Annotated in this window: 40 protein-coding genes and 1 tRNA gene (1 of these 41 running past the window's edge); 23 read left to right on the forward strand and 18 right to left on the reverse strand. The window is 50.8% G+C overall.

Annotated elements, in window-relative coordinates:
- From B4W65_RS17445 to B4W65_RS08850, 4 genes are all read left to right on the forward strand, one after another.
- On the forward strand, nt 1-223 hold a 223-nt coding region (locus B4W65_RS17445; protein ID WP_205741246.1), incomplete at its 5' end, for a hypothetical protein.
- Between the two features lie 193 nt (nt 224-416).
- Entirely contained in the window at nt 417-1,316 is a 900-nt protein-coding gene (locus B4W65_RS08840; RefSeq protein WP_088654792.1) for a diaminopimelate dehydrogenase, read from the forward strand.
- A gap of 406 nt (nt 1,317-1,722) precedes the next feature.
- Entirely contained in the window at nt 1,723-5,106 is a 3,384-nt protein-coding gene (locus B4W65_RS08845; RefSeq protein ID WP_088654793.1) for a two-component regulator propeller domain-containing protein, read from the forward strand.
- Nucleotides 5,107-5,172: 66 nt separating this feature from the next.
- Nucleotides 5,173-6,528 (forward strand): MATE family efflux transporter, encoded by a 1,356-nt coding sequence (locus tag B4W65_RS08850; protein WP_088654920.1) that lies wholly within the window; start codon nt 5,173-5,175, stop codon nt 6,526-6,528.
- Nucleotides 6,529-6,544: 16 nt separating this feature from the next.
- On the opposite strand, the gene hemH is transcribed toward B4W65_RS08850, so the two are convergent.
- Nucleotides 6,545-7,564: a ferrochelatase gene (hemH, locus tag B4W65_RS08855; RefSeq protein ID WP_088654794.1), complete on the reverse strand. Its 1,020-nt coding sequence runs from the start codon at nt 7,562-7,564 to the stop codon at nt 6,545-6,547.
- Nucleotides 7,565-7,660: 96 nt separating this feature from the next.
- Entirely contained in the window at nt 7,661-7,987 is a 327-nt protein-coding gene (locus tag B4W65_RS08860; RefSeq protein WP_088654795.1) for a hypothetical protein, read from the reverse strand.
- Between the two features lie 225 nt (nt 7,988-8,212).
- On the opposite strand from B4W65_RS08860, the gene B4W65_RS08865 reads away from it, so the two are divergent.
- Nucleotides 8,213-8,284 (forward strand) — tRNA-Gly (locus B4W65_RS08865).
- Nucleotides 8,285-8,642: 358 nt separating this feature from the next.
- Here the strand turns inward: B4W65_RS08865 and B4W65_RS08870 are convergent.
- Complete coding sequence (locus tag B4W65_RS08870) at nt 8,643-9,905, reverse strand: DEAD/DEAH box helicase (protein WP_088654796.1); 1,263 nt, start codon at nt 9,903-9,905, stop codon at nt 8,643-8,645.
- A 153-nt stretch (nt 9,906-10,058) separates the two neighbouring features.
- Here B4W65_RS08870 and B4W65_RS08875 point away from each other — a divergent pair, with 153 nt between their 5' ends.
- The 5 genes from B4W65_RS08875 to B4W65_RS08895 all read left to right on the forward strand — a co-directional run bounded on the left by B4W65_RS08875 (nt 10,059) and on the right by B4W65_RS08895 (nt 16,110).
- Nucleotides 10,059-11,033, forward strand: coding sequence for a glycoside hydrolase family 43 protein (locus B4W65_RS08875; RefSeq protein WP_088654797.1), 975 nt, complete (start codon nt 10,059-10,061; stop codon nt 11,031-11,033).
- Nucleotides 11,034-11,141: 108 nt separating this feature from the next.
- Complete coding sequence (locus tag B4W65_RS08880; protein ID WP_088654798.1) at nt 11,142-12,209, forward strand: cellulase family glycosylhydrolase; 1,068 nt, start codon at nt 11,142-11,144, stop codon at nt 12,207-12,209.
- Nucleotides 12,210-12,293: 84 nt separating this feature from the next.
- Complete coding sequence (gene speA / locus B4W65_RS08885; protein WP_088654799.1) at nt 12,294-14,186, forward strand: biosynthetic arginine decarboxylase; 1,893 nt, start codon at nt 12,294-12,296, stop codon at nt 14,184-14,186.
- A 44-nt stretch (nt 14,187-14,230) separates the two neighbouring features.
- A complete protein-coding gene (locus B4W65_RS08890) occupies nt 14,231-15,361 on the forward strand; it encodes an acyloxyacyl hydrolase (RefSeq protein WP_088654800.1) in 1,131 nt (376 codons plus the stop codon).
- The gene (locus B4W65_RS08895) at nt 15,358-16,110 is read left to right on the forward strand and encodes a GIN domain-containing protein (protein ID WP_088654801.1); all 753 of its coding nucleotides are present in this window, start codon (nt 15,358-15,360) and stop codon (nt 16,108-16,110) included. Before B4W65_RS08890 ends, B4W65_RS08895 begins: the two co-directional genes overlap by 4 nt.
- Here B4W65_RS08895 and thrA read toward each other — a convergent pair.
- A complete protein-coding gene (thrA, locus tag B4W65_RS08900; RefSeq protein WP_088654802.1) occupies nt 16,107-18,539 on the reverse strand; it encodes a bifunctional aspartate kinase/homoserine dehydrogenase I in 2,433 nt (810 codons plus the stop codon). The genes B4W65_RS08895 and thrA overlap by 4 nt on opposite strands.
- Before the next feature lie 314 nt (nt 18,540-18,853).
- Here thrA and B4W65_RS08905 point away from each other — a divergent pair, with 314 nt between their 5' ends.
- The 4 genes from B4W65_RS08905 (at nt 18,854) to B4W65_RS08920 (ending at nt 27,165) form a co-directional block, all read left to right on the forward strand.
- Complete coding sequence (locus tag B4W65_RS08905) at nt 18,854-24,067, forward strand: T9SS type B sorting domain-containing protein (protein WP_088654803.1); 5,214 nt, start codon at nt 18,854-18,856, stop codon at nt 24,065-24,067.
- A gap of 68 nt (nt 24,068-24,135) precedes the next feature.
- Nucleotides 24,136-25,179 (forward strand): PorP/SprF family type IX secretion system membrane protein, encoded by a 1,044-nt coding sequence (locus B4W65_RS08910; protein ID WP_088654804.1) that lies wholly within the window; start codon nt 24,136-24,138, stop codon nt 25,177-25,179.
- A gap of 86 nt (nt 25,180-25,265) precedes the next feature.
- Nucleotides 25,266-26,162 carry a T9SS type B sorting domain-containing protein gene (locus tag B4W65_RS08915; protein WP_240509532.1) on the forward strand — a complete coding sequence of 299 codons (897 nt, stop codon included), beginning with the start codon at nt 25,266-25,268 and terminating at the stop codon, nt 26,160-26,162.
- 4 nt (nt 26,163-26,166) lie between these two features.
- Entirely contained in the window at nt 26,167-27,165 is a 999-nt protein-coding gene (locus tag B4W65_RS08920) for a PorP/SprF family type IX secretion system membrane protein (protein ID WP_088654806.1), read from the forward strand.
- On the opposite strand, the gene B4W65_RS08925 is transcribed toward B4W65_RS08920, so the two are convergent.
- Nucleotides 27,162-27,887: a uracil-DNA glycosylase gene (locus tag B4W65_RS08925; protein WP_088654807.1), complete on the reverse strand. Its 726-nt coding sequence runs from the start codon at nt 27,885-27,887 to the stop codon at nt 27,162-27,164. The genes B4W65_RS08920 and B4W65_RS08925 overlap by 4 nt on opposite strands.
- A gap of 78 nt (nt 27,888-27,965) precedes the next feature.
- Here B4W65_RS08925 and B4W65_RS08930 point away from each other — a divergent pair, with 78 nt between their 5' ends.
- Entirely contained in the window at nt 27,966-28,727 is a 762-nt protein-coding gene (locus B4W65_RS08930) for a 5'-nucleotidase C-terminal domain-containing protein (RefSeq protein ID WP_158522814.1), read from the forward strand.
- A gap of 11 nt (nt 28,728-28,738) precedes the next feature.
- Nucleotides 28,739-29,641 (forward strand): bifunctional metallophosphatase/5'-nucleotidase, encoded by a 903-nt coding sequence (locus B4W65_RS08935; RefSeq protein WP_088654809.1) that lies wholly within the window; start codon nt 28,739-28,741, stop codon nt 29,639-29,641.
- On the opposite strand, the gene B4W65_RS08940 is transcribed toward B4W65_RS08935, so the two are convergent.
- Both B4W65_RS08940 and B4W65_RS08945 read right to left on the reverse strand, forming a co-directional pair.
- A complete protein-coding gene (locus B4W65_RS08940) occupies nt 29,627-30,091 on the reverse strand; it encodes an Lrp/AsnC ligand binding domain-containing protein (RefSeq protein WP_088654810.1) in 465 nt (154 codons plus the stop codon). The two genes, B4W65_RS08935 and B4W65_RS08940, sit on opposite strands and share 15 nt — an antisense overlap.
- Before the next feature lie 114 nt (nt 30,092-30,205).
- The gene (locus B4W65_RS08945) at nt 30,206-34,615 is read right to left on the reverse strand and encodes a choice-of-anchor Q domain-containing protein (protein ID WP_088654811.1); all 4,410 of its coding nucleotides are present in this window, start codon (nt 34,613-34,615) and stop codon (nt 30,206-30,208) included.
- Between the two features lie 197 nt (nt 34,616-34,812).
- On the opposite strand from B4W65_RS08945, the gene B4W65_RS08950 reads away from it, so the two are divergent.
- Both B4W65_RS08950 and tilS read left to right on the forward strand, forming a co-directional pair.
- Nucleotides 34,813-36,144 carry an anthranilate synthase component I family protein gene (locus tag B4W65_RS08950; protein ID WP_158522815.1) on the forward strand — a complete coding sequence of 444 codons (1,332 nt, stop codon included), beginning with the start codon at nt 34,813-34,815 and terminating at the stop codon, nt 36,142-36,144.
- A complete protein-coding gene (gene tilS, locus B4W65_RS08955) occupies nt 36,141-37,490 on the forward strand; it encodes a tRNA lysidine(34) synthetase TilS (RefSeq protein WP_158522816.1) in 1,350 nt (449 codons plus the stop codon). The genes B4W65_RS08950 and tilS overlap by 4 nt, the downstream gene beginning before the upstream one ends.
- 336 nt (nt 37,491-37,826) lie before the next feature.
- Here tilS and B4W65_RS08960 read toward each other — a convergent pair whose 3' ends face one another.
- The 4 genes from B4W65_RS08960 to B4W65_RS08975 all read right to left on the reverse strand — a co-directional run bounded on the left by B4W65_RS08960 (nt 37,827) and on the right by B4W65_RS08975 (nt 41,982).
- Nucleotides 37,827-38,609, reverse strand: coding sequence for a prephenate dehydrogenase (locus B4W65_RS08960; protein ID WP_088654814.1), 783 nt, complete (start codon nt 38,607-38,609; stop codon nt 37,827-37,829).
- Between the two features lie 98 nt (nt 38,610-38,707).
- Nucleotides 38,708-39,814 (reverse strand): bifunctional 3-deoxy-7-phosphoheptulonate synthase/chorismate mutase type II, encoded by a 1,107-nt coding sequence (locus B4W65_RS08965; protein ID WP_088654815.1) that lies wholly within the window; start codon nt 39,812-39,814, stop codon nt 38,708-38,710.
- 6 nt (nt 39,815-39,820) lie between these two features.
- Nucleotides 39,821-40,981, reverse strand: coding sequence for a pyridoxal phosphate-dependent aminotransferase (locus tag B4W65_RS08970; protein WP_088654816.1), 1,161 nt, complete (start codon nt 40,979-40,981; stop codon nt 39,821-39,823).
- 98 nt (nt 40,982-41,079) lie between these two features.
- Nucleotides 41,080-41,982 (reverse strand): prephenate dehydratase, encoded by a 903-nt coding sequence (locus B4W65_RS08975; protein WP_088654817.1) that lies wholly within the window; start codon nt 41,980-41,982, stop codon nt 41,080-41,082.
- A 527-nt stretch (nt 41,983-42,509) separates the two neighbouring features.
- Here B4W65_RS08975 and B4W65_RS08980 point away from each other — a divergent pair.
- The 4 genes from B4W65_RS08980 (at nt 42,510) to B4W65_RS08995 (ending at nt 46,205) form a co-directional block, all read left to right on the forward strand.
- The gene (locus tag B4W65_RS08980) at nt 42,510-43,514 is read left to right on the forward strand and encodes an MlaD family protein (RefSeq protein WP_088654818.1); all 1,005 of its coding nucleotides are present in this window, start codon (nt 42,510-42,512) and stop codon (nt 43,512-43,514) included.
- A 74-nt stretch (nt 43,515-43,588) separates the two neighbouring features.
- Nucleotides 43,589-44,245: an ABC-type transport auxiliary lipoprotein family protein gene (locus B4W65_RS08985; RefSeq protein ID WP_158522817.1), complete on the forward strand. Its 657-nt coding sequence runs from the start codon at nt 43,589-43,591 to the stop codon at nt 44,243-44,245.
- 90 nt (nt 44,246-44,335) lie between these two features.
- The gene (locus B4W65_RS08990; protein WP_088654921.1) at nt 44,336-45,451 is read left to right on the forward strand and encodes an ABC transporter permease; all 1,116 of its coding nucleotides are present in this window, start codon (nt 44,336-44,338) and stop codon (nt 45,449-45,451) included.
- A 7-nt stretch (nt 45,452-45,458) separates the two neighbouring features.
- On the forward strand, nt 45,459-46,205 hold the full coding sequence (locus tag B4W65_RS08995; RefSeq protein ID WP_088654820.1) for an ABC transporter ATP-binding protein: 747 nt from the start codon (nt 45,459-45,461) through the stop codon (nt 46,203-46,205).
- Here the strand turns inward: B4W65_RS08995 and B4W65_RS09000 are convergent.
- From B4W65_RS09000 to B4W65_RS09010, 3 genes are all read right to left on the reverse strand, one after another.
- Nucleotides 46,199-48,097, reverse strand: a complete 1,899-nt coding sequence (locus tag B4W65_RS09000; protein ID WP_088654821.1) for an ABC-F family ATP-binding cassette domain-containing protein — start codon at nt 48,095-48,097, stop codon at nt 46,199-46,201. The two genes, B4W65_RS08995 and B4W65_RS09000, sit on opposite strands and share 7 nt — an antisense overlap.
- A 112-nt stretch (nt 48,098-48,209) precedes the next feature.
- A complete protein-coding gene (gene mgrA, locus B4W65_RS09005) occupies nt 48,210-49,196 on the reverse strand; it encodes an L-glyceraldehyde 3-phosphate reductase (RefSeq protein ID WP_088654822.1) in 987 nt (328 codons plus the stop codon).
- A gap of 14 nt (nt 49,197-49,210) precedes the next feature.
- Nucleotides 49,211-50,497 (reverse strand): M64 family metallopeptidase, encoded by a 1,287-nt coding sequence (locus tag B4W65_RS09010; RefSeq protein WP_088654823.1) that lies wholly within the window; start codon nt 50,495-50,497, stop codon nt 49,211-49,213.
- An 88-nt stretch (nt 50,498-50,585) separates the two neighbouring features.
- On the opposite strand from B4W65_RS09010, the gene B4W65_RS09015 reads away from it, so the two are divergent.
- Entirely contained in the window at nt 50,586-51,887 is a 1,302-nt protein-coding gene (locus tag B4W65_RS09015) for a mechanosensitive ion channel family protein (RefSeq protein ID WP_240509525.1), read from the forward strand.
- Between the two features lie 245 nt (nt 51,888-52,132).
- Here B4W65_RS09015 and B4W65_RS09020 read toward each other — a convergent pair whose 3' ends face one another.
- From B4W65_RS09020 to B4W65_RS09040, 4 genes are all read right to left on the reverse strand, one after another.
- Nucleotides 52,133-52,765, reverse strand: a complete 633-nt coding sequence (locus B4W65_RS09020; RefSeq protein ID WP_088654824.1) for a peroxiredoxin — start codon at nt 52,763-52,765, stop codon at nt 52,133-52,135.
- Nucleotides 52,766-53,626: 861 nt separating this feature from the next.
- A complete protein-coding gene (gene pepT / locus B4W65_RS09030) occupies nt 53,627-54,865 on the reverse strand; it encodes a peptidase T (protein ID WP_088654826.1) in 1,239 nt (412 codons plus the stop codon).
- 25 nt (nt 54,866-54,890) lie between these two features.
- Entirely contained in the window at nt 54,891-55,577 is a 687-nt protein-coding gene (locus tag B4W65_RS09035; protein ID WP_088654827.1) for a hypothetical protein, read from the reverse strand.
- Between the two features lie 122 nt (nt 55,578-55,699).
- Nucleotides 55,700-57,671, reverse strand: partial view of an immunoglobulin-like domain-containing protein gene (locus B4W65_RS09040; protein WP_088654828.1) — the 3' portion only. Its footprint extends 215 nt past the window's final position; the window shows 1,972 of its 2,187 coding nt (coding positions 216-2,187); the start codon falls outside the window, past its right edge; the stop codon is at nt 55,700-55,702.

Here is a 57,671-nt window from a genome sequence, read left to right on the forward strand (position 1 = left end):
GACGGCTATGGGTTTCAACCCTGGGGCTCCGCCCCCTCAAAAAACAACAAAACATCACAAAAAACGTCAAAAAACTTTCACTTTGAAATCTGCTCAAGCTTTCTTATCTTTGCGTAACCTTTGGCGCAAAGCGCTTGACCAAACGTTCATAATAAAAACCGAAGACCTCAGTCTGAGGTTGTGGACTTCAGTCCACTTACATAAACAAGCGCACAGCGCTTGACCATTTATTCTTAATAATAACCCAGGGTTTCAACCCTGGGGGTGGGGGAAAGAGACCGTCACTGACGCAGTGAGTCACAGACACAGTGAGTCACAGACGCAGTGAGTCACAGACGCAGTGAGTCACAGACACAGCCGCTCAGCTCAAGCTCCTCCCTCCCCCCAGCCGCAACCCTGCGTAAAAACCAGCAACTATGATCAAAGTAGCAGTAGTAAGTTACGGAAACATCGGAAAATTCGCAGTAGAAGCCATCCAGGCCGCTGCAGATATGGAACTGGCCGGCGTAGTGCGCCGCGCCTCCTCAACCAGTGACACGCCGCCCGAGCTGGCCGGGGTGAAAATAGTCTCGGACATCTCCGACCTGGGCATAGTCGATGTAGCCATCTTATGCTCCCCGACCCGCAGCATCCCCGAAATTGCCAGCGCCATCCTGGCCAAAGGAATTTCTACGGTCGACAGCTTCGACATCCACGGCCAGGCCATGCTTGACCTGCGCAAAAAACTTAATGAAGTTGGGAAAAAGCACAACGCGGCCTCCATCATCTCGGCCGGCTGGGATCCGGGCAGCGATTCGGTAATCCGCACCCTGCTGCGCGCCATGGCGCCTAAAGGCCTTACGTACACCAACTTTGGACCCGGAATGAGCATGGGACACTCCGTGGCTGCCAAAGCCATTGATGGCGTTAAAGACGCCCTGTCCATGACCATCCCCACCGGCACCGGTATCCACCGCCGTATGGTGTACATCGAGCTGGAAAAGGGAGCCGATGCCGGAAAGGTAAGTCAGGCCATCAAAAGCGACAGCTATTTCAGCAACGACGAAACCCACGTTCTTCCGGTTGCCAGTGTAGATGAACTGAAGGATATGGGGCACGGTGTTTTGTTGGAACACAAGGGCGTATCTGGAAAAACCCAGAACCAACTCTTCGAGTTTAAAATGAAGATCAACAACCCCGCACTGACCTCACAGATTTTAATTTCCTGTGCCAGAGCCGTGCTGCGCCAGCAGCCCGGCGCCTACACCATGCCCGAAATTGCCCCCATCGATTACCTGGACGGCGACAAAGAAGATTTGCTGAAGCATTTGGTGTAAAATATTGGCCGACTGACTCCCTTCTAAGGGCTTAAACTATTAAAAATAATCTTACCGGTTTATTTCAAAGGCGTCTCTCTTTCCAATGGGAGACGCCTTCGTTTTTTAGTCCCGGGCCCCATCCAGGCATCCGCAAGCTCTCCTAAAACCGACACATTTTAACAACCTTTTACATTTGTCTGCGTATCGGTGTTAACCTGCTTTATTCATAAGTTATCGTTATGAGATGCTCAAATACCAATAAATATGGACAACCGCAAAGAAAATGGACGCAGGGAATAATAGATTATTTTCAAATCCATTTTATTGAGGACGTACGTATTTAGCAGGTAGTTGGGCATCGTAATAGATAATTTATGAATAATGCAGTTAAATAAACCATTTGTTATTTAATAGGGAGACCTGCATGTTGAAACGCGCTACCATTTTATTGTTCCTGGTTCTGCATCTCTCCGCCCTGGCTCAGGAATATGCACGCCAATTTGTCCAAATAACTACCGAGCATGGCCTTTCTCAAAGCCATGTACGCACCATCTATCAGGATACCCGCGGATATATGTGGCTGGGTACCGAAGATGGCCTTAATCGCTACGACGGACATACCTTTAAAATTTACCGCGCCGACCTAAATCATCCGGGACTTCCGCATTCGACCATCAATAAAATTGCACGAAAAAGCGAACATCAACTGTGGATTTGTACCGCCATGGGCGTAGCCATATACGACAGCCATTCCGACTCCCTTGAGCATTTCATCCAACTTCCGGACATCCCCTTTTCTTCGGTCACGGAAGACTACGACAAAACCGTGTGGTTTGGTTCCTCTGAGGGTTTGTTCCATTACTATCCCAAGCAGGACTCCCTTGTTCATTACAATGCCCAAAAACGTGTTGGAGGCCTCTCCAACAATCAGATAAATGAATTATATCTGGATACCAGGCAAAACCTTTGGATAGCTACAGAGGAGGGCCTGAACCTTTACGACCGGCACCAGGATAATTTCACAAAATACCTGGCAGATGGCCGGGTTCATTCCCTATCGGGGTCGGCCGTACGTACGCTGACCGAAGATTATTACGGAAGAATGTGGGTGGGCATGGCCCAGGGAGGCCTCGACCTGTTTGTGAATTATCAGGAACGCCCCACACGCGGCGTCTTCAAAAACATACAAAAAGGTCAGGTGAACACCTTGCTGGCCGATAAGCAAAATAATTTATGGATCGGCTGTGGAGGCACGGGCAGGCTCTACTTGCTGAACCTCGAGACCTACAAACAGGGACAGGCTCCGGATATAAAAGCCTTTTACCATACAATGCAAGATCAAACCAGCATCAGCGACAACAGCATCTCCAGCTTTTTTGAAGATGTGAATGGTGACATCTGGGTAGGTACCTTTTCGGGTGGAATGAGCTTCCACAGCCACAGACTCAAACAATTCCACAATTATCGCGTCAATCTGTCTCAAAACCGAACCCTGAGCTGGCACATGGTCAATTGCTTTATGGACGACGGGCCCTGGTTATGGATTGGGACAGATGCAGGACTCGATCGTCTGGATAAGGCCAGCGGTGAAATCAAAAATTACCTGCCCAGCGAAAAGCAACCCTTCGCCTTGGCTCAGGGCGGAGTTCACTGCTTGCTGAAGGACAGCCGTGGGCACCTGTGGATAGGCAGCCGGAACGGCGACCTGCAAAAATATTTACCTGAAAAAGATGGCTTCAGGACATTTACAGCAGGCCCACAAAGCGAACATTCGCCCCCCCTAAAAATCAATGCCCTGAGTGAAGACAGCCAGGGCCAACTGTGGTTGGGCACACTGAACAACGGCCTTTACCGCTTTCAATACGAAGCCGGAAGTTTTTCAATGTCGAAGATGCATCGCCCCGGTGATGCTGCCATGTCGGGTACCACCATCAATCACATCCTGGAAATTGCAGAAAACGAACTTCTGCTGTGCACCCCCGAAGGCCTGGAGGTTTTCAATATCGGTAAGCAAACCTTTACACGCTTCACCCACCAACCAGAGCAGGCGCAAAGCCTCGGCAAAGGGGCCTGCCTCTCCGCCTACAAAGACAGCGGAGGCAATCTTTGGATTGCAACGGCAACGGGATTAAACCTTTTCCGACCCAGAGAGGGCACTTTCGAAAAAATCAACACCCATCATGGATTGCCCAATGCCCATATCCAGGGTTTGCTCGAAGACGAAGAGGGGCACTTGTGGATCAGCACCAACGCAGGACTCGTAAAGTACATCGATGCAGTAAAAGCTCCCCTGTCGTATAACTTCAGGCTGTACGACAGCAGTGATGGACTCATTACCAATGATTTCAGCGTACGTGCTGCGCATAAAGGCAGCGACGGCTATCTGAATTTTGGTTCATCAAGAGGTTTCACCCGTTTTCACCCAAAACTGGTTTTCGAAAACGAAATTCCTCCCGCCACCATCCTAACGGACTTCCGTCTTATTGGCAGTGACACTAAATCCGAATTGCCCATACTCAGTGAAAAGGACATCAACAGTCTGCAAGAACTGCGGCTGCGCTATCATCAAAACAACTTTGAGTTGCACTTTGCGGCCATCAACTATCTGAATCCCATTAAAAACCGTTACCGTTTTAAACTGGAAGGTTACGAAACCCAGTGGCGCGAAGCGGGCCACCTGGCCCAGGCAACCTACACCAACATCGGTCCCGGCAGCTACACATTTATCGTTACGGGCTCCAACAACGATGGGGTTTGGAGTAAAGAAGCCAGGCGCCTTCAAATCACAATCGTCCCGCCCTGGTGGCGCACCTACACTTTTTTAATTGCGCTCGCACTCTCGATTATTCTCTTGACTTTTTGGCTGATCCGCCAGCGCTTCGCCCTCATTCAGGAACAAAATCGTGACCTGGAACAACGAATTGCTCTGCGAACCCATGAACTTTCAGACGCCAATCAGCGCTTACGGGCCAGTCAAAAAGAGATAACCCTTCAAAACCACGAGTTGGAACAACACCGAAACCGACTCGAAGAACTCGTTAAGGAACGCACTTCCGAATTAGAAAAAGCTAAGGAAAAAGCAGAGCATTCCGACCGCCTCAAGAGTGCCTTTATGGCCAATATGAGTCACGAAATCCGCACCCCAATGAATGCCATCGTCGGCTTCTCCAACCTGCTGGAGCAAGAAGATTTGGAAAGCGATGAACGCAAGGAGTTTGTGAAAATCATCAGCTCCAACTCAGAGGCGCTGCTCATTTTAATCAACGACATACTGGATATCTCCATCATCGAAACCAACCAGATGAAACTGGTCCCCAAGTGGTTTTCGCTTAACGAGTTATTATTTGAACTCGAACGCTACTTTACAATGCGAGGCAACGAGCATGTCCAAATCAAGGCATTGCCGGACGACAAAGGCGATTTACAATTATTTAATGATCCAACACGCCTACGGCAGGTCATAACCAATCTGGTGAACAACGCCACAAAATTCACTTCCTCCGGTCACATCCATTTCGGCTATCGCTGTGGCAACCAGAGCCTCCTGTTCTACGTAGAGGACACAGGAATTGGCATTGCCACCGAAGAACAGGGACGCATCTTCAATGCCTTTTATAAGGTGGAAGACCAAAAAGATGTACTGTATCGGGGTACAGGACTGGGGCTGTCGCTCAGCAAGCGTTTGCTGGAACAGATGGGTGGAAAAATATGGGTACAATCTGAACCGGGAAAAGGCTCCACCTTCTTTTTTACCATCCCCCTCCTGGTCGATAACCAAGGACCTTCTGTTTCTGTTAAGAAAGACTAAAGCGAACGTTTTTCGACCATAAACAACGAAAATTCCCGACCTTTGCAGTCGCTGACAATCCAAAGCATGCAACACCACAAAATAAGGGAACTGGAACATACACCGGTAAAGGCTTTGTTGTGGCGTTATTTTGGCCCCTCCTTTATTGGAGTAATGGCCAATTCGCTCTACAACATCATCGACCGCATCTTCATTGGCCAGGCCCTGGGGGCCGAGGCGCTCAGTGGGGTTACTGCGGTGTTTCCCATTATGGTAATGATGACTGCTTTTGGGATGCTGGTGGGACTCGGTTCCAGTGTTCAAATATCGCTGGCCCTGGGCAAGAAGGATTTGCCTCGGGCCCAGGCCATCCTGGGCAACGCAGTGGTTATGGTCCTGATTATTTCGGCCCTTGTGACTTCTCTTGGTTTTGCCCTTAAAGAACCCATGCTTCGCCTTTTTGGCGCAGGCGAAAGCACCCTGCAGTACGCCAACGATTACGTCAACATCATACTCTGGGGCGTTGTCCTCCACGAGTTTGGCTTTTCGATGAACGCCCAAATCCGTGCCGAAGGCAATGCGCGAATTGCCATGTACAGCATGCTCCTCAGCGCAGGAATCAACATCCCGCTCGATGCCCTCTTTATTTTACACTGGGATATGGGGGTGCAGGGCGCAGCCCTGGCCACCATCATCTCCATGAGCTTCCTTTCCCTCTGGGTGCTCATCCATTTCCGAAGCAAGCGCTGCGTAGTGCCGCTGAAGCGGCGCTACATCCGCCTGCAACCCAAAATGATACTGGCCATCCTTTCCATCGGCATTTCCCCCTTCTTCATGCAATTGGCCAACAGTGCGGTTCAGGCTACCTTCAACCTCAACCTGATTAAATTCGGAGGCGATTTGGCTGTGGGTGCCATGGGCATCATCAACAGCGTTACCGTCATCATCATCACCAGCATCATGGCTCTGAATATGGCTGCACAGCCCATTCTCGGTTTTAACTACGGAGCACGCAACTACGCACGGGTTAAGTCCACCCTGCGCCTGACCCTCATCATGGCCACGCTGATTGTCACCTTTTTCTGGGTACTGGTGCAGAGCTTTCCCGGCCCCATTGTGCGGGCCTTCATCACCAACAACGACGAACTTTTGCAATTGGGAACCCACGGTATGCGCATTTTTCTGCTGATGCTGCCCATTATAGGATTCCAGATGGTAGCCGGCAACTTTTTCCAAAGTGTTGGAAAATCGTCCAAAGCCATCTTCATCACACTGCTCCGGCAGGTTATTGTACTGATTCCTTTGCTCCTGATTCTACCTCAGTATTGGGGACTAAAGGGCGTGTGGCTGGCAGCCCCCATCTCAGACACAATAGCCGCCCTCATCTGCCTGTCGTTTCTGATCCCGGAGTATCGTAAACTGCAAAAACTGGAGCGTCTGTAAACAAACGCCCCACCAACTAAAAGCTGCCGCCCAGCTCCTTTAATGGAAGTGCCTTCCAGGCACTTCCATTAAGACAGGGCACCACATCGTAGACCTTTCCCCCCGCCTCCATAAAGGTTTCTCTGCCCTCATCGTGCAGCTCCTCCAGCGTTTCCAGACAATCGATCATAAAAGCAGGACTCAGCACCAACAAACGTTTGATACCACGACCGGGCAAGGCCGCCAACTCATCTGAGGTCGCCGGAGAAAGCCATTTGTCGGATCCCAGGCGCGACTGAAAAGATAAGCTGTAGCTGTGTTTGGGAAGCCCCAGTTTTTCTGCCACCAACTCGGTAGTCTGCCTGACCTGATGCCGGTAACATGTGGCGTGGGCGCTGGAGCGCACCGAACAACAATCTTTATGCTGCAAACAGTGGCTGCCCGTAGGGTCACTCTTACGCACGTGGCGTTCAGGAATGCCGTGGTAACTGAACAGCACAAGATCGTAATCCTTTTCCGACAGAAAGGACTGCAAAGAAGCGGCCAATTCGTCAATATAGGCCGGATAGGCGTAGAAGGGCGGCACTACTTTCAAAGCAAAAGCAAACTTCCCCTTACGATACGCAGCCTGTACATGCTCAACGGCCGTCTCGTAGCTGCTCATGGCGTAATGCGGGTAGAGGGGACAAAGCACCACCTCGTCCACATCCGGATGCTCGGTCGACAAGCGGCGCAGCGCCTCGGCAGGCGTGGGGGCTCCGTAACGCATACACACATAAACAGGAAGTCCGGTTTCAGCGGACAAAGCCGCTGCCATTTTCTGAGTTAATACAATTAAGGGAGCCCCCTCGGGGCCCCAGATACTCCTATACTTGGCAGCACTCTTGGGCGCACGAAAAGGCGTAATAATCCCCTTTACCAACAACAAACGTTGCCAATAAGGCAGGTCAATGACCCGCTCATCCATCAAAAATTCATTAAGATAACGGTGAACATCCTTCACGCCGGGGGTGGCGGGACTTCCCAAATTAGCAACCAACAAAACTCTCTTGCCCATACATCTGTACTTTTAAAACAGAGCAGCTCACCCGAGCTGCTCAAAAGGCAAGATAGCACTTTTACAAACAACAGAGTTATCACACAAGGCAAATCCTTACCTTTTGTTGCCTCTTTCCAAACCGCGAAGCATCCAATAACGCAACTGAGCCTGCGTGTCCTGCTCTTCATCTACACGTTCCAGCATCCAGTCTTTCACATCCACCTCTTCCTGCTCCTCATCTTTTCCCAACATCCAGGCCTCCACCTTGTGATCACTGTTGCTGCTGTGCTCATTAAAAAGAGTAGGATCCACCATCCAATCGTCCAGGGCAAGGAGACTGTCTCGCTGCTCACGCAAGATATCCCCTTCCGTTTGCCCGCTCAACATGCCGGGCAACATCAGCAAAAAGGCTGCAATCAAAGCAAACATAAACTTTTTCATAATCCGGCCCTCCCTTTAGTTCTTGACTATACCTTCTTAAACGTATCAACCCCATCTTCTGTTTCAGATTCTTCAACATAAATTTACAACTTTTATCAACCAGGGGCAAGACCTGCCAGTCTTTAACCTGAGAAGACAAAAAAACAACAGATGATGAATGAAAACCATCAATAAATCTTGGAGAATTAAAAAAGCACACTTAAATTTGAGCCCTTATGTTAAAAGGCGGAAGTAGCTCAGTGGTAGAGCATCAGCTTCCCAAGCTGAGGGTCGCGGGTTCGATCCCCGTTTTCCGCTCTTAAATCACATCCGGGCCGGTTGATGCCAGACATCAACCGGCTTTGCTATTACCGCTTCAAAAGCCTGGCAACAATAAACATAATAGAATATTTCAACACCAAACATAAAAGCGCTAACAACCAGCTTGTTAAACCCAAACAAAAAAGAAAACTTAAAAAAATCGAAAAAAAACCTCACTTTATTTGGAACTCATCCGAACAAGCACTATATTTGTTACTGGGTTAGGGTTAAGGTTAAAAAGGGGACCGTCAAAACGTTGACAATGGTCCCCTACCCATTTTTAAGCCCCAGGCTTTATCGGGTGTTGCTGCTGGCAATACCCTTTTTTGTTTCCAGGCTCTCTGAGTTTCGACTGCTATTTTTTACGGGCAGATTTCTTCCCCTTGCTGCGTTTGCCTTTTTGCTTACCTTCTTCCAGATCAATCAATTCATCCACCACCGAACGCCAATCGTGCACGGCATCACCCGACAAGTCAACCGTCGCCTCATAATCGGCAGGATCCATCTCCAACACCTTCACCGGCTTATCCAGATATTGCTCAATCTCCCGCAAACGCTCCTTCTCCTCTGAGCTGCAAAAGGAAACAGCCACTCCACGAGCAGTACCACGCCCGGTGCGCCCCACTCGGTGCACATAGTTTTCGGCCTCATCGGGCAAGTCGTAATTGATTACATAACTCACTTCCGCGATATCAATACCCCGTGCACTTACGTCAGTAGCCACCAACACCTTGTTGTTGCCCGACCGAAACCGGTCCATCACGAGACTTCGGTCATTCTGAGCCAAATCACCATGTATGGCCTCTGCTTTCAGTCCAACCCGCTCCATGGCTTTAACTACACGTTCTGCGCGAACTTTAGTGCGCACAAAAACCAAAATCTTATTGTCCGAATGGTCCTTAATAATACGTTCCAGAAAAAAACGCTTGTCGTCCATTTCAACATAAATCACCGAATGATCCACGTTTTTAGAAACCGGATCCTTGGGCGAAATCTGAATGCGTACCGCATGCTTAACCAATCCGTAAGCCAGGTCCTTAATACGCTCATCAATAGTGGCCGAAAAAAACAAGGTCTGCCTCTTCTTAGGAATTCGCTTCACCAGTTCCTGCATATCTCCGTAGAAACCTTTCTCTAACATATGATCGGCCTCATCCAGCACAAGAATCTGTACCGATTTAAAACTAAGGTGCCCCTGGGCGGCCAAATCAAACATACGACCCGGTGTTGCCACGAGCACATCCACCCCGTTCTTAAGATGCGCAATTTGTGGGTCTTGCTCCACTCCGCCATACAAACCAACCACCTTTAAACCGGTTCCTGTGGCCACCTCCTTAAAAACGCCCGCTACCTGCATAGCCAGCTCATGGGTAGGCACCATTACCAAGCAACGAATCCCCCCCGGCTCCAAAGGCCGGTAATCAATCGACATAAGCTGGGTAAGGGGAATGGCAAACGCCGCCGTTTTTCCTGTTCCGGTTTGCGCAATAGCCAAAACATCCTCGCCCTTAAGCACAGGTGGAATACATTTGTACTGGATGTCGGTAGGGCGCTTAAAGCCCAAACGAGCCAAATTTTCATTCAGAACAGGAATAAACTTATACTTTTCAAACTTCATTCATTTATACTTAATGGTTTCACGGCAGGACAAAGATACATTTTAAATGCGCTTGACACATTTATCCTCCATCATTACACGAAAATCTCCCAACACTCAACAAAAATTAACTTTCTTTGTCCTTATCGAAAAAACAAATTAAACCAACTTACTATGTTCAAATCCTTCCACCTTCTTCTGGCAGCTTTTTGGCTGTTTGCGCTCAATGCCTGTCAACAACCGGAACCGCAATACAGCGGCAACCCGCTTTTTTCCGAACCCTTTACAGCCGACCCGGCTGTGCTTGTTCACAACGACACCCTGTATCTGTTTACCGGTAGCGACGAACAGATAGAAGGAAGAGACGGTTTTGTGATGCATAAATGGTACGTTTTTTCCACCGCAGATATGGTCAACTGGACCAACCATGGCGCTGTGCTGTCTGTCGAAGATTTTGAATGGGCTTCACACAACGCCTTTGCCGGACATGCTGTTGAGAACCATGGTAAGTTTTGGTGGTACGTACCTATGGTACACAAAGACTCATCTGCCCGGGTACACGAGGGTTTTGCTATGGGAGTGGCGGTAGCCGACCACCCTGCCGGTCCCTACAAGGATCCGCTGGGCCATCCCATCATCGCCGACACCACCGAAAACTCCATCGTATTGAATATTGATCCTACAGTATATGTTGACGATGATGGAGAAGTGTATTTCTTCTGGGGTTCATGGAACGAAGTACGCCAGGTAAAACTCAAAGACAATATGGTTGAACTGGACGGGCCGGTTGAAAACATAGAAGGGCTCACCAACTTTTTTGAGGCGCCCTGGGTGCACAAACGCAACGACACTTATTATATGAGTTATGCGGCGGGCTATCCCTCACGTACCGAATACGCCACCAGTAAAAACATCAATGGTCCGTGGCAATACCGGGGTGTTATCCACGATGAAATTCCCAATTCACCCACCAACCATCAGGCCATCGTTAATTTCAAAGGAAACGACTATTTCTTTTACCACACTGCCGGCCTACCCAACGGAGGTCCATATAGACGCAGCGTGTGTGTAGACAAATTGGAGTACGATGAAAACGGACTGATTAAGAAAATTGTACGCACCGATCTGGGCGTTCTGCAAATCAAATAACCCTCCTTCTTTCCCCTCCCCTTTTTGAAAAAGAGGTTGCCCGCAAAATGCGGACAACCTCTTTTTTGTTAAAAAATCCTTAACTTTAGGGCTCACAACCTTACATTTATGAAAAAACCAACACGTCTTTATCTCGCCTTGCCGCTTATAACTATACTCCACAGTTGCTTCGGCGGCGGCACAACATCCACAGCTTCTGACAACGACAAGACAAACCAGGCTTTCAGCGACGTAATTACCACTGAAGGCCGCCATATCCTGGACCCTTCCGGAGCGCAACTTGTCATGCGGGGCGTCAACGAAATGTTTATTTGGTCCCCTGATTTTACAGGGGAGGAACTGCTTCCCGAAATCGCAAAAACCGGCGCCAACACCACGCGTCTGGTTTGGCTTACCGACAGCAGCAGCACACGGGCAACAGCGGCCAACCTTGATCTTCTCCTACAAAACTGCATTGCCCAGGGTATGTTTCCCATGCCCGAACTGCATGACGCAACAGGCGATTGGGATAAATTGCCGGCCATGGTGGACTATTGGATTCGCCCGGATGTACTACAGGTCCTTAAAAAGCATGAGGCCTACCTCTTGCTCAACATTGCCAACGAATGTGGGGGCCATGAAGTCAGCACAGAAGCGTTTACAGCCGGCTATCTGAAAGCGGTTAAACGGCTGCGGGAAGCAGGCCTTCGCTGTCCCTTAGTGATTGATGCTGCTGGTTGGGGCCAAAATCTGGAACAATTGCTCGAGGCGGCTCCTGCTTTGTTGGAGGCCGACCCACTGAAAAACCTGATTTTTTCGGTGCACATGTGGTGGCCTGCTGAAGATGGAAGCACCCTGCGCATTGAGCAGGGCCTGGAACGGGCCGTAGAGCAGAATCTGCCACTGATTGTAGGGGAATTTGCCCCCATGGGTGTGGGCTGCAAACGCTTCATCGACTACCACAGCATTATGGCGCGCTGCCAGGAGCTACAAATTGGCTGGCTCAGCTGGTCGTGGGGCGCAGTGCCCAATGGCGATTGCAGCGAAATGGACATGACACGCGGGCAAAAAAAGGGACGTTTTGAGGGCCTGGCCGACTGGGGTTTAGAGGTCGCAGTAAGCCATCCACAGGGCATTGCCGCAAGCACTGTCAAATCGGACTTCCTTAAAAAAATGCAAAAAGAACAAAGGCCTTAAAACTAATGCAAAACACGATGGTGGTTTGCTAAAATTTTGGTTATTTCGCAGTTTATTATAAACCCGTAAAACAAAGGACCTATAGTGAGAAAATGGCGTATTGAAGACTCTGCTGAGCTCTACAACATCAACGGTTGGGGGGTGGATTACTTCTCCATCAACGACAAAGGCAATGTAATTGTAACGCCCAAGAAGGGTGCGGCCGGTGTCGAACTTAAGGAGCTCATGGATGAGCTGATGGTGCGGGATGTCTCCAACCCGGTACTCCTTCGCTTCCCCGACATTTTGGACAACAGGATCGAAACCATTTCGCAATGCTTTAAAAATGCGGCGGAAGAGTACGAATACAAAGCCCAGAATTTTCTGATTTATCCCATTAAGGTGAATCAGATGCGCCAGGTGGTAGAAGAAATTGTAAGCCACGGAAAAAAATTCAACATTGGTCTGGAAGCCGGCTCCAAACCCGAATTACATGCGGTGCTGGCCATCAATACGGAGACCGACTCGATTATTATATGTAATGGGTACAAGGACGAGGACTACATCGAGTTGGCCCTCCTGGCCCAAAAAATGGGTAAACGCATATTCATTGTTGTGGAAAAGCTCAATGAATTGCGTCTTATCGCCACCGTGGCCAAACGCCTGAAAATAAAGCCCAACATTGGTATTCGCATTAAGCTGGCCAGCAGTGGCAGCGGTAAGTGGGAAGAATCCGGCGGCGACAGCAGCAAGTTCGGACTCTCCTCCAGTGAATTGCTCGAGGCCCTCGACTTTTTGGAGCGTCAAAAGATGGAGGACTGCCTGCGGCTTATCCATTTTCATATTGGCAGCCAGGTAACCAAAATTCGTCGCATCAAAAATGCCCTGCGCGAAGCCGCACAGTTTTATGTGCAGTTGCACAAGCTGGGCTTTAAAATCGACTTTGTGGACATTGGCGGCGGCCTGGGTGTCGATTACGACGGAACCCGCTCATCGACCAGTGAAAGCAGTGTCAACTACACCATTCAGGAGTATGTGAACGACAGCATTTCGCATTTTGTGGCGGCTGCCGACAAGCATGAAATTCCCCACCCCAACGTCATTACCGAATCGGGCCGCTCACTGACTGCCCACCATTCGGTACTGGTATTCGAAGTACTGGAAGCCACCTCGCCCCCCATGTGGTCCGACGAGGAAGAAATTCAGGAAGACGACCATGAGCTGGTGAAGGAGATGTACGAGTTGTGGGACAATGTGAACCAGACCCGCATGCTCGAAACCTGGCACGATGCCTTGCAAATCAGGGAAGAAGCCCTCGACCGCTACAGCCTTGGTGTACTTGATTTGATCACGCGCGCCAAGGTGGAAAGGCTCTTCTGGTCCATTGCCCAGGACATTCACCAGATCGCCACCAGCATGAAGCATGCACCGGATGAGTTCAAAAACATGTCCAAAATACTGTCGGACAAATACTTTTGCAACTTCTCCCTGTTTCAGTCGCTGCCCGACAGCTGGGCCATCGATCAGATTTTCCCAATTATGCCCATTCACCGGCTCGACGAAAAACCAACACGCAATGCCACGCTTCAGGACATCACCTGTGATTCCGACGGGAAAATAGACAACTTCATTGCCACCCGCAACATCAGTCACTACCTGCCGGTACACCCGCTAAAAGCCAAAGACACTTATTATATCGGTGTGTTTTTGGTGGGCGCCTATCAGGAAATACTGGGCGACCTTCACAACCTGTTTGGCGACACCAACGCCGTTCACATTTCGGTGAATAAAGAGGGTTATGAAATAGACCAGGTGATAGACGGGGAAACCGTGGCCGAGGTGCTCGAATACGTACAATACAACCCCAAGAAGCTGGTCCGTACCGTGGAGACCTGGGTAACCAGCTCGGTAAAGGCCGGAAAAATATCGGCGGAAGAAGGAAAGGAGTTTCTATCTAACTACCGTTCAGGACTTTACGGTTACACCTATTTGGAATAAGCATTTTGCAAAGCGTCAAAGAACATATTCAATTCTGCGGCGCTTTGCTGTTTTTGCTCCTGCTCCCCTGGCTTCCGGCCAGAGGAGCGGGCAGGGACAGCACTCGCCTGGCGGTGGAAGCACGCTTTCACCACGGTTTTGTGGTGCCCCACCACACCAGCATGACTTATCTGCTGAACGATTATGCACGAGGCGGCGAGCTGAATTTGCTGCGTCAGCGCTTCGGGTCCGACTGCTGGGAAAATTACCTGCGCAGACCCGAAACGGGTCTGGGTTTGTGGTACAGCACCTTCGGCCGCAGCGATATTTATGGTGAGGGCTGGGCCCTCTATCCCTTCATCAATTTTCACATTCTCGAAACAGGTCCCCTGCAGCTTCGCTACCGGGTGGCACTGGGACTGGGCTACGCCAATAAGCCTTTTAAAGTAGGCGAAAACACCTACAACACAGTATTTGGTTCGCACTTAAATGCCTATGTGGGTTTTGGCTTGCAAGCGACATACCGCCTCCATCGCCATTGGCGACTCTCTACGGGTGCCTCACTCAACCACATGAGCAACGGCTCATCACGAAAGCCCAACAACGGCATCAACACGGTGGCCTGGAATATGGGCCTCAGCTACGACCTCCAGCCTTTTAGCCATGAACAGTGGCAGCGCAACAAGGCGCCCCGGAGTGCTCACCGCGAGTGGGTATTCAGTGCCAGTATGGGCAGGAATCAGGCTGCGGCCTATAACCCCACCCGCTATTGGTCGGGCAGCATCACCGCTACCCACCTGTGGTACCGCACCAGTACCCGGGCCTATGGGGTGGGACTCGATCTGCTGAAGTTTGGGGGGGCCCCTTTGGCCAGCATGAATTTTCAGGACCTCGATGTCAATCAGCACTTTTCATCAAGCGACGAAATCTACGCAGGCATACTGGCCGGCATGGAATCCCTCCTGGGCACCACCGCCCTTTACATCAACCTGGGTGCCTACATCTACCAGGCTACACCGGCCCGACAGCCTGTGTACGCACGTCTGGGTATCCGTCAAAAGCTGTATCAAAACTGGCACGGCCACTTTGGCATTAAAGCCAACTTTTTCACCGCCGAATTCATCGAATTTGGGCTGGCTTACCGCCTCTCCCGAAATCGCGATAAGGCCTCACCCGGAAAAAAGGAAAAGTTATGATGCGACCGATACTGGCCACCATACTCATGGTACTGTCGATGACCTCCTGCGACTACCTGTCCGACCTGAAGCGAACTGGCGAGCTGGTGGAGAAAGAAATCATCCTGCCTGCGCCCACCGAAATCGATATCTGGGCGCCGGTTAAAGTGGTGCTGACCAACAGCAGCGATTCGCTCTTACGTTTGAGTGGTCCCGATTTTTTAATTGATGGCTACGAATTGATTCATGAGAAGGGCAAACTGACCATCAGACATCAGCAGCAGCACCAGTTGCAGGACCAGAGACTGGGCACCCTGACCGTTCCGGCCGGCCAGCTTCAGCGCCTTACTGCCAATGCGCCGTCGCAATGGCAGACGGGAGCCGATACCCTGCGCTTCACCCATCTGTCGCTGGTCGTCAACGGCAAAGGCATCTACACCACCAGCGATTTGCTACTCAGGGGCGAAAGTCTGCACTTAAGTGTGTACGGGGGCATCAACAAAAGTCAGCATCAACTGCGAGGAAAAATAGACCGCGTACACTACCATCTGCAGGGCGGCAGCGACATTCTGGCCGGCGAGCTTCAAACCCGCAGCTCCGAAGTCATCCATAAATCCTTTGGCGACTGTCGTATTCTGGTTCAGGAAGCGCTGAAAGCACAGATTTTCTCGACCGGCAACATCTACCTTCTGGGGCAGCCCAACGTGGAAGTCAGCCACCACCCCAGCAGCATCATGAGTGCCACCGGAAAAATTTATACCGTCGACTAAACGTTGGCGACCTTAATGATATCGGCAAAGACCCCTGCAGCCGTTACTTCTGCTCCCGCACCGTAACCCTTCACCTGCATGGGGTGTTCATTGTAATTCTCCGACCAAATCAAAATAATGTTGTTGCTGCCTTCCAGGTCGTAAAAAGGATGCTTCCTATCCACCTCTACCAATCCAACACGCGCTTTACCTTCCGACAGTCGTGCAGCATAACGCAAACGCTTACCCTCTGCCTCCAATTTAACACGTTGCGCTTCAAATACCGCATCCAACTCCTTCACCTTAGTCATAAAGGCAGGTAAATCCGGGGTATTGAGGTAGGCAGCGGGGACAAAAGGCTCCACCTCCACATCCTCCTGCTCCAGGGGATAACCCGATTCCCGGGCCAAAATAAGCAACTTGCGTACGACATCGGTGCCGCTCAAATCCACCCTCGGATCCGGCTCACTGAAGCCCTTATCCTTGGCCTCCTGAATAACCACCGACAGCGGCTTGTCTTCCGACAAAGTATTCACAATAAAGTTGAGGGTTCCCGACAGTACTGCCTCCAAACGCTCAATTTTATCGCCACTGCGCACCAGGTCGTTAATGGGAGCGATAATGGGAAGACCGGCCCCGACATTGGTCTCAAAGAAAAACTTCACCCCCTTTTCACGTGCCGTGGTTTTGAGTTTACGGTAATGCCGATAAGAGGATGAGGAGGCAATTTTATTGGCTGTTACCACCGAAACGTTAGCCTCCAGGAGAGGAAGATACACCGAGGCCACTTCCTCACTGGCCGTGCAATCCACAAAAACCGAATTGGCCACGTTCAGCGCCACAATCTGATCTTTAAAATCACTGATGCTGCCGGGACTTCCAGCCTTCTCCAAAAGAGTGGCGGCCTGCTCCGGATCCAGTCCTTCCCGGTCAAAAATCATGGAACGACTCCCGGCAAGGCCCACCAGGCGAATACGCAAATGGTTCTCGTTCTGCAATTTCTTAACCTGGGTCCCAATCTTATGCAACAACTTACTGCCCACGGTTCCCTTACCGGCCAGGAAAAGATTCAGGCGCGAATAATCGGACAGGAAGAAGGCCTCATGAATCACGTTCAGCGCCTTTTTTATATCCTTTTCCTTAATCACAAAAGAGATGTTCAACTCCGAACCGCCCTGGGCGATGGCAAAGACGTTGACCCCGTTTTTGCCCACACTGTTAAACAACTGCCCGGCAATACCGGTGGTCTGCTTCATATTTTCGCCCACAATGGCCACCACGGCCATGTCCTCCTCCACGCCAATGCGTTGAATTTGACGTGCGGCAATCTCCCTGGCAAACTCCTTTTCCACGGCAGCTCTTGCCACTCCGCCTTGTTCGCGTTCAATAACCAGACTGATGCTGTTCTCCGAACTGGCCTGAGAGATGAGGATTACATTGACATCGCGGGCGGCGAGACTGGTAAAAAGACGACTCGATATGCCTGTAACGCCAACCATCCCAATCCCTTGAATGGTAACCAGAGACACATCCTTAATGGAGGAAATCCCTTTGATTTGTCGCTCCTTAACCACCTCCGTCTCGCGACCAATTAGGGTGCCGGGCGCTGCCGGATTAAAAGTATTTTTAATGCGAATGGGTATTTCCTTTTGATAAACAGGCAGAATCGTAGGGGGGTAAATGACTTTGGCGCCAAAGTGAGAGAGCTCCATAGCCTCTGCATAACTCAAATGATCGATGCAGTAGGCGCGACTGATGACCCGTGGGTCAGCAGTCATAAAACCATCCACATCGGTCCATATCTCCAACACTTCTGCATTAAAAGCTGCGGCCAGTAAGGCTGCGGTATAGTCCGACCCGCCCCTGCCCAGGGTCGTATTCTCGTCCTGCATATTGCTGCTGATGAAGCCTGGGAAGAGCGATAAGGACCCCAACTGCGGATGCAATTCCGCCAGCCGGTTCTCCGTTTCGCTCAAAACCACCTGATTGCGACCAAACTCCCGGGTGGTTTTAATGTAAGAACGGCTGTCGTACCAGGCAGCATTCAGATAAGTAGCCATGATTTTGGAGGACAAACGCTCACCGATACCGGAAATGCTTTCCAGGCTTTTACGACTCAGTTCTTTCACCAAAAACACGCCCTTTAAAATAATGCGCAGTTCTTCAAAGTCGGCTTCGGTTAGCACTTGCACCTTGCGAACACCTTCCGGGTCAAATAAACGAGCAATGATTTGCTGATGCGTTTCAACGATGGATTGCAGGTGGTCGAAGCAAGCCTTATTGCCCTCTCCCGCCATCTTTGCCGTTTTTATCAATCGGTCCGTAACGCCTCCAACCGCGGAGACTACCACAACAATTTGCTCCTCCTTTAACTCAGCAACAATCTCGCCCACACGGGCAATGGTTTCTGCTGACCCCACGGAAGTACCACCGAACTTAAGAACTCTCATCGCACCAGTATTAACTTATGAAAAATTAAGGTTAACCATTGCATTTTTGATTTTCAAAAACGCAATACCTGCAAAAATACATAAAATTGCGAAGGGACAAAGAAAGAACAAAGGCGAAAGCAGCTTAAGGTCAATAAGAAATTATTGTTAATTTTTGTAACAAAGGTCAAAAAACATAAGTATACAACCTGAAGGTTACATTTTTTATTCACAAATAAATATAAAAACCTGCGTTTTTCGTATGTTTGTCAAACAATTGATGCCCTTTACATCCTGTTGCAAGCAAACAACCACATAATAACCCTGTTGCTGCTATGAGAAATTTTACAAAATTATTGCTGTCGGCCACCCTTATGTTGCTGACCAACTTGACAGGCACTTATGCCCAGGTAGACCAAACCTTCTGGTTTGTAGCACCCGAAACCACCAGGCAACACGCAAAGACACCTGGCATATTGCGCGTTACGGCCTTCGACCAGACGGCCCAGGTGCGCATTTCGCAGCCGGCCAACCCCGACTTCCATCCCATTGAACTGACCGTGCCCGCCGGCACCCAGCAAAAGGTGGAGTTTCACGACTATGGGCAGAACATCACCGGTTACAACAGTTCCGGAGTATGGACTTCGGGACTCAATGTGGAACCTCCCAGGCGAGGCGACGGATCGTTGGAGCTCGAAAAAATGCTTTCGGCCATTGAAAATGCCACGATGGACCCGGTAACCTGGGGCGGAAGCACAGTACTGAATCACGACTGGCCGGGCATCGCAAGCAACGAACCCACCGGAGTGAGCGGACCCGGCGACATTCCCATTCTCAACAAGGGCCTGCTTATCGAATCGACCAACGGGGCCGATATTTCCGTTTACTACGAGGTGGCCAACCCGCGTAACCCCGAACGCTTCAATATGAAAGGACGCAACGCCCTGGGACAAAATTTCCTGATTCCATCCCAGAATGCTTTCATGAATTACAGCGGCATGCGCACAGCGCGGGAGAAAGTGGACATTGTAGCTACCCAGGACGGAACAACCGTTACCATCAACTTTGATCCTGCAAGCCATAACTTTGTGGGAAAACCCAGCAGCGGATCCTCATTCACCGTAACACTCGATCGGGGGGAAACCTTTGTGTTGCGCTCAAACACCCAGACAAGAACAGCTCATTTGGGGGGTATATTTATTGAAGCCGACAAAGACATCGCCATTACCATTTCCGACGATTCCATTATTGAGTCGACCAGCCACATTCACTACGACTTAACGGGCGACCAGCTGATCCCCGTAAACATAGCCGGAACCACTTACATAGCTGTTCACCCTTCGCACGGCACCCGTTTTCAAAGCACCTATGAGGGTGGCGACAACGGTTCGGTATCCAATCAGGTATTCATTTGGCCGGTAGGCGACCCCACTGTTATAAAAATCAATGGTGCAGCGGTAAAGGACGGAGGGGGAGACAAAATGTTCTCCAAAGGTCAATTTCATGTAGAGCAAATCTCAGAGAACGGCATCTACATCGAGACCAACCAGCCGGTTATTGTCTACCAGGTTTCGAGCTATAAGTACGAATTGGGCAGCGCAGTCTTACCCGCCCTGGAATGTACCGGTTCACGCTCCGTTAGCTTTGCCAGGGTTTACGACGAAAATTTCTTCATTCAAATCCTGACCAAAAACAAAAACATTCTGAACGAAAGCGGCCAGAGCAACTTGCAGGCTTATTACCAAACAGCAGGGGGCGGCACCGTTGACGTAACCAACCAGCTCTTTACTGCGGCCGATGGCCAGACTTCCTCCGGATGGCAACTGGTTGATGACACCGGCATAACAGACGGAGATGAACAATGGTACACCTACGTTAAATATTTTGACGGCGGTCAGGGCTTTCCTACCGGAGTGCCCATCACAGTTAAATTTCGCGATAATGCCGACAATGCCATCTTCAGCGACGAGCTGTTCCACCTGAGTGTGCTCGACGCCAACGGTGCCAGTATGAGTTACGGCTACTTTTCTGCCTACAACTCCGTAGCCATTTCAGCACCGGCAGCCGCTTGTGTGGGCACCGACATTGAACTGCGCACCAATGGGGTTTTGGCCGACTGGTACCATGAGTCGGACCCCATCACGCCCTTTGAAGAGAGTGCCGCCGAGGTTCACGTGTCTAACCCGGGCACCTACTGGGTATTGATTCCCAATTCCAGCTGTCAGTCCTCCGACCCCGTCACCATCGACTACATCATACCCGACTTTGACCTGGGCGATGATTTCACAGCCTGCCCCGGCGACCTAATTGAGCTGGGCATAGACGAATTGCCCTACCATGCCGACTATACCTGGACCGTAAACGGAACCGAAGTGGCCGAAGGAGATCCCTGGTCGCACAGCTTTACAGCAGCAGAAAACAGCAGTTACTCCATTAGGCTGACCGTCTCTGCAGAATTGTACGGCATCGTTTGCGAACACTCCGATGAAATTGTCATCACCGTTGGCCCCGAACCCTTCATTTCTCTTTCTGAAAACGAGGCCGTATGTGCAGGCAGCGAACTGATCGCGGAGTACCGCGATTACCAAAGCTACGAATGGACTTTGAACGGAACCGTTGTCTCTACCGAGAACAGCTTTGTTCCGGAGGAGGCAGGCCTCTACACCCTGGTGGTTCGTACCACCGATGGTTGTGAAGCCACTCAGGACATTCAGGTAAGCATCCACGACTTACCGGTGGTCGCACTGGATGATCTGATGGATTGTGTTGGAGAAAACGGCGTATTTCAGATAAATGGCTTTACAGCCGGTTCAAGTTTCAGGTGGTACAATGGAAATACCGAAGCCTGGTCGGCCCCCACTACCGGCACCTCCTCCACCTTTACCGCCACAGCCCCTATGGAGCAACTTGTTGTGGAAGTTACCGACAATAATGGTTGTGTGGCCACTGCCGAAGGTTCCTTCGGCTGGTATGCCGAAAAGGTTTTTGAACAAGAAGACATTGTCATTTGCTTCGCGGGCCAATACACCATTGAAGTAGACGAGGAGAACAACTTCATTAATCCAGTTTGGGATTATCGTGCCCAGGAAAGCGACCCATGGATGGGGTTAGACGCAACCAACCAAGTCCACAACGATACGGAGTTGACCGTTTACCCCAACAATACCGATCAATTTTCGGGAGACTATCGCATCCGGGCCGATTACTTGGTTGATCCCATTACCAATGCCACCTGTCCGGTTGAGGGGCAATTCAACCTGACCATTGAGGCCATTCCGACAATTACACTGGTCCCTGCCCTGCAAAACGAAACACAAATGTGTCAGGGCGACACCATTACCATCACCATCAGTGAAAATACCCTGGACGAATCCATTCGCAACTTTCAGTGGAGTTACAGCGCAACCGAAGGCGGCACTTATTTGGAACTTACTGATGCCACCAATTCCTGGGTAGAAGCCACAACCGAGGGCTGGTACAAAGTAGATGTGGTTTACGGAGTGAACATGTGTTTTGCCGAAGGAAAAATCGCAGTCAGCACCATTGATGCGCCACAAATGTCAGTAAATGATGTCATTGTTTGTCCCGATGGGGAGGCAACTCTGGGCATATTGGGCTTCTATGCACCATTCAACTATGCCACAGAACCATCGGCAATGCAGTGGATCAAAGCTGAACCTGGCCTGCCCATTGCTCCGACCCACCCCATACTCTCAGAAGATGAAGAGATGGTGATAAATCCTGTAAACAATGAATCTGCAGGCTTTTACAGAGTAACCGCCTATGATGATTACGGCTGCTTCGTCTCCAATTACATAGAAGTGGGTATGTACAACGTTCCTGCTTTCTCTCTCGACAATGCTACCATCTGTGAAGGGGAGGCTTATTCGCTCGCCTTACCTGAAGCATTGGACGGAGCAGTCGGCACTGCCCTTTGGGAAAGGAGAAACAACGATGCCACCTACTCCCCAATTCAAGCAGCAGATGTGAGCACTTTGGAAGCTGGCAGCCATACCCTTCGTTTGAGCTTTACTACCGACGACGGATGTATTGAAAGCGCGGAAATGACCCTGACCGTTTTACCGGCACCGGAATTCAGTCTGCCTGCCGGAGACGTTTGCGAGGGGGACGACATCACGATTATTGCCGAGGACTCATTCAGTAATTACAGCTGGAGCATGCCCGGGAATGCGCTTGAAGGCCCCAATGAAATCAGTTTTACCCCCAACGCCAACGGCACGGTCACATTGACGGTGACCGACGAAAACGGCTGTACGGCCACACAGTCCACGGAAGTGAGCATGCATACCCTTCCTGCTGTGTCTTTAAGCGATCAAACAGCCTGTCCCGACGAAATCATCACCTTCAGTGTGCCCCACGACCCGGCCACCCATACCATCATTTGGACCCTGCCATCGGGCAGGACAATGCGTGGCACCAACAGCATAAATACGGTGGAAGGGACTTATACGGTAACTGTGGCCGATCAATACGGCTGTAGCGCAAGCGCTTCGGCCAATGCCAACTGGGACGAATTCCCCTGGGTCTATTTTGGCCCGAACCTGGTAGATATTTGTCCCTTTGAACTGCCCAGAACCATTGCAGCCGAGGGCGATCGTGACCAATGGACCGTAAAAACCTGGCACGACGGCCTGTACGAAGGAGAATACGAGCGCATTGCCAGTCTCAGCGACACCGTGAACGTCATTCGGGTAATGAATGCAGATGGATGCTGGTCCACCGCCAGTCAGTCCGTCCTCCTGGCCCTGCCTTCGCAATTTGAAGCTGGCCGTGATGTGGAAGCCTGTGAGCCCGTGGACGGAACGCCATTTGAGGAAATACTCGAGGCCGGTGAATTCACCTACTACGACGACTCCAACGAGGAATTGCTGGAACTGCCCATTGAGCATTACACCTGGTTCCGTCAGGCCAGTGAGGACAGCGAGCTGGAGCTCTTGGCGTCTGGAGAAGAGGCTCGGGAATTTGTCGCCACCCAGGGAGGACGCTATCTTGTTGAGGTATTTGATGGTTGCTGGTCGCTGACCGACACCTTCAACATCGACCTCTTCCCCTCTCCGGTCATTACCGGTATAGACTCCACCATTTACCAACAGATTGTGGTTATGGCCGAAAGTGGAACCGAACCCTACACCTACACCCTGAACGATGGACAAGCGCAAGACGATCCGACCTTTACAGGCCTGGGAAATGGCGATTACACAGTATTTGTAGTGGATGCCAGGGGCTGTGAGGCCAGTACCACCTTCCGCTTCGAATCGAGCTACGACATCACCGTCCCCAATTTCCTTACACCCAACGGCGATGGATACAACGACACCTGGCTGATTGAGGGACTGGAGAAACTCCCGGAATCGATCATCTATATCTACGACCGCTACGGAAAACTTTTGAAAAAATATACCTCCAACGATCCGGCCTGGAACGGCGAGTACCTGAGTCGCCCCGTTCCCTCTGACGATTACTGGTACGTTATTCACCTTTTACCGATAGATAAGTTGCTTAAAGGACATTTTACATTGAAGCGCTAAAGAAACAAGGACGCGAAAAGGGAAACTTTGGTTTCCCTTTTCCTAAAAACCCTTAACCGAGTAATATAATGAAGATCTGGAAAATACTGGTTACCATATCACTCTTACTGCTGTTTACAGGAATCAATGCGCAACGCTATTTTGTAACCAATCAGTATGTGTACGACCTGTTTTTAATGAATCCTTCGGCTGCAGCTTACAACCGAAGCTGCATCAGCATCAACGGTTTTTACCAGCGACAATGGTTTGGAATGGATGAGGCGCCCACCACGCAGCTTTTGGCCGCCCAATTGCCCCTCGGTGGGAACATTGGATCGGGGACCTACCTGTACAACGACCGAAATGGTAACAACCGTAAGTTGAGTTTAATGCAGGCCTTCTCAGTTGAAGTTAAATTGAGAGAGAATCAGCGCGGCAATACTTCCCTGGTGTTTGGCTTGGCGGCCCTGCTCGAACAGGCCTCTATCGATCAAAGCAGTTTTGAAGGCGGCGTGGGTATCGACCCGGCAATCAATGGAAATTCAGACGGAGGTTTTGGTTTCAATGCGAACACCGGAATGATGTTGCGCATTAACAAGCACCACATTGGGGCATCGGTCACCAATATTTTTCCGCAAAACAACCCCATGTACAATTCGGAATGGGAGCCGGAGTTGCCGGTGGACCTGCATGTACATGCCGGCACCTGGTTCAAGTATCCCGGAAGAGAAGTTTATTTTGAACCCCTGCTTTACTACCGCCAAAACTCGCTCGACGACAAGCGACTGGATATAAATATGAAACTGGACTTTCCCACTTATAAGGACCAGTTCTCTTTCTGGGGGATTTTGGCCTATCGGCACACCCTCGATCACAAATGGGGAAAAAGTTTGGGCGCAGCAACCACTGTGGGCATCAACTACAAGGGGCTAAATGTGGGACTGGAGCACCAACTGGGTTTAACAACTGCTCAGGGCCATTATGGCAGTGCAGTTATGTTGGTTTTTGGCTACAATTTCTGCTCCGGCCAGCGCATTCGCTCCCTTCCCTGTTCCGAAAGAGATCCGATGTTGCAGGGAGATTTTGGCGACGGACCAAGATCACGGCGAAAAGGACTGTTCCGCAAGCGTTAACAACCAGCAACCCAAAATTAATCACGCAAGTCTGCCGCATGTGCAAATTTAACCAGAGACTATTTTTTCTAATTTTTCTATACTTGGTGTTTGCCTACACCGGGGCAGGGGGACAATCCCTCGGGCAGGATCCTGTTGCCAACACCCCCGTTGTGGCCAACAACGACTTTGGTCGCACCTATAAAATGGCCACGGTCGAAATCAACGTTTCCCGCAACGATTACGGCATTGGAGTTGGCATCAGCGGCATAGAAATCACAACGCCCCCAAGCAACGGTAGGGCCTGGGTCAACGACAATTACGCCATTGTTTATGAACCCGATCCACAGTATATTGGTCCTGATGAACTGCGTTACCAGATTTGCAATACTTCAGGCTTTTGTGGCAGCGCAACGGTTTCTATTATGGTCGACGAGTACGACTATGCCCCTTTGGCGCACGACGACCATATGGAGGCCTTTGAGTTAAAAAATCTGCGCATCGATGTTCTGGAAAACGATGAGTGGTTGTACGACCTGCCGTTACGTGTTGAAATTGTGCGGGACTTCCATAATGGGGCAGCCACCATCTTGGAGGACTTAAAAATTGCGCCCAATTTTAGTCGTCCCTTTGATGGCACCGATTCCCTTATGTACCGGGTGTGCGACCGCGAAGACGATTGCTCAGAGGCCTGGCTCTATGTTAAGATGAGTCATAAAGCAGAAGTGACGTATTTTATTCCCGAGGGCTTTTCTCCCAATGGCGACGGCATCAACGACTTTTTTACCATTCCCGATTTTGAAGGGATACAAAATATGCATCTGGAAGTATATACGCGCACAGGGGTATTGGTCTTTAAGCAGGAAAACTTTAGCAACAGCTGGGATGGACGCGCCAATAAAGGCAATTATAAGGGACAGGAACTGGAAAGTGGCACCTATTATTACCTCCTGGAGGTAAAAGGCCTCGAAGTATTTAGGGGCTTTATTTACCTGAGCAGATAACCATATGAGCAGAAATAAACCTACATATCATTTTTTAAAAGCCCTTCTTCTGATTGTTGGTCTTCTGGGCCTTTCACTTCCCGGTCTGGCTCAACAGCAAGCTCTTTTTACGCAATTTGATTATCGTCCCCTTTGGATGAATCCGGCTTTTGCCGGTTCACGCAACTCCCTGGCTATTGATTTAGCAACCCGCCAGCAATGGATTGGCGTAGAAGGAGCACCCATGACCTATTATGCCAGTGCACACCTGCCCATTAATGAAACAATGATGAGTGCAGGCGTATCCCTGCAAAGCGATAAAGCAGGTCCTGTTATGGCCAACGAGTTCAGCATTTCTTATGCCTACTTGCTGCGCATCAACGGCAACCATTTGCTGTCGGCAGGCATCAATGCCGGAGTGGGCAATCATTGGGTGGGACTTAATAAACTGGCGCTCAATGAGGCCAACGACCCCAATTTTCAAGCCAACATAGAGAATGGTTTCACCCCGGTGTTTGGAGCAGGTCTGGTTTTACATTCCCCCTGGTACCATTTGGGCTTTTCCATGCCGGGCATTTTACCTGCGCGACTCGATTTTGAAGGAGAAAACGCTTTGCAATACCAGCGCAATCAGGTCTACTACTTTACTGCCGGAACTGAAATTGGACTGGCCTATGACCATAATGTAAGTGCAGCCATATTGGCACGAATGGAAGAAGGATTGGAGAACGCCATTGATTTTAACCTAAGCTACCAATATGCGGGGCGTTTCTCGCTGGGTGGCAGCTGGCGGATGAGCCAGGCCTTTGCGCTGATAGCGGGCGTGCAAATCAACGAAAACTTCCGAGTCACCTATTCGTACGACTACCCCCTGGGGAACCAACCCCTGAATCTGAGCAGCAGCCAGGAAATTACGCTCTCATTTGATTTGTACGGCCCCATCATTCCTAATCTCGACAGAGATTTCTTCACAAAAAGGAAATCCGGCGACGACGGAACCACCAAATCCATTCGTTACTTCTAAACGCATCCCAGCCAATCAATATCGGAGACTCTGGCGAAAGGGTTCCTGCCAAACAAAAAATCATCGGGATGATCCTGACAGATCATCGGGTGTCGGCTCTCAATTTTTTGGAGTCCTGACAAATGGGCAACTACTCCCTGGGCGTGTTTGCCCCACAGCAACCAGCGCAAATCGGGTCGTAAGCGATGAATGTAAGCCAATAATTGCCGCGTAAAAGGGGCCCAAAGCGCAGCGTGACTGCCCGGAACACCCATTCGACAGGAAAAGGAAGTATTGATGAGCAAAACACCCTGTTGTTCCCATTGCTTAAACAGCTGTGCTGGAGGAGCAAGCTCAAAACGGCCGGCACGCATTTCTGACAAAACCTCTTTAAAAGTAAGAATGCGCTTGTTTTGTGCTGCATAAAGCGCACGAACAATATTTCTGAGACTCGTGTTTCTAAAGGGAGTGTACCACGATTGCAGGGGTCCGACTTCAAAGGCTCTGCCGGTAGCCACGCCATCCTGCGGATAGGGATCCTGCCCCAAAACAACGACTTTGATGGCCTGTAAATCAAGCTCCAAAAACCGAAGCATAACAGTAAATGGAGGGGTTATCGGACCATCCTGCCCGAGTTTCTGCACAAGATCAAAAAGGCTGGTAAGCACTTCCGCATCAAAAAATGGCTGCCAGGAGCTGTGCGGCCGAAGACCAAAAATAGATTCAAACTTATTGTACGTCATGTTTGTTCTTAAAATGATTAGGTAATATTAATGCTTAGGATGCTAAAATCCCTATTTTTAAGGCAAAATTCGATCCCTATGAAGGTTCTTTTTCAATTCCTGCTGCTGCTTTTATTGGCTACTGCTGCCTGTCAATCCCCGCCCGTATCCCATCGCCTCCAACATTTCGAAATCATCGAATTGGACGATCCTGATCTGGCCGACACTACGCTCCTTGCCTACATCCAACCCTATCGCGACTCGCTGAACGAGGCTATGAACGAAGTACTTGTACACAATGAGGAGCGCCTGATCCCCACCAAGCCAGAAAGTCCCCTAACCTCCCTGGTGGCAGATATGGTGCTGGAACAGGGTATGGCGTTTATTCACGAAGCCAGTCTCCCCAATCACCCTGCTGTTGCACTTATCAACAGTAGGGGACTGCGCAGTCCCCTACCTCAGGGGAAGGTGCTCAGGCGACATGCTTTTGAAATCATGCCCTTTGAGAACGTCTTGACTGCCGTTTTGCTGGATGGTCGCCAGACCTTAGCTCTTTTTGACCACATCTACAGTGAAAACGGAGACGGATTGGCCGGTGCCACCTGTGATTTCACACCCGACGGCACACAGAACATACGCATCAATGGTAAGGCCTTGCAAACAACAGCGCATTATTGGATATTCACTTCCAACTACCTGGCTGAGGGAGGCGATGGCTACAGCATGCTAAGCGAAGCAGACACCATCATCAGTTCCAGCTATGCCATTCGCGACATTATTATTGAAAAGCTGCAAGCCTACGCCTCAGCCAACAAGAAAGTACCCCATCAATTTTCAACGCGCATTAAAGATTTACGCTAAGCCATAAAAGCATGAACAGCAGAAGAAGTTTCATCAAAAAGAGTCTGGCAGGAGCCGCCCTCCTGGCTTTTCCTTTGTCGGGAGAAGCCTTTTTTAAAAAAGAAAGCACCCGAATTGTCATCCTGCATACCAGCGATCTGCACAGCCGCATAGACCCCTTTCCAAAAGATCATCCCCACTATCCCGGTAAAGGCGGCTTTGCCCAACGAGCAGCACAAATACAAAAAATCCGTAAAGAAAACGAACACGTTTTGCTGTTCGACTCAGGAGATATTCTGCAGGGAACGCCCTATTTTAACTTTTACAAAGGGCAACCGGAATTTGAGCTGATGTCGCGCATGGGCTACGATGCAGCAACCCTGGGCAACCACGAATTTGACAATGGTCTGGAAGCACTGAACCAACTGTTGCCGCACGCCACCTTTCCATTTATAAGTGCCAATTACCATTTTGAAAACACAGCACTCAAGGGAAAAATCAGCCCCTGGAAAATATTTCAAAAAGGACGGGTTAAAATTGGGGTTCTCGGGCTGGGCATAGATCCTAAGGGTCTCATTGCCGACTCCAACTACAGAGGAATGGAATGGAGCAACCCCCTGGAAACCGGAGAGACAACCGCTGCCTATTTAAAGCAACAGGGCTGCCATTTGGTCGTGGCCCTGTCTCATCTGGGCTTGCAGATGGACCGTGGACGCTATGACGATATACAGCTGGCTGCCCATTCAACAAACATTGATCTTATTCTGGGGGGACATACCCACAGCTTTATGGAACGTCCCTTGCTGACCCAAAATGCAGCCGGAAAAGAAATTCCGATCTTGCACTCTGGTCAGCATGGAGTTCAAATGGGGCGTTTGGATTTTGAATTTGGGTCCAAAGCGGAAGAAAGTCCTTACCAACTACTCAATGGGTAGTTGGCGTTTGAACGACTCATCGAGTGAAATAATGGTTTCCGTTGAGGAAATTCCGGGAATGGACTGCAACTTGTCGTGTAAGATACGCTTTAGATGCTCGTTGCTTTGCGCATAAATCTTAATGAAGATGGCGTATTGACCGGTGGTATAATGACACTCTACAATCTCCGGAACCTGCTCCAACATTTGCACCACCTTATCGAACAAACTGGCTTTTTTTAGAAAAACACCCATAAAAGCACAGGTATGAAAACCAATTTTTGAAGGATTCAGTACGAATTCAGAACCTTTGATTACGCCTATATTCATCAACCGTTGTATCCGCTGATGAATGGCAGCGCCAGACACTTTGCATTCTCTGGCTACTTCCAGAAATGGAATACGGGCATTTTTAGTTATGAGACTTAAAATTTTCTTATCGAGGTGATCTATTTGTACGTTGGCTTCCATATTGAAAATTAATAAGGTAACAAATCATCAGTACGACAATCTTCTGACTGCGCAATATCTACGAATTTAAAATAAATACGCCAATCTACAAACAATCTGTAAGTATTTTCACACTTATTTCACATGCAGCCGGACCACATCAGAAAATCCGCTTTCCGATTGATAGCGCAAAAGATAAACGCCGGGCGACAATGCGGGAAGTGATGGATACTGAAGACCTGATCCCTCCAGGTGTTGTGTAAAAACGAGACGCCCACTTAAATCAATAAGCTGCAGAAAACCACCGACATACTCCCCAGGCACCTGCAAGGTCAGGCGCTCGCTCTCCAAGCGTATGGGATTGGGCCACAATTGCAATCCTCCAGACACAAGGGAGGTCTCCTGCCTACTGGTGGGATTAAGTATGCGAAAAGTACTGTAATAAGACCAGTCCAGGTAGCCCTCAGCGGTACGCGCTCTTACCCGCCAACTGATTTCATCTGCCGGGGAAAGATTTACAATATTCTGGCTCAGACCTTGCAAACCACTCATCACCTGATAAGCAGTTCCTACACGGTATTCCAACTCGTAGTCCAGGATTCCGGCAGGCGCTTCCTCCTCCCAGACCCAACGCAACTCCATAGCGCTAACATCCGTCCCAAACTCAGTCCCATCCGCAGGATACTCTACAATCGGAGCCATCAATTGCACATCAAAACCACCTTCAAAGGGGCCCATATCGGGCTGTGCACCCTGAACACGATCGGCTCCTATAAAGTCGACCAGTCCGACTCCCTGAGGCCAAGCGCCAGGCATACCCTCTTCCAGGGCTGGGGAAGTCATCCCCAAACGATAATCCCCTTCTGCAACATTTAAAAACAAGGGATCGGCTTGCAAGTTGCCAACTCCGGTGTAACCGTTTTCCACCAAACTGTAAGTCACTTCAGCGCCGCGAAAAGAAGCATCAGCAATACCCGCAGTATTTTTCCAGGCTATGGAATTATACACCTTGCTGTAGTTGCCGTACAAAGCTCCGCCATATGAGGAGGCCTGATTCTGATGCCACAAACAGTGGTAAAACATCATAACCCCTGAAGCAGAAACCGCGCCACCACTGCTTCCGGCCTTGTTATTGGTAAACAGGGTGTTGACAAAAACCGGTTCCGAGTAGGCATCGCCCCAAACAGCTCCACCGGATGTGGCGCTCTGGTTTTGCCTGAACCAAACATTAATAATGCGAGGAGACGCATAGGTCAATACCAAACCACCACCACCTGCGTTGTCTGAGTTGGCTCCTTCGATAATTAAACCGTCCAGCCATAAATCCCTTACCGGGGAATCGGCATCTCCACTAACATGAACAAGCTGCCTTACATTATCAGCTGCAGCATTTTGATCCCCAATTTCTCCACTGAGTACAGTAGGATAATTAAACCAGTCTCTTTGCTCCAGTTCACTTTCATTCCCAAGGAAGCCTCCGTATATTTTAATGCCGTCGATCAGGTTAAAGGACGCATCACGAGTGGCCCCGGGAAGGTAAGTCCCTGCCGCCAGCCAAAGCTCGTCACTTGCGATGGCCATAGCCAAGGCTTCCTGCAAAGAGACCGCATCGGACCATGAAGTTCCGCCTCCCTGCCCTTCCGGCTTAACATACAAAGGATGGCCACGGCGCACTCTAAAGACAGCGGGGGCCGACCAGCGGCGACTGCCGTCGCTGTGGCGACTGTACAAGCGCCAATTCACCCGGTCGAGAGGCTGAACGCCGTCCAGCAAAGTTTGTAAGCCGCTCAGACCATTCATTTCAATCTCTTCTCCTTCGTTTACGCGATATACCAACACATAGTCCACTACATCCGACGGAGTTGCATCGTGCCAACGCCATTCCACAGCTACATTTCCTTCGCCCGGCTCTTGCGTCTTTCCGTTGGCCGGATTGAAGGCATAAACCGTATTGGTGCCTCCCTCAAAAGGCCCAATATCTGCTTGCCCACCCAGGACTCTGCTTCTTCCGCGGAAATCGTTACTCAGCCAGGTAGGAACCGCCAATCCCTTATCAATAGCAGGAGAAGCGTAATTCAGACGAAAATCACCAAACTCCCCATCCACAAACAAGGGATCGTCGTTCAGCAATTCACTGGCGCTGACCTCATCGGCCATACAACTATAAACCTCAGCGTTGAAATAATGATGATTGCTGCTGATGGAAGAAGCACTGAGTGCAAAAATAGAGTTGCGGACTTTCAGTTTATTGCTGGAGGTGGCAAAAACAGCACCACCCCAAAGGTCACAACTGTTCCGGTAAAAAACACTGTTCCAAACATCAAAAACAGCATCGGTATATAGGGCGCCGCCATTACTGGTCGCATGGTTATCCATAAATATTAAGTTCCCCGCCAATGGCTGCGAATTACCCAAAACGGCCATCCCGGCACCGTTCTTTCCGTTGTTGTTTTTGAAAAGTACATTGACCACGGTTGGCGAAGCATGTTCAAGATACAGTCCCCCGCCAAAGTCGAAGGTATTGATGCTCAAGCGTGCATTGCCGCCCGTAACAACCAGACCGTCCAACCGGGTTTGATGACCAACCGGGCTGCCCAAGGTTCCGCGCATCCGTACCACGTTGAAAGCATTGTCCGCAATGCTTTCCGGGTCGCCCAACTCGCCGGTAAGGACACTTCGGTTCTGCAAGACATTGCGTTGACTCAGAAGCGTTTCCGTTCCCACAAAACCTCCAAATAAGGAAACGCCATTAGGAATTTCAAAAGCTGTGGCAGGGTCTCCTTCTGCATCTGTCACATAATTGCCCTTCATCAACCAAAGCTGATCGCCATAAGCGGCATTCTGTAAAGCACCATGTAAAGAGCTGGCTGCAGTCCATGAACTGCCGTCACCACTACCGTCGACTTTAACGTAAACGGGGCGTCCGCGGGTAATATAAAAAACAAAGACCTCGGAATACATTTGCCCGTTGTCATCCATTTGCGCAACCACCCGCCATTCTACCTTGTCAAAAGCATTTAAGCCCTCAATGGTATAGGAACTTTCGGTATCGGGTACCACTACGCCACTCCAGGTTGCCACCCCGTTCAGCCGATACTCTACTCTAAAAGAGTTTAAGCCGGCGGGGCCATCCTGGGGCCACTCCCACACTACGTTAACAGAAGAAGTGCCTGCATCAAACAATTGTTTGTTGGCGGGACTGATTAAAGTAGGCAGCACTTCGCCCCCTTCGTACACGCCTATGTCTACAGTTCCGGCCTGGATGCGAGTGCGCTGGCCGAAATCATAGTCACCATCATCCGGCACATAGGCGTTACTGCCTTTATTGAGGACCGGCGAATTTACATTTACGCGAAAATCACCGCCCTCGGCATAAATAAATTGGGGATCGGACGAAATATTGGCTGTTCCCAAAACTCCTCCCTCCACCACACTATAGCGAAAAATCGTATTGTAGCCCTGTGGGCTTGATGAAGCAGCATTGCCCCAAAAAATAGAGTTTATGCCGGCAACTGCACCGTAGCCCCCATTGTCCACGGCCCCACCCCGTGAAAGGGCATTATTAGCGTAAAAAACACAGTTGACAAAGTCCATGGCTCCCAAAGTCCTTACCGCACCGCCAAACCTTTGCGCTTGATTGCCTCTGAAAATACAATTAAAAAAATAAGGCGAGGAATGCTCGTCCGCAGCCACTGCGCCCCCACTGAAGGAAGTATTGTTGCGAAACACCACATTACGAAAATCGACCCAAGCCCGTGTCAAACGGATGCCCCCGCCGCTCACGCTGTCCTCCGTGGCGTAACCTTCTTCAATGATGACCCCGTCAATTCGGGTAGCGCGAGTAAGCGGGAATTCTTCGCTGCCGAGTGCCACCAATACATGGCGGGCATTGTCGGTCTCCGACTCCACGTCACCAATGTTGCCACTCAAAATCACCGGGTTATCCTGCCAGTTGCGTTGCCCCAGCTCAGTCTCTGTTCCGGCAAAACCACCAATTATCTGGACCCCATCGCGAAGCAATAAAAACGGAGTGTTCCTGTCGTATCCGCTAACCGGCAGGTAAGTGCCTGCTGCCAACCACAATTCATCTCCGGGAACTGCATTAATCAGTGCATTTTGTAAAGAAGACGCATTACCCCAACTGCTTCCGTTTCCACTGCCATTGGTCCTGACATAAACCGGCTGATTGCGCGCAACGTAGAATTGTCGTCGGGCGGTCCAGGTGCGACCATCATCCGTGTCTACCGCAGCCACCCGCCAACTTATGCGCGTACCGGGCGTCAGTCCGCCCAGAGCATAGGAAGTCCCTGAAAGGCCACTCACCAGGTCTTGCACGACTCCGTTAACAGCATACTCAATTTCGTATCCGCTTAAATTTTCAATGGGTGTGTCGCTCCATGACCAGCTGAGATTTACTGAGGTCGTCTCGATGGAAAAAACAGCCTCGGGTTCGGGCGACACAGGTTCCAGGGTACCCGCACTAAGACGCAGAGAGCAAAATAATCCCACGACCAGCAGATACCAAAGCCTGTAATAATTCTTCATTGGGTTCACGCTAATGTTTTGCAAACATAATACAAAACAAGATTAAATTCCGTGTTTATACGCACAAGACTTGTCGACGTTTCAACTTTTATCAACAAAAACCAGGCTTTCATCCCCAAATTAGTGCATTTTGAACCAGGCACAGCAAAATGCAGCAATATTTTGCAGGAAAGCGCCCACACACTAACTTTGCAGCCATGCGAAAATGGATCACATTGTCCCCGGACGAGCCCCTGAAGCTGGAGGCTGCACTGCTTGCGCTTACAGCCGACTTTGAGGAAGCGATGGTACTGAGCAACCGCTGGTACCAGCCTCAGGGCTGGTACCAAAAGCTGCAACGCTTTTCCCTCCTGGCGGGATTGGGCGCACTGGAAAGTCACCAAGGACCCTTGGCACAACTGGGCCTCGCCCTGGATAAGGACGACTGGTACCTGGGCCATTTGAGCTACAAGCTGCAAGAAGAACTATTCCCTCTGCAGCCAAAGGCAGCCAGGGAACAAATACCTTTTGCCCCCCTCTCCTTTTTCCGTCCCCGCTGGCTGGTCCTCAACGATGCTAAAGGACCACGCCTGGGCTACGATCCAAGGCACGACGACGAGAAAACGGCAGGCAACTTCATCGAGAGACTGCTGGAGCGCAGGGAAAGACCCGAAACGAAATCGCCGCAACAACTTCCCCAGCTGCAAGCTTGTCTCAGCCGCGAACAATACCTCAAGGCAGTCAGGGACTTACAGGAACACATCCACCGGGGCGACATTTATGAGGTCAATTTCTGTATGGAGTTTGCCGCACAATTACCAGCCGAAACACCACCCCAGTACCCGCAGGACCTGTTTGCGCAACTGGCCGACCACAGCGCGGTGCCTTTTCTGGCCTTCCTGCGCCAGGGAACACGCTATGCCCTTTCGGCCTCCCCCGAACGCTACCTGCAAAAAAGGGGGCGACAGCTCTTCAGTATGCCCATGAAGGGGACTGCCGCCCGGTCGGCCGACCCCTTGCACGACGCCGCCTTGCGCAACGATCTGGCCGCCTCCGCCAAAGAGCGGGCAGAAAACATTATGATTACCGACCTGGTGCGCAACGACCTTGCGCGCGTGGCCCAAAAAGCCTCCGTCAAGGTAGAAGAATTGTGTCGCCCCTACTCCTTTCCCCGGGTTCACCAATCGGTCAGCACCATTTCAGCCACCCTGGGCGACAAAAAACAGTGGGTCGATGCCCTGTTGACGAGCTTCCCCATGGGTTCAATGACCGGGGCCCCCAAGTTCAGTGCCCTGCAACTCATCGACCGGTATGAACAACGAAAAAGAGGTTTGTACTCCGGAGCCATCGGGTATCTGAGTCCCGAAAAGGATTTTGATTTCAGCGTAGTGATTCGTACTTTGCTTTGCGATACCCAAAGCCGTCGGCTGTCGTACACAGCCGGAAGTGCCATCACCGCACTTTCCGATCCCGAACAGGAATACCAGGAATGCCTGCTCAAAGCAGCCGCCATTTACCAACAAACACCCACTTCAGCCCCCAACAAATGAGTCCCCAAGCCATGTCCAACAACTTCGAAAAACGCTTTCGTCACCACCTCCTTCTCCGCTGTGGGGTAAAAGAAAATACGCGCATATTGGTGGGACTCAGTGGAGGAGCCGATTCGGCAGCTTTGTTGCATCTCTTGAAAGCGGCCGGTCACACCACCATAGCCGCCCATTGTAATTTCAATCTGCGCGGCAACGAGTCGGATGCCGACGAAGCCTTTGTCCGGGATCTTTGTCGTAAAGAAGGAATAGAAGTCCATGTGCAAAGCTTCGAGACCACCGCTTATGCGACCTCGCATAAGCTTTCCATCGAAATGGCCGCCAGGGAGCTTCGCTACCGTTGGTTTCAGCAACTTATGGCCCAACACGACTGTGATCTTCTGGCCACCGGTCACCACGGCAACGACGCCATCGAGACCTTCTTCCTGAATCTGAGTCGCGGTACCGGGGTAAGGGGACTGACCGGCATGGATTACCGGCGCGAGCAGCTTATCAGGCCCCTGCTTTTTGCTTCGTCCGATGAGATTCGCAACTTCTGTAAAGAACGCGTACTCTCTTGGCGCGAAGACGCCACCAACAGCGAAACCCTGTTTGTACGCAACAAAATCCGCCACCAAATACAGCCCCTGTTCGAGGAACTCAATCCCTCCTTTTTTGCCACCATGCAACACAACCTCGACCACCTGCGCGAACTTGCGGCCTTTTTCGATACGGAAATGGAAAAGCTGCGCAACGAATGGGTGGCACAGGAGGGCGACACCCATTTGATTCCCTTGCGCCTCTTGCGCGAACATCCACAGAAAAACAGTGTGCTTTTTGAGCTGCTGCGTCCCTACGGCTTCAACAGCAAAGCGGCCCAACAAATAGCAGAGGGACTCGACAGCGAACCCGGACGTCAGTTTTTCTCGGCCACCCACCGTTTGGTGATCGACCGCTACAACCTGCTGCTGGTTAAAGATGAGGAGAACGACCAGAACCGCTACATTTTGGAAGGCGGCAGCAAGCAACTTACAGTTCCACTGTCCCTCAAATGGGCATCCTACCCCAAAACCGAAGCTTTCATTTTATCCAAAAATCCCCATGAAGTACAACTCGATGCCGAGCTCATCGACTTCCCCCTCTACCTTCGGAAAGCCCGACCAGGCGATCGCTTCATCCCGCTGGGCATGACCGGCTTCAAAAAAATCAGCGATTTCTATGTTGACCAAAAACTCTCCCTCCTGCAAAAAGAAGACACCTGGCTGCTCACCAACGGACACGACATCCTCTGGGTAGTGGGCCACCGCATCGACGAGCGCTACAAAATCACCCCATCCACCAGAGCCATCCTCCACCTCACCCTCCTTTAGCCACTACGCACCCCTCGCCCAAAAGCACAATAAAGGCGGCACAGCCGCCGCGTGGACTTCAGTCCACTTTCAAGAACAAGCGCAAAGCGCTTGACCTATCCCTCCCAATAAAGGCAGCTCAGCTGCCGCGTGGACTTCAGTCCACTTTCAAGAACAGGCGCAAAGCGCTTGACCTATCCCTCCCAATAAAGGCGGCACAGCCGCCACGTGGACTTCAGTCCACTTTCAAGAACAAGCGCAAAGCGCTTGACCTATCCCTCCCAATAATAACCCAGGGTTTCAACCCTGGGGGGCCCTGAGGGCGGCCTCCGCAGCTCTCAAGCTATGGGGCCCTCCCTACGACTTAGCAGCGATGTTCCCCCGCACCCGCTGCAAAAATGCCTGCAAACCCTCGGTATCGTGCTGGTTAATCAGACCCAGCAAGTCCTTCAGCTCCTTACGGATCTGCTCAACCTGCCCTACGGTATAGGGGTTAAACAAAATTTCCGTCAACAGATAATCGTCCTCCGACAGCAAGCCACGGGCAATGTCCATGTGCTTTTTAAAAGTAGTTCCCGGCGCATCCTGCTGCTTCATACAGGCAGCAAACACCAGGGTCGACGAAAAAGGAATCGACAAAGAATAAGCAATGGTCTCATCGTGCTCATCAAAAGAATACTGATGAATGTTGAGTCCCAGCGAGCCAAAGAAGTCCTTAAAAAAGGCCTTGCCCATGTGGTCGGACTCGGTAATGATGATGGCGTGGTGCGCACTCAGATCCTTCAGGTTGGCAAAGGTGGGCCCAAACATGGGGTGGGTCGACACAAAGCGACGACCCGTACTCTTGTAGTAATCCTGAAACCCTGTTTTCACCGAGGCAATGTCACTGAGGATACAATGAGCTGGCAAATAAGGCTCCACCTCACGAAAGACCGCAATGGTGTGTTTCAGGGTAACACTGTTGATCAACAACTCAGGTTCAAATTCCCTGATTTCCTCAAGGGTCGTTAATCGCTGGGTATTGAACACATAGCGCAAACGCTCCTTGTCCCTGTCAAAAATAGCCACTTCGTGCTGCAGACACAAGGCATCGGTCAACCAGGTCCCCATTTTACCAGCACCCAAAATACAAATCTTCATTGCTTGCACATTGTTGTTTACAAGCAGCATCACCAGGCCGGGCCGGGTGATGCTGCTGAATAATTCTCCAGAACGCTTGCTGTTAAAGAATAGAAAACCTAAGCCTCCTTCTCCTTACTTTTAAGCGCCTTGTTCATGATGGCACTCTGACAAGAGATGGATTCTTCGTGAATGGATTCAAAAATCTTCACGGCAAATTCCCCGTCAAGGCCCCGTTTATTGGCACGCTCTGTACGGTCGCGCATGATTTCATCGTAACGACGACTCTGCAAAATGGTAATGTTGTTCTCCTGCTTGTACTTACCAATGGCTTCCGAAACCTTCATACGGGCAGCCAAAATGTCGAGCAGATCGTTGTCGAGTTTATCGATTTGCTTACGCAACTCATCGAGCGTATTACGCGGTGTATCCCCGATTTTAGGACGACGCAAGATCAAACCATCCAACACCTTCTTGAGGCCTTCAGGAGTCAACTGCTGAGCAGCGTCGCTCCAGGCCTTCTCCGGATTGTAATGGGTTTCGATGATCAAACCATCAAAGTTCAAGTCCATCGCCTCCTGGCAAATGTCGGCAATCAGCTCTCGCTTACCCCCGATGTGACTCGGGTCGGTGATGATGGGCAGCTCCGGAATACGACGGTGCAACTCAATGGGAATCTGCCATTGCGGATGGTTGCGGAATTCCGACTTATCGTAAGTACTGAAACCGCGATGAATCGCAGCCAGCTGCTTAATTCCGGCATTGTTGATGCGCTCCAGGGCGCCTATCCACAAATCGAGGTCGGGGTTCACCGGGTTTTTAACAAACACGGGAATATCGAGGCCCTTAAGGGCATCGGCCACTTCCTGTACAGCAAAAGGGTTGGCCGAAGTACGGGCTCCCACCCACATCATATCCACACCATGCTTAATGGCTTCGTATACGTGATGCGCAGTGGCTACCTCTACACCGACATACATGCCGGTTTCTTCCTTCACTTTCTTGAGCCAGGGGAGTCCGATAGAACCCACGCCTTCGAAGGCTCCGGGACGGGTACGTGGCTTCCAGATGCCTGCACGGAAGACTTTTACGCCGATGGCCGAAAGCAAACGGGCAGTAGCCAGAGTTTGCTCTTCGGTTTCCGCACTACAGGGACCCGCAATTACCAGGGGTCTTTTAGGTTCCAGACCCGGAAAATTAATGGGTTCAAGATTCAACTTTGACATAGCTGCTTAAAATTTGATGTTTTGGATGCGTTTAATGGTTTCCCTGAATTTATCTTCGGTGGTACAAAGCGAGATGCGAATGTACCGTTCACCTGCTTCCCCGAAGATGAAACCGGGGGTAATAAATACATGAGCCTTCTCTAATACGATGTCGCTCACTTCGGTACCGTTTTTAAAAGTATCGGGAATGCGGGCCCAGACGAACAAACCGGTTTGGTTGCGGTCGTACTCGCATTTTAAGAGGTCCATAATCTGGAATACCAGTTCACGACGACGGGTATAGCCTTCGTTCAACTCTTTGTACCAGGCGTCACCCATAGACAGTGCCTTAATGGCGGCTTCCTGCACGGGACGGAACATACCGGAGTCCATGTTGCTCTTTACACGCAAAATGTACTGCAAAAACTCTGCGTTAGAGGCAGCCATACCCACGCGCCATCCGGCCATGTTGTGCGACTTACTCAAGGAATTCAATTCAATACCAATCTCCTTAAATCCGGGAATGGACATGATGCTGGTAGGATTGGGGTTCAGCACAAAACTGTAGGGGTTATCGTTGACCAATAAGATGTTGTTTTTACGACAGAAAGCCACGATCTTCTCCATCACCTCCTGCTGGGCAGGGGCTCCGGTAGGCATGTTGGGATAGTTGATCCACATCATTTTCACCTTCGACAGGTCGCTGTTTTCCAGGGCCGCCAAATCGGGCTGCCAGTTGTCGTCGGCTTTCAATTCAAAATAACGAATTTTGGCACTCACCAGGTTGGCAACGGCAGTGTAGGTGGGGTAGCCCAGACTGGGCAACAGAACCTCATCACCGGGGTTCAGAAAAGCCATGCAGATGTGCATGATGGCCTCCTTGGAACCCATCATGGGCAGAATTTCAGTATTGTAGTCGAGTTCGACGTTGTAACTGCGCTTGTACCAGTCGGCAAAGGCCTTACGAAGACCGGGTGTTCCGACATAGCTCTGATAGCCGTGGAAACCGGGGTTTGGCGCTGCATCCTGCAGGGCCTTAATGACTTCGGGGGCAGGCGCCTGGTCGGGACTGCCGATACCAAGGTTTACAACGTCTGCGCCTTCGTTGCGCATTTTTTCAATCTGCTTCAGTTTAATCGAAAAATAGTATTCCGATACATTACTAATTCTGTCTGCTGGTTGAATCATGGTTACAATTTATAATTGTCAATAAAAAGGTTAATTATAAGGTCATTCAACGATAAAGATAAAGCCAATTTTTCTGTGGTAAAAACGCCGCTGCGTTTTTACAAGGCCACGGCCCTCTTCACCCCTCCGCCACCGTTGGTTTCGTAAAGGGTATCGGCCGCCTCGTACTCTCCCAGTTCACGCAGCTTACGGGTAAGGGGCCGTATGGCATCGAGCGACTGGTGATAGCGTTGGTAATCAGTTATCTGCACATCGATGTAAAAAAGATATTCCCACTCCTGCCCGATAATGGGCAGCGATTGTATCTTACTCAGGTTGATGTTGTAAAAAGTCAGGATGGTCAAAATCTTGGAGAGACTGCCCTCTTCGTGAGGCAGGGAAAAGACCAGGGAAGCCTTGGTCAGGCGACCTTCGCTGAGCAACTTTTGTTTTTGCTGCTCATCGGCACGACCGACCACCAAAAAGCGGGTATAGTTGTGTTTGTTGGTTTCAATATCGCGTGCCAACAACTCCAACCCGTAAATTTGAGCGGCCAGCGAAGAAGCAATCGCAGCAACACCTGGGGTGCGATTTTCTGAGATACGCTTGGCGCTGAGGGCGGTATCTTCCGACTCCACCAGACGAATATGCGGATAGCTTTTGAAAAACGCCTCGCACTGTGCCAGCGCCATAGGGTGCGAATGCACTTCTTTAATATCGGCCAGCGTTTGTCCCGGTAAGGCCATCAGCTGGTGCTTAATGCGCAACTTGTGTTCGCCAAGCACCATAAAACCAGAATCCTTCAACAGGGTGTAATTGGCCAGCAAACTGCCCACCAGGGTATTTTCGATGGCTACCATGCCCAGCATCTCCTCATCCTGATTCATTCGCTCAAACAATTCAGGAAACGACAAACAGGGAACCAATTCAAGGGGTTCATCGCCAAAGTAGGCACGGGCAGCGATGTCGTGATTGGCTCCCGGCCATCCCTGAATCGCAATCTTTGTTGCTGACTGACTCATTTTATCTTTTCGTTTCAATTTCCCTTTAGCTTCAAACGACGCGAAGCCGTACTTGTTCAACAGTGCTGCTGCTTTTAAAAAATAAAAATCCCGCCCTGATACAGGGGCGGGATTATATTTTGTCGGGAATTCCTAAATTTCATTTCTATTAGGCAAACACATAACCCACCCCCTTTGGCCATAAAACCAAAAAAAGAAGTAAAAGAAATAATAAAAATAGGAACCGCGTTTCATTTGCTCGCTTTTATCAGCTACAAAAATAGAGATAAAAATCATTCCTCCAACCCAAATTTGAAAAAAAAGAAGTGAAAAGGCTGCTTTTTTTTTAATCCCAAAGCCCCCGACTGTATTTTACTTACTTTTTAACAGCTGCCAAACCACAAGCTGCCAAGGTTTCTCCTTTACCTTCCCGGGCCGACCGCCTGGCCCTTCTTTTATTAAAGCTGCCGTGGCAGTCTTTGCACAAATCAAGTCTTTTTGCTACCTTACCTAGCCTACTCTGCCCACTCCAAATTAAACCCGACAGCATGAATACAAAAGCACAAAAAATACGACTCGGCATCTTTGTGCTGATCAGCGCAAGTCTCTTAATTTTTATAGTGGTTTGGTTTACCGCCCGTCAGCTGCTCGAAAAAAGCGATACCTATTACGTAGCCTTCTCAGGGGTATCGGTCAGCGGCATGGAAGTGGGCAGTCAGGTCAAATACCTGGGCATACGCGTGGGCACCATTGCCGACATCGCCATCCATCCCGAAGATGTAACCAGCATTTTGGTCACCCTGGCCCTGAAACCGGGAACGCCCATTAAGGAAGATGCCCAGGCCGACATCAGTTCACAGGGGATTACAGGACTAAAGTCCATTGAAATACGCGGTGGCAGCAATGAGGCGCCGCGACTTCCGCCCGGAGAGTTTATTCCGGCAGGGAGTTCCCTTACCGACGACATTACCGGAAAGGCCGAAGTGATTGCCGAAAAGGCCGAGCAGGTGATCAACAATCTGCTGCGCCTGACCCAGCCGGCCAACACCGAAAAGGTGGTGGCGCTGCTCGACAAATACCAGGAGCTGGGAGAAAATGCCAACCAGGCCGCCCTGGGGGTCGATTCCCTGCTGAATGAAAATCGTGGCGACTTGCGTGAAGTGGTGCAGGCAGCACGTACGCTCACCGACCGTCTGCTGGCTTCCTCCGACGCCCTCGATGCCAGTCTTCAACGCATCGACCGGGTAGTGCAAAGCGATACCATCGATCAAATTTTAGGTAACGCCCTGGTGTTTTCAAATTCGCTTAAGGACAGTCGACTGAGCAGTCTGGTAGAAGAGCTGGCCATTGTTGCCCGTCACACCCAGGAACTTTTGGTTAAGGTGGATGAGGACTTGAATCAGGGCAGTCGCGATTTGGCAGAGAGCCAGGTGCTGCTGAAAGCAACCCTTCAAAATCTGCACGAAGCCTCCAGGAAAATAAACGACAATCCGGGCGTTTTGCTGCGCGGCAGCAAAACCCGCAACAGTCCCGATCAGGAATTAAACCCCTGAATCGCAAAAGCAGCAGGAAGGGCACGCTTAAAATGCCGCCTGTCCCAAGTTATAAGACACAAATACCAAACACCATGAAGCATACTCCAAATGCAAGCATAAAAATACTTCCCGGCCTTTTCTTTCTCATACTTACCCTGAGTCTGGGCGCCTGCCGAAGCAGCACAACCGTGGTCAAGCACTACTACCTCCTGGAAAACGAAATAACCGGGGACAGCCTGCTGCACCTACGCTTTCCCGAGGCACAACTTGAAGTAGCCGCCGTAGAAGTGGCGCCGGCCTTGGCCACAGAAGCCATTGCATTGCGTGAAAAAAGTCACCAGCTGCGCTATTTTGAAAACCATCGCTGGGCCGTTCGACCCGATGCCAACCTGCACCACCTCATCCTGACCCACCTTTCGTCGGCCCACTTATTTCAAAGGGTGGCCGAACGCTTTTGGCAGCAAAGGGCTGCCTATCGCCTGGAAACACGGGTGCAGCGTCTCGATGTAGAAAAGCGGGACAAAGCCTTGTATGCCGTACTGCAACTAGACTTTTCACTGATTGAAACAGCGGGGGGACAAACCATACTGAAACAGCCGGTTAAAAGTGAGGAGCGTCTTGAGGACAGGGACCTCAATACCATGGCGGCCGCATTGAGCCGGGTGCTGGCCGAAGAAATGAAACGACTGACCAGGGATATTGAAGAAGCTGTTGCCACTCAGGAAGAAAGCAAGACATCTGGTCGATAGCCAGACAGTCCTGCCCCCTTCAACAAACACCCTGAAAAAAACAAAACCTTTCGACACAAAACCACAGGCCTTGTGCCCAATACTTTTAAAGTGAAAAAGAAAGTCGTCTACCACAGTCTCCGCTACGAGCCCCAAAACGGGGTGCTTTACCTGCAGGGAAAACTCACCCGCGAGCAGGCAGGGGAAGTACTGCATTGGGAGGCGCGTCTGGAAAGCAAGCACTTACCGGCAGTTTTGTGCCTGGATTACAGCGGCGTGAGGGAACTGGACAGCGCGGGCAGTACGGCCGTGCATATACTGCGACGCCGGCTAAAGGAACGGGGCCTGCATTTGGAGGAACGGGGCCTATCGCCGGAATGGGAAGAACGCCTCAACTTATTCTCACCGGCTGATCCTCAGGCAACTGCAGCAGCAAAAAAGGAGTCGCTGCCCTACCGACTCGGCAGCTGGATTCAGGAGTTCTGGACCAAACACGCCCGGGGCTTTATGCTGCTGATGGCCGATATGCTGTTTTGGGGTTTACGTGATTTATTTAAGAGGGGACAGCGGCGTAAGGGCGAAGCAGTAAACCAGGCCGTAGGTATTGGGGTCAATGCTGTGCCCATTGTTATGGTGCTGGCCTTCATCATTGGCCTGGTGCTGGCCTTGCAATCGGCCGCACAGTTGCGCAATTTTGGCGCCAATATTTTTATTGTGGACCTGATTGTGATTGCCATGATGGCCGAAATGGGACCGCTTATTACGGCCATTGTAGTGGCGGGCCGCAGTGGCTCTTCCATTGCGGCAGAAATAGCCACCATGAAGGTGACCAATGAAACCGATGCGCTGCAAACCATGGGCATCAACCCCTTACGCTTTGTGGTGGTGCCTAAGCTTTACGGGGCCTTACTGACCCTGCCCTTTTTAACCGTATTGGCCAATGTGGCAGGAATTGCCGGTGGGGCAACCGCCGCCTATGCCTATCTCGATATCGGTCCCGAAGTATTTTTCAACCGCATGCCCGCGGTCCTTTATCAAAAAGATATTGTTACGGGACTGGTCAAAAGTCTGGCCTTTGCCACGCTGGTGGTACTCACCGGCACCTGGTTTGGCTTTCAGGTCGATAAAGGGGCTGAAGGGGTGGGCAAGGCAGCCACCCGATCGGTAGTCGCCTCCATTGCACTGGTCATTGTGGCCGATTTGGTTTTGGGTTTGCTTTTTTACTAGCAGGTGTATGACAAAAAATGTGATTGAAGTCTCGGAACTCTCAGCCGCCTTTGATGAACGTAAGGTGCTGCACAGGGTGAATTTTTCGGTACCTGGGCAACAGGTCACCGTTATTTTAGGCGGCAGTGGTTCGGGCAAGACCACCATTTTGAAACACCTCCTGGGTTTGTACCCGGTGGACGAGGGCCGGGTGCGTATTTTCGACCGTGATTTGGCCAGCTTGTCGGAAGAGGAACAAAGGCTGCTTTACCAGCAAATGGGCGTCTTCTACCAAAACGGGGCCTTGCTCAATAACCTGAACGTACTGGAAAACATTGCGCTGCCCCTGCAACAACACACGCAGCTGCCCGAAGATTTAATAGCGGAAATGGTGCGCATGAAATTGCGCCTGGTGGGTCTCCATGATGCGGCCCTTCTGTTTCCGTCACAGTTGAGTGGCGGCATGCTCAAACGGGCCGCACTGGCACGGGCCATTGCCATGGACCCGCCCTTGCTGTTTTGTGATGAGCCGGGAGCCGGCCTCGATCCGGTATCGCTGGCGCGCCTGGACCAACTGATTCTCAACCTGAAGGAACAACTGGGCATCACCGTGATTATGGTGACCCACGAAGTGTCGAGCATCCTGCGCACAGCCGACCACATTGTTTTTCTCGACGAGGGCCAAATCGTATTGGAAGGCAGTAAGGAAGAAGCACTGGCCTCGGACTTGCCGGTTGTTCGCGATTTTTTTGGGAAGGGAACAGGGGCCTACTGACCGAGTTCGCTCAGTTCGAGCCAGCGCATTTCACTGTTGTCGAGCTCGGAGAGCAGCCGCCCGAGTCGCTCAGAGGCTGCCTGCAATTCCTCCGCACCCAGACTGCCCGAACTCAGAGCGCTCTCCAAGGCAGACTTTTCGTCTTCCAAGCGGGCCATGGCAGCCTCCAGTTCCTCCAATTCCTTCTTCTCCTTAAAGGTCATTTTTCGCGGCTTTCCGTTGTCGATGGCCGACTTGCCTTTGCGCTGGCGCTGCTCTACTTTATCGGTGGCTGCAGTATTGCTCTTTTCCCGGGCACTGACGGCCCTTTCGGCCTTCTTTTCAAACTCCTGGTATTGGCTGTAATTGCCCGGAAAGTTTTTTATCTCCCCCGCTCCCTTAAAAACAAAGAGCTGGTCTACAACCCGATCGAGAAAGTAGCGGTCGTGACTCACCACCAGCACACAGCCCTCAAAGCGGGCCAGATAATCTTCGAGCACACCGAGGGTGAAAATATCCAAATCGTTGGTGGGCTCATCCAGAATCAGGAAGTTGGGGTTGCGCATCAAAACCGTCATCAAATACAGACGCTTCTTTTCACCCCCACTGAGTTTGCGCACCTGCACGTAATGCATTTCGTTGGGGAACAAAAAGTAACGCAAAAACTGCGCGGCATTCATTCGTTGCCCGCTGCCCGCATCAATGTCCTCCGCAATTTCACTGATGACCTCTATAACTTTTTTGTTGTCGTCGAGCTGTATGCCCTCCTGGCGGTAATAACCAAAGACCAGGGTCTCTCCCTGATCGACCCGACCCGCATCGGGCTGGAGACTCCCGGTTAAAATATTTAATAAGGTACTCTTGCCACTGCCGTTTTTGCCCAGAATGCCGATGCGCTCGCCCTTCACAAACTTGTGCGAAAAATTACGAATCAAGTCAAGCTGATCAAAGGATTTGGAAATGTCTTCGAGATGAAGGACCTTCTTACCAAGTCGGGCCGATTGAATGTTCAAATCCAGAGCGGCCTCGTCCGTTTTTTGTCCCGCCACCTCCTTGAGTTCATAAAAAGCATCGATGCGGTACTTGGCCTTGGTGGCCCGTGCCTGCGGCATACGGTTCATCCAGTCCTGCTCCTTCCGCAACAGATTACGGGCCCGTTCGATTTCCTGCTGACGCTGCAACACGCGTTCCTCGCGCTTCTCTAAAAAATAGCTGTAATTGCCCTGGTAGCGGAAGAGCGACTGCTCATCCATTTCAAAGATGGTGTTGCACACCCTGTCGAGAAAAAAGCGATCGTGGGTCACCATGAGCAAAGTGGCCCGGTTGCGACTCAGATAGTCTTCCAGCCAATCCACCATATCCAAATCGAGGTGGTTGGTGGGCTCATCCAGAATCAACAAATCGGGCTCCTCCACCAAAACGGCGGCCAAAGCCACCCTTTTCAACTGGCCCCCCGACAACTGTTCCACCGGCTGCTCCAGTCGGGTTATCCGCAACTGATTGAGCACCTGTTTAACCCGCTGCTCGTAGTCCCAGGCTTGCAAGGCATCCATTTGTTCCATAAGACGACCGATGGTGGACTGATCGCCTTCCTCAAGGGCCGTCTCGTACCTGCGCACCAAATCGACCACCCCGTTGTCGCCGCTGAACACCGCTTCTTTCACTGTCATGCCGGGCGCATAAACGGGATCCTGACTCAGATAACCCACCTTAATGCCCGATCGCAGCGTAACCTGGCCTCCGTCTGCCACCAGCTTTCCGGCCAGAATATTCAGCAGGGTGGTTTTGCCGGTTCCGTTTCGGGCAATGAGTGCCGCCTTATCGCCTTCTTCCAAGCCAAAAGTCAAACCCTCAAACAAGCGAATATCCCCCCAGTGATGGGTCAATGCCTCTACCGATAATACATTAGCCATGCCAATTCTCCGTCTTATGAAGCCCCAAAGATAGCACAAAGCAGCAGGCTTTCAAGCCTGCTGCTGAGTTAAGTTTGCAGCAAAAGGACAAGGAAGTCCCCTCCCGACCAACCTACAACAGCTTTTCTATGGCCTGCAACTCCTCCTTGGTGAAAGTAAGCTTATCCAGAGCTGCCAGGTTGTCCGAAAGCTGCGCCACCGAACTGGCACCGATCAAAACGGAAGTCACCCGCTCGTCCTTCAAGAGCCAGGAAATGGCCATTTGGGCCAGACTCTGACCACGTGCTGCAGCCAGGTCGTTCAGGGCCAACAACTGGGCGTGCCGTTCGGGGGTGAGGGCTTCCTGCTTGAGAAAGCCATGGGCCTTGGCCATGCGCGAATCGGCCGGCACTTCCTTCAGGTAGCGCGAAGTCAACAAACCCTGCGCCAGAGGAGAAAAGGCAATGCAGCCAATGCCCCTTTTTCCCAACACATCCAACAATCCGTCCTCCACCCAGCGGTCGAGCATCGAATACCGGGGCTGGTGAATCAACAAGGGCGTGCCCAAATCATTCAGTATGGCCTCGGCCCGCTGGGTTTGATCGGCGTTGTAATTGGAGAGCCCCACGTACAGCGCCTTGCCCTGGCGCACCAGCAAATCAAGTGCCGCCATGGTTTCTTCAAGGGGCGTTTCGGGATCGGGCCTGTGGTGATAAAACACATCTACATAATCGAGGCCCATACGTTGCAGGCTTTGATCGAGACTGGAAACCAGGTACTTTTTTGAGCCCCAGTCGCCATAGGGCCCGGGCCACATAAGGTATCCGGCCTTGGTAGAGACGATGAGTTCGTCGCGGTAGGACTTAAACTCCCGGGCCAAAACGCGACCGAAGTTTTCCTCGGCCGATCCGGGTACGGGACCGTAATTATTGGCCAAATCAAAATGGGTTATGCCGTGGTCAAAGGCATACTTCAAAATTTCAAGCTGGGTAGAAAAAGCGTCCACCGAGCCAAAGTTGTGCCAGAGTCCCAACGACAATGCAGGAAGTCTCAGTCCGCTGTTGCCACAACGACGGTAGGTCATGGCATCGTAGCGGGTATCACGAGCAAGGTAGTTCATAGTATAAAGTGCATTTATTGAGCGTTAAACAATATTTTCCGGGTCAGAATATGGCGACAGACTGCGCAGAAACCCTTGGCTTCATTGGTGCGCATACGGCAGTTGAGGGCCGGTCGGTATACCCCTTTAGCCACGTAGCCGCCGCCCTCAAAGGCACCAATGGTGTTTTGATACATGGGGCGGACCGGTGTGGGCACCGGCGTAGAAGGCTCCAGCATCTGTTTCCACTTTTGGTCGAAATCGACCAAAGTGGTCAGATTCGGCTGCCAGGGCTCTATCTCCAGGTTGATGAATTCATTGTAGGCCACTTCGGCTCCATAGTATTCATCTCCCAAGCCCCCCAGTCCGTGACCCAATTCGTGAATCATTACGCGACCGGAATAGCGGTGTCCGCCGCTAACCACCGAAAAGTGATTGTAAATGCCGCCGCCGCCATACTTGTCGCTGTTTACCAAAACAATAATGTGATCGTGCGGCAACTGGGCAGCGTGATCATAAACCAACCAAGTCTCCTCCGTCTCCAGATAACGATCAATGCCCAGGGTGTTGAAGCTGCTGCCCATGGGGGTGGCCGACCAGTGCCCGGCTCTGGGGTCGTCGGGTCCGCTCTGACGGGAAGGAACGGCAAGCGCCCGAATGCGAATGTGTGCCTGCTGACTTTTAAAAGGCTCCATCTGCAGCAACTCCTGGCTTAAGGCATTGGCCTGCTGATAAAACAGTGCTTGCTCTTCGCTGCGGTAGCCCTCAGCCACAATGAGCAAGTCGAGCCTTCCGCCCTCCTTTGCGGCCCCGCCGTGCAGGGTGCGGTAGGGATGTTGTTCGGGGATAAAATAACCCACGGCAGGGTCCTCCGGATCGATGCTTTCGCTCAGCAGAGCGAAAAAGGTGCCATCGCGACGGCGACTTTCGATCCTCAGCTCAACAGGCCCGGCGGGCATGGGCATCTCAATGGTCTGCTGAAAGGCACGCTGCTTTTCCCGGGCCTCATCCGTAGTGCGCCATTCTTCAAACAAAGTAGAAAAGCCTCTTTGAAAAAGGGTATCGCCCGATACCGGATGCAATAAAAAATAACGGTACTCCCCATAATCAAACGGCGAGCGGTCCTGCCGGGCACTGCCAAAGGTGCCTGAATAGCGTAGCAAACGATGGATGTAGGCCGACTGGCTGGAGTGATTACCACTCAACACCAGATCGATGCGTAAAGTCTCGTTGCGAAGGAAGGAAGCCTCCTGAGCCAAAAGTACGCCACCACTCCAAATGGTATTGAGGACAAAAAGTAAATATGGTAGAATAATGCGCATAACCCCTCTTCAATCGTGTCGAGCCATTTGGCAAGATAAGGATTGTTTGGTAGTTTTATCGATTGAAATAACCAGAAAAAATAAAACCATGCTGGAAAACATTTTGGAAAGCTCAGACGGACTGCGCACCTGGCTGCAAAACTTACTGATGTCCTGGCATTTGCCGGAGTGGACCTTCAACACCATTGATTTTAGTATTCGGGTGCTCGTTATGTGGGCGCTGAGTTACCTGGCTTACTTCATCACCAAAAAAGTATTGCTGTTTTACACCATCAAACTGGTACAAAAAACAAAATCAAAATACGACGACTATCTGATTACCCGCAAGGTCTTTCATCGTTTCTCCCAACTGGCTCCGGGTCTGGTCATCTATCTTTTCAACGATGAGTTTTTCAGCCACTTTCCGGCCACCCAGAACATCCTGCATCAGCTCTCCGTAGTGTACATGATCTTTGTATTGTTTTGGTCCATTCAGGCCCTGTTCGCGGTGCTGGAAGACATTTACAATGCCAAACCCTATGCGGTGGAGCGCCCCATCCGCAGCTACATTCAGCTGCTTAACCTCATTTCCTATGTCGTTGGCGCCCTCATCGTGGTATCCATCTTATTTGAGGTAGAAGTCACCCGGATTTTTGCAGGTCTGGGTGCCATGGCGGCCGTGCTGATGCTGATTTTTAAAGACACCATCCTGGGCCTGGTAGCCGGGGTTCAACTCTCGGCCAACAAAATGATGCGGGTGGGCGACTGGATTTCAATGCCCTCACACAATGCCGACGGAACGGTGCTGGAAGTAACCCTGCATACGGTAAAGGTCCAGAACTGGGACCGGACCATCACCACCATTCCTACCTACGCCTTGGTAACCAGCCCCTTCATGAACTGGAGGGGCATGGAAGAAGGGGGCGGTCGACGCATCATGCGGTCCATCAATGTGGATATGCGCAGTGTGCAATTCTGCACCCCCGAAATGCTCGAAAAATTCAAAAAAATCCATCACCTCAAAGACTACATCGAAAGTCGCCAACAAGAAATAGAGAAATACAACCAAACACACGGCATCGATGAGAGCGTGAAAGTCAACGGACGACGTATGACCAACCTGGGGGTTTTTCGCAAATACCTCGAAAATTATTGTACCCGTCACCCGCAACTCAATACCGACATGACCTTTCTGATTCGCCACCTGCAACCCAGTGAAAAGGGCATTCCCATCCAGGTCTACGTCTTCAGTGCCGAAAAATCCTGGCCCGTTTACGAATCGATTCAGGCCGACCTTTTCGACCACATTCTTGCCGTTATCCCGGAATTTGGTCTCCGAGTCTTCCAGGAGCCCTCGGGCGACGACATCCTCACTGCCGTCACCACCCTCCGGCAGCCCCCTGAGGTCTAGGCTCGTGCGCCGGGAGCCCCGTGCGCAGGCCGGCCTCCGGCCAGCGCGCAAAAAAAAGGCAGCTCCGCTGCCGCGTGGACTTTAGTCCACTTGCAAGAACAGGCGCAAAGCGCCTGACCTATCCTTCCCAATCATAACCCAGGGTTTCAACCCTGGGAGGCTCGTGCGATGGCAAGCCGGCCTCCGGCCAGCGCAAAAAAAAGCGGACCTCAGTCCGCTTTTTTTGTGCTGCTCTACCTCCTCGCTTAGTTCTTTCCAAGATACTCAGAGATGCCTTCCTGGGTGGCCTTCAAGCCTTCAGAACCTTTGTGCCAGTCGGCGGGACAAACCTCTCCGTTCTCTTCAAAAAACTGGAGGGCATCCACCATACGCAAAGTCTCGTCCACGCTGCGACCCAGTGGCATATCGTTCACCACCTGGTGACGCACCACCCCTTCCTTGTCGATCAGAAACAGACCACGATAAGCGGCAGGCTCGCCATTGAAAACCAACTGACCTTCGTCGTTGAAATCGTACTCACCGGCCAATACATCAAAACTGTCGGCAATGGTCAAGGCTGCATCGGCAACCAAGGGGAACTTTACACCCTTAATACCGCCTTCTTTCTTCTCGGTCTGCAACCACTTCCAGTGCGAAAACTCTGAGTCGGTGGAGGCGCCCACTACAGCCACATTGCGCTGCTCAAACTCGGCAATCTTGTCCTGAAAGGCAATAATTTCGGTGGGACACACAAAAGTGAAGTCCTTAGGATAAAAGAAAAATACCACGTACTGCTTTCCAATGTACTGGTCTAAAGAGAAATTTTCAACCATCTCGTGTCCATTAACTACGGCCTTGGCTGAAAACACAGGCGCTTTTTTTCCAACTAATACAGACATACAATCGTTTTTTTTGGTAATTGTTATTATTTATTGATGAATCACTTACGATCAAATGCTTCAAAAAGCATTACACCAACAAAATTAAAGATATACCCCCAGCCAACAAAGTATTTAAGTATTTTTATACCTAAACAAAACTCTATCGCATATAAAGGGGGCTTATAAGCTGGCCAGGCTCGTGCGCCGGCAGGCCCCCGGCCAGCGCGCACAAAAAGGCAGCTCCGCTGCCGCGTGGACTTTAGTCCACTTGCAAAAACAGGCGCAAAGCGCCTGACCATTTCCTCCCAATCATAACCCAGGCATAGCAACCCCTTCTTTGAAAACCATAAGCATTGGGGCACGGGTGCACCATAGCGGCGGACTTCAGTCCGCTTACAAGAACAGGCGCAAAGCGCCTGACCTATTCCTCCCAATCATAACCCAGGCATAGCAACCCCTTCTTTGAAAACCATAAGCATTGGGGCACGGGTGCACCATAGCGGCGGACTTCAGTCCGCTTACAAGAACAGGCGCAAAGCGCCTGACCTATTCCTCCCAATCATAACCCAGGCATAGCAACCCCTTCTTTGAAAACCATAAGCATTGGGGCACGGGTGCACCATAGCGGCGGACTTCAGTCCGCTTACAAGAACAGGCGCAAAGCGCCTGACCTATTCCTCCCAATCATAACCCAGGCATAGCAACCCCTTCTTTGAAAACCATAAGCATTGGGGCACGGGTGCACCATAGCGGCGGACTTCAGTCCGCTTACAAGAACAGGCGCAAAGCGCCTGACCTATTCCTCCCAATCATAACCCAGGGTTTCAACCCTGGGGGGCCTGGGAGACCCTGGGAGACCCTGGGAAACCCCCCCTCTCCTCAGCCCTCCGCTACCCTATACCCCGGCGCCATCTGTGCAATCTGCAAGATGACTTCCACCGCTTTTTCCATACTGGGAATGGGCACAAACTCAAAGCGACCATGAAAGTTGTGGCCACCGGCAAAGATGTTGGGCGTAGGCAAACCCATATAGGAAAGTCGCGCACCATCGGTCCCTCCACGTATGGGCAACACCTTGGGTTCCACACCCGCCTTAAGCATCGCTTCCCGGGCCAACTCCACAATATACATCAGCGGCTCAATCTTTTCCCGCATATTGTAGTACTGATCGTTCATCTCCATAACTACCGTAGCCGCACCAAACTCGGCATTCACCTTATTGACCAGGTGCTGCAGCTCCCGCTTCCGATTCTCAAAGCGGTCCCTGTCAAAGTCCCTGATGATAAAGAGCAGTTCCGTTTTCTCCACGTCCCCGTTGAAGGACATCAGGTGATAAAAACCCTCATAACCATCGGTGTGCTCGGGCGTCTCGTGTCGCGGCAGCATACCCACCAACTGATTGGCAATACGCATGGAATTCCGCATTTTCCCCCGGGCATAACCCGGATGTACATTGCGTCCGTGTACGGTAATTTTGGCCATGGCGGCATTGAAGTTCTCAAACTCCAATTCACCAATCTCGCCGCCATCCAGGGTGTAAGCAAAATCGGCACCAAAACCCGACACATCAAAATGATCGGCACCCTGACCAATTTCCTCATCGGGGGTAAAGGCGATGCGAATCTTCCCGTGCTTAATCTCCGGATGCGCCAAAAGGTACTCCATCGCAGAGATGATTTCTGCCACCCCGGCCTTATCGTCGGCGCCCAAAAGGGTATGCCCATCGGTGCATATCAGGTCCTGCCCCACATAGTTTTTCAATTCAGGAAACTCGTCGGGTTTCAGCCACAGTCCCTCCTCTGCATCCAGGGCAATGTCGCCCCCATCGTAATTCTTAACGATTTGCGGCTTCACATGCTTTCCGCTGAAATCGGGACTGGTATCCAGGTGGGCAATAAAGCCCACAACCGGTCCCTCGCCTCCATTGTTGGCGGGCAAGGTGGCGGTCAGGTAACCATTGTCGTCGACCTGCACCTCCGAAAGACCAATGCGCTTGAGCTCATCTACCAAATAGCGGGCAAAAAACATCTGCCCGGGGGTACTGGGCGTTAAGCCGGTATTCATGTCCGATTGCGTGTCGAAGGACACGTATTCTAAAAAGCGTTCGGTTAATGTCATATCCTTGTATTTTACTGTTCCATTATTACTGCTGCACATCGTCGCTTTTAAACACAAAGCCCAGGCGCTTCCCCGTGCGTTGCCGCGACTGCATAATCTCCTCGCTGAGTTGAGCCATGGTCAGTACACTCATATTCTCATAGGGCGGCACCAACAAATCAAACTCCAAAGAATACAGCATCGCAGTCTCCACAATCTTCTGCCAATTGTCCCCATCAAGCTCGGCCTTTCCAAAACCACTTACCCCCATGCTGCGCTGCCGCTTTCCCTCTACAAAAAAAGCCCTTTCCCGATTCACAAAAACCCGGGCCACCATATAGCCCAAATCATCGGGCCGTCCGTAACGGAAGGAATCGTACAAGAAATTGTAAATATTGATGACGCCGGTATAAGCCCGGGCCATATTTTCCTTAGCATAATCCTGCTCCCACACTTTATGTTCGCGGTCGAACATAAAGGCATTGGTATGCATAAAAAACACCAGTACATCGCCGGCCACCTTCAACTTAGCCACATGTGCCCCCACTTCTTCATATTGCAAAAGCAAGCGTTCATCCTTATCCATCAACCCGGGATTAAACCTATCGGGAAAAGTCTGCAATACCTCCTTCAGCTCACCAAAAGAGGCCAAAGTGGTATCAAACACGCCCTGTTTAAGGGCTGCACGGGTACTGAGTTGCTCACTGATGCGTTCCTGCAAAGATGTTTTCATAGGGAAGAGTTTCTTGTAACTCTACGAAAATACAAGAAAAGCGTGAAAAACCGCACCCTGAGCCCTTCAAAAAAAAAGCAGCCACCCGGCTGCTCCTAAAAAAAGACCCATTTGAAGGGGCATCAACGTCCCCACTTGGCCAATATGGCCGCCCGCTCTGCACTTGTTATCGGAATAACGGTACCATGACGTGGATGAAAATCCATAGAAACCTTATCATCAATAATTCGAAAATTATCTAAGTCCCTGGTTTGGGTAAACTGATAAGTTCCTCGCGAATATACATCGTACATCAGAACGTACTCATCGGTATTTATCAAACGGTAAATACACGCCCCCTCAACCGCATCGTTCGTTTGTTGCAGGTAGGGATCCAAAACCTCGTAACCCGCTGTAAGCTTATCAGACACCGCCTTCTTAATCCCGTTTCCGGCACCTTCCGTTTTAAAGAAAAGGTTATAAACACCATCTTTATAAACAATATCCCCATCTATACAGGCCACCTCATCGGGATGATAAAGCAATTGTTGGGGAGCGGACTCTAAACCAGTAAAATCGGCATTGGCGTAGGCATAATAAATGATGTCGTAACCTCCGGGTTGCAACATCGAAAAGTACACCATCATCTTCCCCTTTTCCTCGTCGTAATAACTCTGGGGAGCCCAAACCCGCAGCACATCACCATATTCATTGGGGAACAGCTCAGCAATATTCACCACGCTATGGGTCCAGTTAATCAGGTCGTCCGATTTTAAAAACACCATCGCATTGTTGCCCGACCAGCCATCACGAGGCACATAAAGATCGGTCACCACCATATAAAAACTGCCATCAGGCCCCCTCAAAATGTGCGGATCACGCACCCCTCCACGCGAGCTGATGGTATCGGCTGCTGCTATAGGTTGGTTGTTGTTCAAAGCCTTAAAATTATAGCCATCGTCGCTCAAGGCATAGAAAATAGCCTCTTCACCGGGACCGTTTCCAATAAAATAGGAAAACAAATAACCTACATAAGCTTCATCTTCAGCTACATTCACTTCAAAATCACGCTGCACACTGGCATTGCCCTTGGCTGCGGTTGCGGTTAGTGTTACAGATAAGCCTCCACTTCCATGCGGTGCCAGCTGCAACAATTTCCCTTCGTTCGACAAAAGCTCAGTTTGTGAAGACGACCAACTGATTTCAGAACCCTCTATCCCGACTTTCGGTAATTCCACATCCGACCGCAAATTCACAACATTGTAAGGAAGTACTATTTGATCGGCATCCCTTTGAACCGAAACGGCATCATCAAACCAGGGAAGGACAGTCACTTTAAAACTGCGTTCAACCTTTTGACGGTCCTTCTGCAAAAGAGCCCTTAAAGTGACCTCGACAGGCTCCGATCCCACAGCAGGACGCTGCACAACACCACGGGGACTAAGCACCTCAGGATTTGAAGAATGCCAGCTAACAGCCATCCCCTGACCCAAATGCGCAGGCAAATCAAGGTTGCTCACCCAGTCGTGGGCCGACAAATCCGCCATAGCCTTTGCAGCTGCTTCGAGCTGCAAGCCAACAACAGCCTCTTGCAAACGAGTGGCAGTCGGTTTAAAACGCTTCAAATCCTCCACCTCTAAAGCCCTGTTGTAAACTCTAAAATCGGCCATCTTAGCCCCCTTTAAATACTGATCTCCACGATAAACCGACTTCCCAAGGAAATTATGTGTAGTAGCGCCCAGTTCCGAAGGCGTCAGGGTAAAGGTACCCCGGGCTACCTGTTCCCCATCAAGGTAAATGTGCCCCAAACCCCTGGCCTGAATATAAGCTACATGATGCCATCTGCCGCGTGGGAAGGGACGGCGACCATTAGCCACCTGCTCGCCCGACCAGTGACGACGCGAAGCAACAAAACTGGTCGTACGCGCCGATAAAAACATCGAGCCGTTTTGGTCCTCCGCCATATTGTCCGAATTCCCAAAACACCATACAAAATTACCATGAGCAGCCAAGTCATTGCTTTCCTCAACATACAAATAAAGAGCCACGGTAAAATCCTTGAGACTGCCCACCAATTCACCAGTGGCAGATCCCATGTCCAAAAACCCGTTATCG

This window comes from Geofilum rhodophaeum, from assembly GCF_002210225.1.
GTDB classification, from domain to species: Bacteria; Bacteroidota; Bacteroidia; order Bacteroidales; family Marinilabiliaceae; genus Geofilum; species Geofilum rhodophaeum.

Coding starts and splice junctions, on each gene's coding strand:
- B4W65_RS08845 (WP_088654793.1), top strand. CDS start 1,723: ATGTTGAAACGCGCTACCATTTTATTGTTCCTGGTTCTGCATCTCTCC.
- B4W65_RS09035 (WP_088654827.1), bottom strand. CDS start 55,577: ATGAAAACATCTTTGCAGGAACGCATCAGTGAGCAACTCAGTACCCGT.
- B4W65_RS08910 (WP_088654804.1), top strand. CDS start 24,136: ATGAAGATCTGGAAAATACTGGTTACCATATCACTCTTACTGCTGTTT.
- pepT (WP_088654826.1), bottom strand. CDS start 54,865: ATGACATTAACCGAACGCTTTTTAGAATACGTGTCCTTCGACACGCAA.
- B4W65_RS08965 (WP_088654815.1), bottom strand. CDS start 39,814: ATGTCAAAGTTGAATCTTGAACCCATTAATTTTCCGGGTCTGGAACCT.
- B4W65_RS09000 (WP_088654821.1), bottom strand. CDS start 48,097: ATGGCTAATGTATTATCGGTAGAGGCATTGACCCATCACTGGGGGGAT.
- B4W65_RS08935 (WP_088654809.1), top strand. CDS start 28,739: ATGAACAGCAGAAGAAGTTTCATCAAAAAGAGTCTGGCAGGAGCCGCC.
- B4W65_RS08950 (WP_158522815.1), top strand. CDS start 34,813: ATGCGAAAATGGATCACATTGTCCCCGGACGAGCCCCTGAAGCTGGAG.
- B4W65_RS08975 (WP_088654817.1), bottom strand. CDS start 41,982: ATGAGTCAGTCAGCAACAAAGATTGCGATTCAGGGATGGCCGGGAGCC.
- thrA (WP_088654802.1), bottom strand. CDS start 18,539: ATGAGAGTTCTTAAGTTCGGTGGTACTTCCGTGGGGTCAGCAGAAACC.
- B4W65_RS08985 (WP_158522817.1), top strand. CDS start 43,589: ATGAAGCATACTCCAAATGCAAGCATAAAAATACTTCCCGGCCTTTTC.
- B4W65_RS08970 (WP_088654816.1), bottom strand. CDS start 40,981: ATGATTCAACCAGCAGACAGAATTAGTAATGTATCGGAATACTATTTT.
- B4W65_RS08840 (WP_088654792.1), top strand. CDS start 417: ATGATCAAAGTAGCAGTAGTAAGTTACGGAAACATCGGAAAATTCGCA.
- B4W65_RS08930 (WP_158522814.1), top strand. CDS start 27,966: ATGAAGGTTCTTTTTCAATTCCTGCTGCTGCTTTTATTGGCTACTGCT.
- B4W65_RS08980 (WP_088654818.1), top strand. CDS start 42,510: ATGAATACAAAAGCACAAAAAATACGACTCGGCATCTTTGTGCTGATC.
- B4W65_RS08875 (WP_088654797.1), top strand. CDS start 10,059: ATGTTCAAATCCTTCCACCTTCTTCTGGCAGCTTTTTGGCTGTTTGCG.
- B4W65_RS08870 (WP_088654796.1), bottom strand. CDS start 9,905: ATGAAGTTTGAAAAGTATAAGTTTATTCCTGTTCTGAATGAAAATTTG.
- B4W65_RS08960 (WP_088654814.1), bottom strand. CDS start 38,609: ATGAAGATTTGTATTTTGGGTGCTGGTAAAATGGGGACCTGGTTGACC.
- B4W65_RS08895 (WP_088654801.1), top strand. CDS start 15,358: ATGATGCGACCGATACTGGCCACCATACTCATGGTACTGTCGATGACC.
- B4W65_RS09015 (WP_240509525.1), top strand. CDS start 50,586: ATGCTGGAAAACATTTTGGAAAGCTCAGACGGACTGCGCACCTGGCTG.
- mgrA (WP_088654822.1), bottom strand. CDS start 49,196: ATGAACTACCTTGCTCGTGATACCCGCTACGATGCCATGACCTACCGT.
- B4W65_RS08850 (WP_088654920.1), top strand. CDS start 5,173: ATGCAACACCACAAAATAAGGGAACTGGAACATACACCGGTAAAGGCT.
- tilS (WP_158522816.1), top strand. CDS start 36,141: ATGAGTCCCCAAGCCATGTCCAACAACTTCGAAAAACGCTTTCGTCAC.
- B4W65_RS08925 (WP_088654807.1), bottom strand. CDS start 27,887: ATGACGTACAATAAGTTTGAATCTATTTTTGGTCTTCGGCCGCACAGC.
- B4W65_RS08905 (WP_088654803.1), top strand. CDS start 18,854: ATGAGAAATTTTACAAAATTATTGCTGTCGGCCACCCTTATGTTGCTG.
- B4W65_RS08940 (WP_088654810.1), bottom strand. CDS start 30,091: ATGGAAGCCAACGTACAAATAGATCACCTCGATAAGAAAATTTTAAGT.
- hemH (WP_088654794.1), bottom strand. CDS start 7,564: ATGGGCAAGAGAGTTTTGTTGGTTGCTAATTTGGGAAGTCCCGCCACC.
- B4W65_RS08860 (WP_088654795.1), bottom strand. CDS start 7,987: ATGAAAAAGTTTATGTTTGCTTTGATTGCAGCCTTTTTGCTGATGTTG.
- B4W65_RS08945 (WP_088654811.1), bottom strand. CDS start 34,615: ATGAAGAATTATTACAGGCTTTGGTATCTGCTGGTCGTGGGATTATTT.
- B4W65_RS09020 (WP_088654824.1), bottom strand. CDS start 52,765: ATGTCTGTATTAGTTGGAAAAAAAGCGCCTGTGTTTTCAGCCAAGGCC.
- B4W65_RS08880 (WP_088654798.1), top strand. CDS start 11,142: ATGAAAAAACCAACACGTCTTTATCTCGCCTTGCCGCTTATAACTATA.
- B4W65_RS08920 (WP_088654806.1), top strand. CDS start 26,167: ATGAGCAGAAATAAACCTACATATCATTTTTTAAAAGCCCTTCTTCTG.
- B4W65_RS08995 (WP_088654820.1), top strand. CDS start 45,459: ATGACAAAAAATGTGATTGAAGTCTCGGAACTCTCAGCCGCCTTTGAT.
- B4W65_RS09010 (WP_088654823.1), bottom strand. CDS start 50,497: ATGCGCATTATTCTACCATATTTACTTTTTGTCCTCAATACCATTTGG.